The organism is Microcoleus sp. PH2017_09_SFU_O_A, assembly GCF_020738625.1.
GTDB lineage: Bacteria > Cyanobacteriota > Cyanobacteriia > Cyanobacteriales > Microcoleaceae > Microcoleus.
The window spans coordinates 1-47,619 of sequence record NZ_JAEQCF010000025.1 but is presented as its reverse complement, the minus strand read 5'-3'; the positions used below and the strand labels follow the sequence as shown (position 1 = coordinate 47,619).

Below are 47,619 nucleotides of genomic sequence, written 5' to 3'. Positions count from 1 at the left end.
CTTGAAGGAGTCAGTAGAGGCGCTTTGATTTCGCCTTTGAAAGTTCGCATTTGGACTCTTCAAGAATCCCCGTCCCGGAGCGGGCTGGGGAGTATCAAGGGACTACTGATACTAAATTCTGGTTTGTTACTCCTTGATGATTCGGCGATTGAAATCGCTACTACACAAGCGAAGTCCGCCTCCGCGGACTAAGAAATAAACGGGGTATTTAAGCTTGATTTGGCATGAAAACTGAAAACTGACAACTGAAAACTGAAAAATGCTTACTTTGATTCACCCAACTGCTGTGATTCATCCCCGCGCCGAACTGCACCCGACTGTAGAAGTGGGTGCTTATGCTGTAATTGGGGAAAGAGTGAAAATCGGGCCGGAGACTAAGATTGGTGCCCATGCAATTATCGACGGGCTAACAGAAATAGGTGCTCGCAATCAAATTTTCCCTGGTGCGGCCATTGGTTTGGAACCTCAAGATCTCAAATATGAGGGTTCTCTGACTAGGGTGACAATTGGCGACAACAATGTGATTCGGGAATACGTGACAATCAACCGCGCTACTGGAGCGGGGGAAAGCACGACGCTCGGCAATAATAATATGTTGATGGCTTACGTTCATGTGGGCCATAATTGCGATATTGCCGATCGAGTAATCATTGCCAACGCTGTAGCCCTAGCGGGACACGTCAAAATTGAGTCTCAAGCCAGACTCAGCGGGGTTTTGGGCGTTCATCAGTTTGTCCACATCGGCCGCTTATCCATGATCGGTGGCTTGAGCAGGATCGATCGAGATGTGCCACCCTATATGCTAGTCGAAGGGAATCCTTCGCGAGTGCGAGCTATCAACAAAATAGGCCTCGAACGTGCAGGTTTAACTCCAGAAGATTTGCTAGTTTTAAAGAAAACTTTTCGGATTTTATACCATTCTGGCTACACTCTCAATCAAGCTTTGGAACAATTGGATTTGTTACCGGAAAATCATCACTTGCAGCACCTGCGGAGATTTGTGCAACAGTCTGTAACCAAAGGGCGGCGAGGCTTGATTCCTGGTAAAAAATGAATGAGCCTTATATTAATTCTTGCGGACTCAAAGAATTAGTATTATTGAACCGCGAAGACGCGAAGGACACGAAGGAAGAGAAGGAAGCTGTACGGTGCGTCAGTCACCAGCTATAGGTAACTCAAACAGTTTTTGTCTGACGCACCTTACCGAGGATATTGAGGAGTTTATGAAAATTTTTATCAGCACTGGTGAGGTTTCTGGCGATTTGCAAGGAGCTTTGTTAGTTGCAGCTTTAAAACGTCATGCTGTCGCCGCTGGTTTGGAGTTGGAAATAACCGCATTGGGCGGCCCTCGTATGGCTCAAGCTGGCGCTACTATTTTAGGCGATACTCTGGGTATTGGTTCTATGGGTATTATAGAATCTGTGCCGTATATTTTGCCAACGATCGCAGTTCAGCAAAAAGCTAAACAATATCTAAAAAAATTCCGTCCCGATGTTGTTGTATTGATTGATTATTTGACTCCAAATCTCGGTATTGGTAGCTACATTCGCCGCTGTTTGCCCGATTTGCCGGTGGTTTGGTACATCGCGCCTCAAGAATGGGTTTGCTCGATTTCTCCTCGCAATACCGATCTGATTGTCAATATTGCCGATCGCATTTTGGCGATTTTCCCCGAGGAAGCTACTTATTATCGCGCCAAAGGCTCTCAAGTCAGTTGGGTTGGTCATCCTTTGCTGGATAGAATGCAATCTGCGCCCAGTCGGGAAGTTGCCCGCAAAACTTTGGGAATTGAGCCGGAACAGGTGTCAGTCGCGCTAATTCCGGCTTCTAGAAAGCAAGAACTCAAGTACCTGATGCCGGTGATATTTGAGGCTGCTCGCATTATTCAAGCTAAATTGCCGGAGGTTCATTTCTGGATTCCGGTTTCTCAAGCAGCTTTCCGCAGCAAAATCGAAGAAGCGATCGAGAATTACGGTTTGCGGGCTACTTTGTTGGAAAATCAAAATCTGGAAATCTTGGCTGCTGCCGACTTTGCGATCGCCAAATCTGGTACTGTTAATTTGGAATTAGCTTTGCTCGACGTTCCGCAAGTTGTCGCCTACCGCGTCAGTCGCATTACGGCAATGATTGCTCGCCACCTGCTGAAATTGTCGATTCCTTTTATCTCTCCGCCCAATTTGGTGCAAATGAAGCAGATCGTCCCGGAGTTGCTGCAAGACGAGGCTACTGCCGAAAATATAGTTTTCCACTCCCTGGAATTGCTGCAAAATGCCGATCGGCGCCAGCAAACCTTGGCGGATTATCGGGAAATGCGGGAAAGTCTGGGAGAGGTCGGTGTGTGCGATCGCGCGGCTGCCGAAATAATCAAAAATGTTAAAATAAATACAGCTTCTTAAAACAATTTTAGTATTGAAATATTATGTCAAGCTATCGGAAAAAGCGACCGATCGCTGTTGATTTATTTGCAGGCGCAGGCGGCATGACGCTGGGCTTTGAACAAGCAGGTTTTGATGTACTTGCCTCAGTCGAAATTGACCCCATCCACTGCGCTACCCACGAGTTCAATTTCCCGATGTGTTCTGTATTGTGCAAAGATGTCTCAGAGCTGACGGGAGCAGAAATTCGGCAAAAATCTGCGATCGGGCGGCGCGAAATCGACGTAGTAATCAGCGGTTCGCCCTGTCAAGGATTCTCGCTGATGGGGAAGCGCGATGTCGGCGATCCGCGAAATTCTCTAATTTTCCACTTTCTGCGCTTAGTTTTGGAGCTAAAACCCAAGTTTTTTGTAATGGAAAATGTGCCGGGAATTGTAGCAGGCGAACACAAAGAACTCCTGAATCTTTTAATTAGCTCTTTTCTGGAAGCAGGCTATCAAGTAGAAGAAAACTATCAAGTTCTCAACGCCGCTCACTACGGAGTGCCGCAAGCTCGCAAACGATTGTTTCTGATTGGTTGCAAAAAAGACTACGATCTGCCAAAATATCCTCAGCCAACTACTTTTTTGCCTAAAAAGAAACTTCCTAAACGCTATAAAAAAGTTAATTTACCTGCGGTTCCGACAGTTTTGGATGCGATTGGAGATTTGCCGGAAGTAGAAAAGTATAACGAGTTGCTGCACCGAGATTGGGTAATGGCGGAGTACGGAAAGTGCAGCAGCGATTACGCGAGTTTTTTGCGCGGATTCGATGATTTTGATAATGATTATGCTTACGATCGCCAGTACGATCGACAAATCCTCTCATGCAGTCGGCGCACCAAACATTCTGCCGAATGTATGGAAAGATTTGCAGCCGCAGCCTACGGCGAAAAAGAGCCGATCAGCCGTTTTTACAAGCTGCACCCCGACGGAGTTTGCAACACTCTCAGGGCTGGAACCGACAGGGCGAGGGGCGCTTATACTTCGCCAAGGCCAATTCACCCGATCGCGCCTCGGTGCATTACAGTCAGAGAAGCAGCGCGATTGCATTCCTATCCTGACTGGTTTAGATTTCACGTCACAAAATGGCACGGTTTTCGCCAAGTCGGAAATTCTGTACCGCCACTATTGGCGAAAGCTGTAGCAGCGCAGATTATTAGCGCTTTGGGCGTAAAACCAATTAAGCCGAGTTTCAAGCTTTCAAGTGGAGAAGATTCGTTACTTAAACTAAATTGGTCGGAAGCAGAACAATATTATCTCGAAACATAAGAGTTAGATTTAATAATTGGTAATTGGTAATTGGGAATGGGTAATTGGTAATTGGTAATTGGTAATTGGTAATTGGTGTTTCATAGCGGTTCTAAACTTTCGCGATCTACTCGCTATTTGTCTTGCTAATTAGCCATTACCAATTACCAATACTGTACCTCACTTGATAATTGCTATATATACTCTGATTATTAATCAATTATTTTTCTTGATTGTTACCTATTGACTGTAGATAAGCATTCAGCTTCGGTGACAATTCATCAATTATTGGTTGGAATCTTTTTACCTGTTCACTTCCCACTAATTTTCTGGCATATGCTAGCCTCAAAAAGCTGATTGTTTCATACAAAGAACCTCTGGCAATCTTGACAAAACGCCGATTGTCTTGATAATTATATCTACCACGTCCTTCTGCAATATTAGCGCAAACGCTATCGGCGGCGCGTACAAGTTGCTTCCCGATAGTATCTTTTGTAAAATAGTCCCATTCTTTGACGATAAACCAAACCTCATTTGCCAATTTTTCAGCCAACTTGTAAACATCCAAATCCTCAAAATCTGGTCTACTCATATCTCACACCCCTTAATCAATAATTACCAATTACCAGTTACCGGTTCCCAATTACCGATTACCAATTCCCAATTACCAATTCCCAATTACCGATTACCAATTCCCAATTACCAATTCCCAATTACCCATTCCCAATTCCCAATTAAAAATCAACTTCCAATCTTCCTTTTAATAAATAAGCAGCCATTTGGCCCTTACCTTTGACATTGATTAAACCGCGTTTTTCAAACTCATACTTGTCTTCTATAAGCAAATAAGTTGCGTCGGAAATCTGAATTCCGTCCGGGATACCGTGAGATTCCATGCGGGAAGCGGTATTTACTGTATCGCCCCACAAATCGTAAATAAACTTTTTTGTCCCGATGATTCCAGCTACCACTGGGCCCGAATGAATGCCGATGCGGATGCTAATAGTGAGACCGAACTCTTCTCTGTATTTCACTATGGCTTCTTGCATATCTATGGCCATTTCGGCGATCGCATCTCCGTGATCTGCTCTCGGATTTGGCAACCCCGCCACTACCATATAAGAGTCACCAATTGTCTTAATTTTTTCTAAACCGTGTTTTTCGGCGAGATCGTCGAACTTGGAAAATATATCGTTGAGTAAATGTACTAATTTTTTGGGCGATATTGATGCTGACAACTGGGTGAAGCCAACAATATCCGCGAACATCACGCTAACTGCTGCGAATTCGTCGGCGATTACACCTTGTTCTTTTTTTAATCTTTCGGCGATCGCCTCTGGCAATATATTTAACAGCAACTCCTGAGATTTTTTTTGTTCTATCTCTAATTTGACTAGATAATCCTGCATGGTTTGATAGGCGAGATTCCTTTCTTGCAGGTGCATATAAGCTTTTGAGTGATAGCGAATTCTAGCAATGAGTTCGACTGGATTGGGCAGTTTTACTAAATAATCGTTAGCACCCAAGGAAAATGCTTGCGCTTTTAGTTCCGCTTCTTCTTTACTGGAGAGAACAATCATCGGAATGTCTCGCGTCAGCGAATTCCCTCGAAAAAAGCGCAGCAACTGCAATCCATCTATTTCTGGCATTACTAAATCTTGGAGGATGACTGTTGGCTTCACCTCTAATGCTTTCTTAATTGCTTGAGCTGGATCGTTACAGTAATAAAATTTAATGTCTTTTTCATTAGCAAGCATTCGGCGCACCGCTTCGCCGATCATTTCCTGATCGTCAATCAGTAAAACTGTAACAGTGTATTCGGTCAAGCTAGATATTTTTTTGCTTTCTGAATTTAAAGGTAAATTTAAGTCGATCGAGTGACGGCTTTTCTCCAATTTGAGGTTACTGAGAATGGCGCTATCTCTGGCGGTAACTGGGTTTTTCCCATTGTTTCCCCTATCCTCAAACTTCAACTTTACCACGTTGCCGTTGACTATTTGACTTTCTCGTTGATTTAGTGCACAACTGCAATCGAATTCAATAGCCTGAGAGTGAGTTAATTTCATAACTAGATCGGGCAACGGCCATTGTCTGGAGAGGATCGAAACTTTTACTTAAATATTTTCTAAGTGTCAATAGCGACCCGGTATTATTTAAGTACGCTTACCAGGTGATAATACCAGGTTGGTAAAGTTTTATCCGCTGATTTTTGTAAAATCTTTACACAGCCTAGCACGCTTGACATTGATTGCAAGGGCTACGATCGCTAATTGTTGGGTCAGCCGACTGCTGCTTGCTAGCAGGTGCCCGGTAACCGCAGCATTCCGTGAAATTACAGACTGCTGGCAAGATACACGCGCGATCGCGATCCCAAAACATCACCCCAATAGATTGATTATGATCGCTGAGAGTCTGGCACGACCTCGGCCATTGTGCTCAACCACTTAAGCCTTATGGCCCAAACATCTCTAGTATTTTCTACACGAGATATTTCATGCAGGCTGGGGCGATCGCCTCGATCGGCAAAACCTGCACAGCCGCATTCAAATCAGCAGCAGCTTTCGGCATCCCGTAAACTACTGAGGTAGCGCGGTCTTGGGCGATCGTGTGCCAGCCTGCCGATCGCAAAACTTTGAGCCCTTTAGCGCCGTCTTTGCCCATACCGGTTAACAGCACTGCCACCCCTTTGCCCGGCCAGTATTGAGCGACACTCTCAAAAAAAGTGTCCACTGAAGGGCGGTAAGGATATTCTAAAGGTTCTTTCGTATACTTAAGTGTTAAATTCGATTGTAATACTAAGTGGTCGTTAGTCGCGGCAATTATCACCTTACCGACTTCCAAAGGTCGATCGGCAACTGCGACACTCACCGCCAACTTACTTTTTTGACTCAGCCAATCTGCCAAACCAGGAGCAAACTCAGCATCTACGTGTTGGACGATCGCCACAGCCGCCGATAAATTGGCAGGTAAAGCCGATAGCAGAGTTGCCAAAGCTTGGGGCCCGCCAGTCGAAGAGCCGATCGCCAGCAGCGGCGGAGTCAAGCATTTAGGAGTTGCGCTGTGAAATAAAGAAGTCGAGTTACTTTTACCAATCAATCTAGCGACTTTAGAAATAGTTTTTAACAACTCCATACCGCCGCTTGGGGAATTGCCCATCAACCCCAAAATTGGCGTATTAATAGCATCCAGAGCTCCATATCCCATAGCTTCAAAAACCCTGCCCGCATTACCTGTCACCGAAGATGTCACTAGCAGAATCGCGCAGGGAGATTGCTTCATGATCAGGCGCGTCGCCTCAACACCATCCATCACCGGCATGATCAAATCCATCAATATCACATCCGGTGTATTGCGGGCGCACTTGGACACAGCTTCGGCCCCATCCGCCGCTATCCAAATAATTTCATACTCCGGTACCGTCACCAAAACTCGGCGCAAAGCTTCAGCAGCAATCAACGTGTCGTTGACGATCGCTATTTTCATGTTGAAATTGCTCATAGTTAATTAATTTTCAGTTGCGGGTAGTTGTCGAAGTCGGCCGATCCAGTTTTTTATGCTGCGGCCTTTTCTTTAAAACTGAGATATTGCACTATTGTCAATAAGCCTTTTATGAACAGGCAAGATGCCTGTTCCACAAGAGATGAATTTTTTTGTGGAACAGGCATCTTGCCTGTTCCTGAGAATGGTGTTCGTCGGTCAGTTAAAACTAAACTTGTAGACGGAGGCAGCAAACCGCTTCTCAATTAGCGATCGATACTGTTGGGTTAACACTTTTTCGGGCCCGGAGATCCCCCTAAATCCCCCTTAAGAAGGGGGACTTTGAGTGCTTCCGGTTCCCCCCTTCTTAAGGGGGGCTAGGGGGGATCTCCGGGCTCGGGGCCAAGCGTATTGAATTACCGATTGAATTACGAACTATCACGCAGCCTACCACTATTCATACCACATTTTGGTCGTATTTTTAGTTTTTAATTAAAAAAACTTAACCCGAGATTTTTTTTCAAGCCTCACCGATTAAATCAACCACCGCATTTAACAGCGTATCGTCGTGAAAACTGCTTTTAGTTAAATAATAATCCGCTCCCACTTCCAATCCTCTGATTCTATCTTGCTCGCGGTCTTTGTAAGAAACAATAATTACCGGAATCGACTTTAGGGCCGAATGATTTTTAATTTGACTAACCAGCTCAATCCCCGTCATGCGCGGCATATCAACATCGCTAATTACCAAATCAAACTGCCCGGTACGCAGAGCATTCCAACCATCCATACCATTAACAGCTATTTCTACCTCATATCCTTGATTTTCTAAAAGTTTGCGCTCTACTTCTCGAACAGTAATTGAATCATCTACTACCAAAACGCGCTTGCGAGTTGTTGATTCAGCAGTTTGTTCGGTTTTACTAACTTTCTGTAACTGACTTTCAGCCAGCAGTTTATCAGTCGATCGCACCAAATCTTCAACATCGATAATCAGCACCGGCGTACCGTCTTCCATAAAAGCAGCCGCGCTGATATCCGCTACCTTACCCAAACGCGGATCTAAAGGCCTGACAACTAAATCGCGTTCGCCCAGAAACTTATCCACAGCTAAACCATAACTGCTAGAGCGATCGCTCACAATGATCACCGGCAGCAAATCCAACTTTTCAGGTGGCGCAGCTAACTCCAACACCTGATAAGCTGTCACCAAACCAATGTTTTGGTTGTCAAGAGTAAAATACTGTCGGTTTTCGGCGATCGCAATATCAGCAGACTCAACCATCACAATGCGATCGATCCGAGTCAGCGGAAAAGCATAAGGTTCCCCCGAAATTTCCACCAACAGCGTCCGAATTACCGACAGAGTTAGCGGCAACTGCAAATGAAAACTCATACCTTTTTCCGGCATAGATGTCGCCCGGAGAATGCCACCAACCTCCTGCACCATACTTTGCACAATATCCAAACCAACACCGCGGCCCGAAATTTCCGTCACTTGACTAGCAGTAGAAAAACCAGGCAAAAACAGAAAATCCATCAATTCCGGTTCAGTCAATTTCGCAGCCATTTCCGCACTTACCATACCTTTCGTGACAATTTTTTGGCGGAGTTTTTCCGGTTCTATTCCTTTTCCATCATCCGAGACGGTAATTGATAGCATCCCGCCCCGATGTGCAGCTTCCAGTCGGATCGTACCTTCAGCCGATTTTCCCGCAGCCAAACGTGCGTCTGGGAGTTCAATACCGTGGTCGATAGCGTTACGCAAAATGTGTGTTAGCGGTGCTTCTAATTTTTCTAAAATATCTCGATCTACCTGAGTAGATTTGCCAACAACTTCAAATTTCACTTGCTTACCCAACTGTCTCGCCAAATCTCTCAGCATTCGCCCAAAAGCTGAAACGCCGTCAGCAAACGGTCGCATATTGCTGGCAATAACTTCTCGGTACAAGCGATCGGACAAGTTGGCAGAACGGCGGGCAAACAGTTCTAGTTCGTTGAGGCGATCGGACAAAATATGGCGGCAATCATTAGCTTTTTTGCGAGCACTGCCGAGATAATCTTCCGATCGCTGATCTAGAACAGAATCGCTTAAAGATTCCTGCAATTTCTCCAACAAATTATAAAGCTGTCCTTGGTTTTTTCTCAGTTTTAATAATGAATCAGCAAACGGTTGCAGCCATTTTGCTTCTACTAAAGATTCGCCTGCCAAACCCATAATTCGGTTTAAGTTTTCCGCATTTACTCGTACTACGCGGTCAGCGGTTTTAGGCTTTTGAGCGTTTTCCCTGAGATTTGAAGGTGCAGGTTTTGCGCTAACAATTTTAGTCGGTCGTTGCTCTACAGCTACTGCTGTAGAATTGGCGACGGGGGAAATTTGACCGCTATTCTTTGTGCGTTGGGAAGCATTATCTTGAGGTTTTGGTTGTGGTGTCGGGGTTGTTTGGGGACTCGTTGCTTCGGCAGATTTTTGTGAAACAACTGCGGCAGTTGTTGCCGATTGTTTAGTTGTTAATAATTCAAGAATCTTACTTATATCTGCGACAATATTATCTATTTCTGCCTCTTTTTCTGCCAGCCAAGCTTCGATTTTCAGTACCGGAATTTCCTGCATATTTACCAGAAAATTTACTCCGGCGAGCAGGGTGTCAATTTGACTGGCATTTAAGCTAGATTTGTGCTTCTGAAGTGCCACAAATGTATCTTCTATCGCCTTCGCAAGTTTAACAACTTCATGGAACTGAACTATTCTGCCAGCACCTTTTATTAAATGAGCGGATTTAACAAGGGAGTCTAAGTCTAAATATTCATTGGGGTTATTTTTGAGCGAGAGTAAAGTTTGGTTTAATAGTATTGATTGTGCTTCTACTTCTCCGGCAAATAAAGCTAACATCGATAAATCAGTTTTAAGCAACCGAGTTTCTGGACTTTCAACCTGTGGCAAATCGGGCAATATTTCATGAGGAATATCAGAATTGAATTGTACGTGGTCTGTTATTTCTGCGGTAAAATCAACAGGTAATTGCGGCTCCCATTCCGGCAGAATTTCTGTTTCAACAATGGTCTCTTGTTCTATTGTTTCTGCTTCATCTGGGCTGCCCAAATCTAATTGTTCGTTATTGATAATTGCTAAGATGGCAGTTTCTAAGGTTTCAATTTGCGATCGATTAACCGGGAGCCAATTTTCGATCTCGGTTTCCGGAATCTGGCTGATTTGGGCCAAAAGGTCGATCGCCCGCAGCATCACATCAATCTTATCAGGTGAGTCTAGGGCGATCGAGCCAGCCTGCGCCGCCACAAAGCAATCCTCCATCACGTGAGCGATTCGCACAGCAGCATCCAGTCCCACAATCCGCGCCGCGCCCTTGAGCGAGTGGGCCGCCCGCATCAAAGATTCCAGTTCAGCCGGAGAATTAGGGTTATTTTCTAATACCAAAATGTTCTCATTTAATACTGCTACTTGAGTGTCCGCCTCCATGCGAAATAAATCCATCATGGAGAAATTGCTCATATCTTGATTGCTCATTTTTTATTATTCCTTAATTTATTCCAACCCACTTTCGCCCGGTTTTGTTCATGTAGGCGCGAATTCCCTTCGCCCGTTCTTCAACCCGCGGAGGCGGGTTTCGTCTGTGTAGGCGCGAATGACCTTCGCCCGCTTTTATTCGCCAGATTCCATTCACCCAATGCCCAATTCCCAATGCCCCATGCCCAATTCCCAATGCCCCATGCCCAATTCCCAATTCATTAGATAATCTTCTTATTCAACGTATAAAACAGCAAATCATCATCGAGATAACAAACACTTTGCCCCTGCCAACTGATAATCCCTTTAGTATAAGTTTCTGGCACTTTAGAAACAGTAGATGGAACATTTCTGATTTGTTCCGGGAGAATGCGGTGAATGCCGTAAATCTCATCCACTCCAAACACCCAGCGGCTGCCTTCTCTCTCAACAACTACCATCCTTTCGTAAACAACAGGACTAATATTTTGTCGGCTAGCATCTGCTGCTTCCAATCCCAAAAGTGCTTTTAGGGAAACGCACAACTGGATTTCACCGCGAATATTCACCAAGCCGATAAGTATATTATTACTGCGGTGTGGCAAAGTGTGGATAACAGAAATCTGCGTCACTTCCTTAAACAGCGCCGCCGGTAAAGCCAACCATTCGCCGTTAAGCCTAAAAATACCTACAGATATAGTACCCGCAGCCGTGACGGCGTTAGTTACTCCTTGACTCGATCGCAATAAATTAGTCCACTCTTCCAGATATCCAGTCGGCAATTCCTGTTCCAGCAAACTCCGGCCCGCGTCGGAATAGACTGGACAGTTGCGGCAGTGAATAAATGTTTTTAATTGAGGACAAGTGCGATCGCCCCCAACTCCGATCCGATTCCAGCAATCATCAGTCATTCGATTTTAGATTTTAGATTTTAGATTTTAGATTGTAGGGTGTGCACCGCGCACCAGTTTGTAGTTTGTAGTAGTTTGTAGGGTGTGCACCGCGCACCGCGCACCAGTTTGTAGCGTGCGCACCGCGCACCAGTTTGTAGCGTGCGCACCGCGCACCAGTTTGTAGCGTGCGCACCGCGCACCAGTTTGTAGCGTGCGCACCGCGCACCAGTTGATTTAAGTGACATACTCCCACATCAACCTGAGTACAGGTATGATGTGGGCTTCTTAGCAGCCCGATGAAGGGTATGCAAGATTTCCTTCGCGGTACTGTCATCTATAGTTCCTACTACAGAAAGATTCCCACTACGGCGTTTTATTTTGGGGAAAATGTCCAACCCCAATTTCTTCAAATTAATCGAAGCGTTGATATCGCGATCGACCATTAAAGAATGTTGCTCGTCCCAATAGCTTCGCATACCGCAATCGGTGAAAACGATTTCATTCCGATAGCACAGAAGCATTGAGGTATAAGCAGGTTTTTGCGGAACGACGGCTGATCCAGCTTTTTCGGCTATGTATTCCAGCGTCTTGAAAAATTGACCAAACGCAGCATCCAGCCAAGACTTGTTTAGTCCTGATTTGGCTGATTGACCGTTTGGGAGGTAGTTACCCTCATCGTCTTGCTTAACTTTATTCCGCTTCGTTAAGCCTTTTAAGTTCAAATCTTCGTGAAAAAAGAATTTAGCTCCAGACCTGACAAGTTTGTGAGCTGTTTTATAGTGGAAGTCTTGGCGAGAACGCGCTATTTTTTGGTGCTGTCTCGCTTCTTTTTTTGCTAATTTCCGTCGGGCGCTACAGCCACGCTTCCGCTTATTCCGCTTTTTTGAAATGCGGTCTAACTTAGCTTGGTTTTTGCGAAGCGGTTTCAATGAAGGCAACTTTTCGCCCGATGACGTTGCTAAATAGACATCTTCATGCAGCACCGCATCTAACCCAATTGAGTTATCCCAGTTTGGGGTAACTTTGTCAGAAATAAACTGGGGTACTGAAGCGTCTTCAAGCATTATCTGGGCGAACCAACCATCAGCCTTTCTAGTTACACTAATTTGCTTGACGGTAAATCCATCGGGGATTGGGCGGTGCCTCCGAACTTTTATCACGCCCAACTTCGGCAATCGGATATAAAACCAATTCTTGCGAACCAACTTAATCCAATCGCTGTTAGCCGTAGAAAAAGTCATCGTCCGGTAATCAGCTTCAGTCTTGAATCGGGGTTTACCCGATCGACCGCCTTTACTATCCCCTACTATAAACCGTTCAAAGGCTTTATCTACTCGTTTAGAAACATCTTGCAGGATAGTTGAATCTACCTGCTTGAAGTCCAATAGCTCACCACTGTGGAAGACTTTTACTAGGTCTTTTTTGAGGGCGGGCAATTGTTGCTTTTGAGAGTAGTAGTTGGGCTTTTCGCGAGGCGCAGAGATGCTAGCAACCAATGGACAAGCATTTATAGCAGTGCGGTTTCTTTCCCACCAATCAAATCGATCGCCTAGCTGTCTGTTGTACCAATAGCGACAAATTCTCAACCAATGGTTGAGGGTTAATTTTTGATTGGTGTCGGGATAGAACTGATACTGATACGTTACTTTCATTGCGCTACGACCTTTACGCATTTGCTGGTCATAAAAATACCAGAAAATACTAGATAAAGTCAAGTAGTAATTTAATAATTGTGTCGAGTAATGATGCTAGCAGATAAAGATTTGTTGATCTCGTCATCCACACCTTCATTGCTCGCCCGCTATGCTGACGAGGACATGAAGATGTGGAATCCTCGGTTCACGCGCCTTTCATCCCACACTAATCGAAGCGATATAGTGTGGGGATTCCCGTCTGACTAGCTAAAAAAACCGACTCGATCCGCCGACTCCCTATTTACTTTAAAAACGCTAGCATTTCGTGGCGTAAACCGAGTGTAGCATCATTAACTTGCCCGATCGCCCCATTGATATCCCGGAGCGCCGACGCAGTTTGCGAAGAAGCCTCACTCAACTGCACCATCGCCTCGCTAATTTGCACAGCACCCTGAGACTGTGCATCCATCCCCTCATTCACCTCTTCAAAACGCGGAGTCAAAGCTTGCACCCGCTGGATAATCGATTCCAACTGCAAACTAATAGTTTGCACATCTTCCACCCCGCGGCGCACCTCATTAGTAAACTTATCCATTTCCATCACGCCAACACCCACCGCAGACTGCATTTCTTTAACCATATTTTCAATATCCAAAGTAGCCACCGCCGTTTGATCTGCCAGTCGGCGAATTTCCCTAGCCACCACCGCAAAACCCAACCCGTACTCTCCCGCTTTTTCCGCTTCAATAGCCGCGTTGAGCGAAAGCAAATTAGTTTGATCTGCCACCTTCGTAATCGTCGTGATAATACTGTTAATATTATTAGCTTTTTCGCTAATAACTCCCAATTTACCCGAGATCGCACTGGTAGAATCTGCTAATTTATTCATCGTGGATTCCATGCGACCAATTTCTTGTTTACCGCCGCCGGCAGATTGAGCAGCTTGGTGGGACATCTCCGAAACTTCATCCATTGTCCTCGCCAGTTGCATAGCAGTAGCAGCAATTTCTTTAGCCGTGGCTACTACTTCATTAGTCGAAGCCACTTGTTGATTCATCGTCGCTTCCAATTCCTTGCCGGAGGAGGCAATTTGGTTCGTAGATCCACTAATTCTGAGGCCCGACAGATCTATTTGATTTTCCAGAGTTTGGGATACCGCGCTCGTGAGAAACAGTCCAAACAGTCCAGCCGTTAGCGGCCCGAGAATCATGCCCAAAATTACCCAGAATGTGGTTTGACTAATATCGTTTTTAGACTGCTGTTTAGCTAGTTGTCCCGTTGTTTCATTGATTTTGAGGTCTTCCAATATTAAGTTAGTAGCTGATTCAAACGAGGGTCGATTCGCTTTGGCGCGATCGCTCAATTGATTGTAAAACGCCCCAGCCCTTCTAGCAGCCTCGATATCGGGCGACTTAGTATTCCCTTGGCCAATCAGTTCGATCTGCCTTTTAAATGGGTTGAGAATTCCTAAACTCTCAAATCTTTTATTTAAATCTAAAAAAGCTTCGTGATTTTTCTTCCAGATATCCCATTTAGCCTGCAATTCTTTGTATATCTTATCTTCCTCCGCAGTTCTGGATGTGGTTTCATACTCTTTGAAACCCTCATTAATCTGCTCCCAAGCTTTCTGAATTCTCGTCAACTCACTTCTCCTTTCCTCTGGGCTGAGTTCCAGATCCAGTAAAGCCCGTTCCGACGACTCAATTTGCGTTTGTCCTTCATTAACTTTCCACAATCCACTAACGCTCGGCAGGCTATTACTAGCTAGCGTATCAATATGTCCACCCAGCCGAGAAGTGCCGCTCCAACCAATACAAGCCACAGCTAAAACAATCACAGCTAGAAAAATAAATGCAGCATTCAGGCGCTTTTTAAAACTGATATTTTTAAACATTTTCTACATCCTTATTGCTTACTTTAAACCGATAAATTTCTTGACGCAAACCTTGAGATGCCTCATTTAATTGAGAGATAGCACCGTTAATTTCGCGCAATGCGCCCGCCGTTTGCGACGACGATTGACTCAGATACACCATCACCTCGCTAATTTGCTGAGCGCCTTCCGATTGAGCCTCCATACTCTGATTTACCACTGAAAAACGCGGAGTGATAGCCTGCACCTGCTCGATAATTTCAGTCAGTTGCCAGCTCACACTTTCCACATCCTCAACGCTATCATTTACTTCTTCAGTAAACTTGTTCATTTCCGTCACCCCAGTAGAAACTGCTGCCTGCATTTCTTTAACCATTTTTTCAATATCTAAAGTAGCAACAGCAGTTTGATCGGCTAAACGCCGAATTTCTCTAGCAACTACAGCAAAACCCATACCATATTTTCCTGCTTTTTCTGCTTCTATGGCAGCATTCAAAGAAAGTAAATTAGTTTGGTCAGCTACCTTGGTTATTGTAATAATAATTCGACTAATATTATTAGCTTTTTCGCTGATGTTGCTAAGTTGGCTAGAAATAGAAGTTGTGGCGGTTGATAATTCCCGCATGGTATTTTCCATGTGGCTTAAATTCCGCTGACCGCCCTCTGCTGCTATTGTGGTAGTTTGGAAGGTAGAAGTAATTCCCTGCATTGCTTGCTTCAGTTGTCGAGAAGTAGCAGCTATCTCTTTTGTAGTAGCTTCCACCTCTCTAATCGAAGCTGCTTGTTTGGCGATTACTTCCTCCAATTCCTTGCCTGAGGCAGCAATTTCATGAGAGGAAGCAGTTACTTGAAGACCAGAATTTTGTACTTGCCCGATCAAGGAACTTAGGCTTTGAGTCATGCTTTGGAATCCGGCGAGTAGTTTGCCAACTTCTCCCTGATAATTTGCTGAAATATTGGCAGTTAAATTGCCCGCCGATACCTCTTCTGCAACTTTTACTGCTATTCCCAAGGATTGCGCGATATTCCGGATAATTACCCAAGAAATTAACACCCCAACTCCGACAATAATCAAAGTGCTCGCCCCAGCAAAGTAAGTTGAAAAAATTTCAGCTTCCTGGGCGAATTTCTTTCTTTCATCCAAGAATCGATTTTCAGTTTCTTTGATTTCTGTGATTTTACCCCTCAACTTCGCCATAATTTCTAGTCCTGTTCCAGCACTTACTATTTTTTTTACCTCCTCTTCTCGACCAGATTTGCGGAGTTGAATAGTTTTTTCTAAATAATCGATTCTTTCTCTAATCAGGATTTGCAATTGACCGAGTTTTTCTTGTTGTGTCGGATTTTTCATCTTCTCTCTCAACTCTGCTAGTTGCACGTTAATGCTTGCATTTGCTTCATTGTATGGCTCTAAAAAATTCTCTTTTCCCGTGTACAGATAGCCGCGCTGACCAGTCTCAGCTTCCAGCAAAAGCATATCTAACTGTGCCAATTCTTGCAAAATTTTATGGCTCGAAGTAACGTTATCTAAAGACTTAACTAAAGTATTTTTAGTGTGTTGTGATACAATATTTGCTATAAGTATTAACGTAAAGATTGTACCAAACCCCCTCCACAAAATTTGTTGAATAGTTGACTTCTTCTGCACTGAATTTACCTCTTTTTTGCCTGCTACAAATAATGAATAAAATTTGATATTTTAGAGTTTAGATACTGACGAATATTGGGTGTGAGTAACTATCAATTGACTTTGAATCGCGAAATTTCGTGGCGCATCCCCTGGGCTGCTTCGTTCAAAAGGCCGATCGCACTATTGATTTCCCGCAAAGCATCAGCCGTTTGCAGGGAAGTTTCGGCCAACTGCGCCATAGTTTCGCTAATTTGCTGAGCTCCTTCCGATTGAGCTTCCATGCCTCTATTTACCGAATCGAAGCGGGGAGTGAGAGATTGTACTTGCTGAATAATTTCGGCTAATTGCACGCCGATGTTACGAATATCTTCCATCCCTTTGCTGACTTCATGGGAGAATTTATCCATTTCCATCACCCCAGTAGAAACGGCTGACTGCATCTCTTTAACCATGTTTTCAATATCGAGTGTGGCAACGGCTGTTTGGTCGGCTAGGCGGCGAATTTCGCGGGCGACGACGGCAAAACCCATGCCGTATTCTCCGGCTTTTTCGGCTTCGATCGCTGCATTTAAGGAAAGTAAATTAGTTTGATCGGCTACTTTTGTAATCGTGGTAACAATGCTGTTGATATTGTTGGCTTTTTCGCTAATGATTCCGAGTTTGTTAGAGATAGAAATGGTAGCATTTCCCAAGACTTTCATGGTATTCTCCATGCGAACTAACTCTTTTTGACCTGTGCTAGCTTCGCGGGCAGTTGACTCTGCCATGTGGGAAACTTCATCCATCGTTTTTACGAGTTTACCACTGGTGGCTGCGATTTCTTTGGCAGTAGCTACAACTTCGTTGGTGGATGCTGCTTGTTCGTTGACTGTGGCTTCTAATTGTTTGCCAGAAGCGGCTATTTGGGTGGCTGATGAAGTGATTTGTATGCCCGATGTTTGCACTTGTTTGATTAATCCGGCCAAACCGCGATTCATGCTGCGGAAGGAGTTCTCCAATTTGCTAATTTCGTCTTTGGTGTCGCTGACATGAACTTCTCCTGTTAAATCGCCGATCGACATTTTCTCTGCTACATCCACCACTCCGGCAATTTTAGCCCCTAACGGTTTGGCGATCGTATTGCTAAAGTACAGTCCAAACAGTACGGCCGTTAAAGGGCCCAGCAGCGTGCCTAAAATCACCCAGAACCGAGTTTGACTGATATCTTCGGTGGCAGCTTTGCCTGAGTCTGCTGCTAATTGGCGATCGTAGTTCAGGAGTTCCAGCATTCCCTCTGTCGCAGCTTGAAATGTAATTACTTTCTCGTTCAAAGCTTTGTCGTTCATTCTGTTAAGCACCTCAACTGCTGATGCAGCAGTTGCTAGTTCAGGTGATTTAGTTTTACCCTGTTTGAGCAAATCAATTTGGATTTGCCGGGGATTGACAATGCCTATTCTTTCATATTCTTTATTGAGTTCTTGGAATTCTTTGTGAGCCTCAGTCCACTTTTGCCACAGCGGTTTAAATTTTTGATAAAGTTTGTCTTCTTCCTCGTTGCGCCCAAGTTTATCGTACTCTTGAAAACCTTGATTTATCTGATTCCAAGCATTATTTATTCTCGCGATTTCTCGGCGTCTTTGGTCAGCATTGATTGCTTCGTTGAGCAGCATCCGATCGGAAGACTGCACCTGTGTTTGTCCTTCGTTGATTTTCCACAAAGCGACGGTGCTGGGATAAGCATCGTTGGCGATCGATTTCAGGTGCCCGGATAGCCGAAAATTTCCGCTGGCGCCGACTAAAGCTACAACAAGCACGATCGCCCCCATGAACACAAACGCAGCGATCATGCGTCTTTGCAAAGTCATATGCTTAAAAATATTGTCCATGCTTCGATTCTCAGTTATTACCAGAAAGAATTGGTTGAAAGCCTCTCCCTTTGAGGGAGAAATTAAACTCAGACTATTAATTACTCCAATCCTCTTCCTTGTAGGTAGAGGTCGCCCTCAACTGTCAACTGTCAACTATCAACTGTCAACTGTCAACTGAATTCTTAGGCTATTTTTCCATTCGCTGAATGCGCCGGCGGACGATCGCAGCACCGGCAATATCTCCTCGCTCTTCTTTGAGCAAAGCTAGGTGAATTAGTCCTTCATAGTGATCCGGCTTGAGGTAAGTTGCTTTTTGGAAAGATTGCTCAGCTTGTTGGCGATCGCCCCTTGCTTGATAAACTTGGCCCAATAAGACGTAAGCATCAGCATTCGTGGGATTTTGACTGAGGTAAGTTTCGCACAGTTTGGCTGCTTCCTGCAATTGTCCGCGATCGGCCAAACGTCGCGCTGCGTCTAAATCCGCACTCGCAGACTTAGCAGGATCTGGTGGTGGGGCGATCGCCCGAATTGGCAAAATCCCCGAATTCTCATTCTCTCTCGGATATTTTTGATGGGAAGTAGAGGATTTACTGTTAATACTTGGCAACTGATCGTTGCGAAGATTTTCCCTATTTCCCGCGTGTTTAAACTCTCGAACAATCCGCGAATAACTGATATTAGTCGGCTCTTTTTTGACCTGAACTTGCGGGCTGTATGGAATATCTGTTTTGCGGTAAGCAAATGCTAGGGAATGACGCACCGAGACAAATTGAGGAGGCAGTTTCTGCCCGCTTTCTGAGTGACCCAAAAATAATATTCCTGTTTTGTTTAACAATCGATTTAACAGTTGAATGGTCTGATTTCTGCCTGTTTGATCGAAATAAATTAACACATTGCGACAAAAAATTGCATCGTAAGGAAGTTGGTTAGATAAAAAATAGCTATCTAGAATATTACCCTGAATAAAATTAACTTTCCTTCTCACCAAGTCGTTCAACTGATAAAGATCTCCCGGCACCGGAGTAAAATAGCGATCGCGAAAATCCAAGTTTTTGTCGCGGAAAGAGTTTCTGCCGTAAACTGCGCGCTGGGCTTTTTTGAGAGCAACTTTGCTGATGTCTGCCGCATCGATGCTGAAGTTGATCGGATTTAAACCAGCGTCTAGTAGGGCGATCGCGATCGAGTAAGGTTCCTCTCCCGTCGAACAAGGAAGGCTCAACACGCGCAGGGTTTTGCCGGGATTTTGTGGAAACCATTCCGAAAGCGCGTAGCGGCTCAAAAAAACAAAAGGTTCGCGATCGCGAAAAAACCAAGTTTCCGGTATCACGACAGCTTCGATTAATTCTTCCAATTCTGGAGCGGATGTTTGCAATTTTGTCAAGTAAATACTGATATCCGTTAAACTGCAATCTTCCATCCGACGGTTAACGGCTCTAGTAATTGTATTAGACCCAATAGTCAGGGCATCTAAACCAATTTTTTGTCTGAGTAGAGCTTCAATTGCTACTTGTGTCATTGATTTTAGCTCGTATGACAGTTGACAGTTGACAGTTGACAGTTGACAGTTGACAGTTGACAGTTGACAGTTGACCAATTACCAATTACCAATTACCAATTACCAATTACCAATTACCAATTACCCATTGCCAATGACTAATGACCAATTACCCATTGCCAATGACTAATGACTAATGACCAATTACCCATTGCCAATGACCAATAACCAATAACCAATAACCAATAACCAATAACCAATAACCAATAACCAATAACCAATAACCAATGACCAATGACTAAATCTCAGTCTTCCTGCTGGGGAAGCAGATAAGTTTTTTGGGATTCAGGCAGCAGATGTTCTACCCTGACAAATTGAATCATACCGCGATCGTCTGCAATCATTTCTCCCAAATAAGGAGTGCTGTCAATCTTAATGCCGGGACTAACAAATTCGGTTTCTGGTTTGTCGAGAGTTTCTGTCACCCGTTCCGCCATCAGCCCTAAAATTAGGGGGCCGTGCAAACTGTGGTTGTTCCCCTCAGAAGTATTGGGAAACTGGCAATTGACTAAGACAATGCGCGTGCTCAAGTAAGCGCGGGCGGCCGTCCCCTGTATCATTTGGCACAAATCAATGACCGGGACGAGATGTCCTCGGTAGTTAAACAAGCCGGGAATGTATTCCGGCGCGTTGTGGAGTTTTTTCAAGGTGACAGTGGGAACTACTTCGACTACGCGCCTGCTATCGAGGGCATAGCGATCGTCCCCGACATAAAAAAGTAACATCAACATAGGGATACCATTGGAGATTTTAGATTCTGAAAGTCGGTCGAAAAAGCATTTTCAGAAATTTCGCTTAGTTTTGCAACAATTACGATTCTTTTGGAATTCTAGAGCTATCTTGGAAAAAGTGTATTTTCTGGAGACTCAACTTCTATGGGTTGGTTTAAAAGACTGTTTGGAATGGAAAAGCCTGAAGAGCAGGCTCAACCGATGGCAGAAGTAGTACAGCAAGCTGCCGAAGCACAATCGATTGCTCCTGCTAAAGTCGGCCCAGACGGAAATTTTGACGAAAGCGGCCTGGCGAAGCGGGTGGCCTTGGCTTTTGACGGCGATTCAGAAGTTGCTGATATCGAGACTGTTTGGGTTGCTCAGCTCAGCGGCACGGTTGTTCTCAAGGGTCAAGTTCCCAGTCAGGAAGTTCTTGACAAGTTGGTGGCCATTGCCTCTGCTGAAGAGGGTGCGACGGGCGTGCAAACCGATCAAGTGACAGTCGGGTAGTTCTTCGGATCTCAATCAGTTTCGTTCTGAGTACGATCGAATTAGTCAAAGCTCGATTAAACCCGCTATGGCGGGTTTTTTCCTGCCTTCTCACCCTCAAAATATTAATTTTTGTAAATAAGCGCGCTTTACTTAAAAAACAGTATAATTGAATACAGAAACTAAATAAGTTTTAGGTAACAAAAAGCAAACCTGACCTGACCCCGCCCAAAAACGGGTACAAGCCGGGACACTCATGAGGGTCGATCGCAAAATTTTAGACGAAAGTCCCAGCTACCAGATTCATCTGTGAAGTAAACCTCAAATCGACTGACGATCGTTTTTATCTCAATATAAGGATCGAAAAATATGAAACTCACTTATCGCGGTGCCAACTACGAGTACGACATTCCGACAGTGGATATGATCGAAGGGGAAGTCGCGGGCAAATATCGGGGTCAAGACTGGAACTATCGGTATCCGAGACACCTAGCTGTCCCCAAAAAATACGGCGGTATCAACTCTACCACAAAGCGAGATTTTCAAGCCCAGCAGCAGGTCACAACAGTTGGCGCAGCTTGCGCGGCGGTTGAATCTGCACCAACTGCTGCGGATTTGGCGCAAGTTCACCGGGTGCATATTTGCAATATTCTCGATCGGCGGAAACAAGTAGCCACAGCCAAAGGTGATGAAAGATTACTGCGCTTGCTAGAAAGAGAGTGGCAGCAAATGGCCTGTTAGGAAATAGCTTGGGAAAATTACAATCCCCGGTTCAATAACCAAAAAATAGGTTTGTAGTGAGGACTTCAGTCCGCATAAATCCAAAAACTCGCATTCCTCACTACCAAAACCTCGATCGCGCTTAACTAACCGAAGATAATATAAACTACGATCTTAAATTCAGCATCAAAAGCAAGTCAAGAAAGTGACAAAAATCCAACTTGCCTATCCCAAAATTCCCGACAGCAAAAACGCTCCATTAGATAAGTGCACAGCCTTTGAAAAGTACGATGGCACTAATCTGCATTGGGTTTGGGAACAGCAACTGGGCTGGTATGCGTTTGGAACACGTCGCGACAGATTTGATTTAGACGATCGGGGAATTGCAGAATTTAACGCTGCACATCCGGGTTTGGAGGAAGCGCCGCAGATTTTCGTCAGAGACTTCGCGAAATCTCTGGAAGTTGTATTTCAGGCGAACCCAGAATATCACAGCCCAGAAATCACGGTATTTACAGAGTTTTTTGGTGCTAGCTCATTTGCAGGAATGCACAAACAGGAGGAACCCAAAAATTTGGTGCTGTTAGACGTGCAGGGCGATCGAGGTATTGTCGATCCAGAGCAATTCCTTCGAGATTTCAGTTTAGTAAACATTGCCAGAGTTGTGTATCGCGGAAAGTTGACAGGCAAATTTATCGATGAAGTCCGTCAAGGAAAATACGGTGTAGCCGAAGGAGTTGTTTGTAAAGGAAAGGATAAGGCTAACAGTATCTGGATGGTCAAGATTAAAACTATGGCTTACATGAAAAAACTGCAACAAGCGTTTAAAAATGATTGGGAGACATATTGGGAATAAAATAGCGTTCGATCGATACCACGATTTTGTAGGGCGGGTTCGCCAAGATATCCAGCACAAATCCGAAATCTTGTCAACCCGCCCCGCCTCGATCGAGATCTGACGATCGCTAAATCGAACACGATCTCAAGGGCGAAACCGATTTAAACAATTGAAACTGGTTCCAGCACTTTTTGCTGTTTTGGGCGATCGATGGTTTCTAGCTGTTGCAGCAGTTGCGCTTTCACTTCATGACGGTAATTAAAGAAATGTTCGCCTAGGCCTAAAACAGTCATGTAATCGTAGAATAGACGAGGTTTAATCAGAGCGATCGCCATCATTTGCCACCAGAAACGAAACCGCGTCGAACGCATGACACCCTGACGCCAACAAACAGCCAAAAAATAGAACTTAATTGGGGCAATACTTAAGTGGATAAAAGCCCACTATAATAATTAAATACTCACATCGAAACGGCTAAAATATAAAGAGATAATGTATTATTTATTTAATTGCCCCTTGATTTTTAAACAAAAACTTATAAAATCTTGAAAATTCAGTAAATGATCTGAATTTGCCTCAACTCTTGCGATGAGTTGTTTAAGATAATATTCTTCTTGCACTTCTCTCGGTCTAGGTTTACTATAAGATAAATGCGTTTTTGAAGCCAAACTACGTTCTTTAAAAATTCCTCTAAGATAACCTTCATGAAACAGAGCTTTTGTTTTATATCCGAAAATTTCCTTTGTATTTTCCGCATTTTGGACAAATTCGCTCGCTAAATCTTCAGGATTATCTTGACAGACATCAAAATATTTAATATATTGCTTCAAAATTTCATTATGTTGTGGATTTCTCACAAAAAATTTTCGATTTCCTAAAAACCAAGTTTCCAGACAAACTTTCTGCACAATAACTTCGAGTTGACAATTTACCGGTAGAGATTGAAAAGGTTTATCTTTTAATTCCGACTTAATTTGCTCATCAGCTTCCGCTTGTTTCTCCGAAACTGTAAAACGATCTGCGTCTGTGAATAAAACCAAGTAATTATATTGAGGAAATAGGTTTATTTCTTGGATAGCATTAGCAGTAACTCTATAGCAACTAGGAACGCCCATATCACTTTCGTAATAATAATTATTCTGAATTACCGCATCAAAACTATCCACTTCCGTCAACTCTGGAAGCAGCACAGATAACCACTTTTTATAAACAATCGGTTCTGTCTTTCCTTCAAATACAAAATACAAATTCATACTACGATTGTTTTTCGAGAATTTTGTTTAACTGAATAAATGCGTCTTGTTTAGATTTACCTAGATGATAATCCGAGGCATTACAGGTTCTAATGTGTCCGCCTTGTCGAGTAACAATTTTCCAATATTCATAGGGAATATTATTTATAATATAAGGGTGATGACTTGTGGCAATAAATTGCAAGGTTTTATTTTCATGAATCAGGTCATCAGTTAAGATATCAATACAATTAATTCCTAAGCTATTCTCAAATTCATCAATCAATATTACCGAACCTTCATTTGAGAGAAAAATTTCGCCAAGATGAATAATTGTACGTAACATACCCGAAGACATCCTATCTTCCCTAATCCATTTAGGCACAGATTTCTCTTTGATAGAAATAACAGGGACAAATATATCAGCAAATCCTTTGAACAAGTCGTCTGTTTTAAAAGGCTCAACTCTGACATCTTCGATTTGTTGAAAAACATCAATGAATCTTGACTTAATTGCTTCAAAAATATCTAACTTATTTTCATAAATCAGATATAGCTTAGTTCTAATATCCTCATCGCTATTTACTATGCTCTGTAAGGTTTGATATTTGTTTTTAATCGAGTGCAAAGATTGCTTTGAGCTTCTAAGACGCAGACCGTTGATTGTATGGTCGCGATATTCTATTTTATTTAGAGCATCAAAAGCTTCTTTTATAACAGTTTCTTCTTTTAATAAATACATCATTGATTGATGTGAAGAAAGCTTTGGTATTTGGCTATTTTTGAATTTTATATCCTCTTTATTCCGCTCAAATAATACCTCATTTTTTGAAATCAGTTTTTCATGAATAAATGATGGTTTTTCATTTTCATCTGGGTTTTCTTTTTCAGGATCGTCAAAATTTAGTTCATTGGTTTCAACAGTATCAAAACCACCTTCCCAAATAAATTCAGTGCCGTTTACAGTAGAAAATATGATTTTCCATTCCAATCCATTGATAGCTTTTCCATTGGCTATACGTTTTAAATCGATAATTCCACGCAAGATTTGGGTTTTGCCTGCACCTGATATGCCAACTAAAAGAGTTAAATTGGATGAAAATTTAATTTCATCAAAATCCCAACCCAAAAAATGATTTTTTAATTGGAGTGAAATAATTTTCATAAGTTAATTCTTTTTGTTCAAATTGCTAAAAATATTTAAATTGTTGCAGTTGAGCAATATTGTAGCATGGAAGAAAGAGGAGACGATCGCAAAACTTCAACCCTAAAATAGGCTGAAAATCTCTCCCCACTTCCCCCATCAACCCTTGACACAAACTACCTGCTTCAGAGTCGCCACAACTTCCACCAAATCCGACTGCTGACTCATCACCTCCTCAATCGGCTTATAAGCCCCCGGAATTTCATCTAAAAATTCCTCATTTTTTCGACACTCAACCCCATCAGTTTGCCGCACAAAATCATCGAGAGTGAATACATTCTTCGCCTTACTGCGAGACATCAATCGCCCCGCACCGTGAGAACAAGAACAGTAACTTTCCACATTTCCCTTACCTTTAACAATAAAAGATTTCGCCCCCATCGAACCAGGAATAATCCCCAAATCGTCAACTTGCGCGCGCACAGCACCTTTGCGAGTCACATACACATCTTCCCCAAAATGCACCTCTTTTTCCGCATAATTGTGGTGGCAATTCACCTGCAACAGCGGCTTCGTAACTTTGCCACCCGCGAGATGCTTTTCCACAATTTTCTTAAACCGATTCATCATGATATCGCGATTAAAACTCGCATAATCCTGTGCCCACTGCAAATCGTGCCAATAAGCAGCAAACTCCGGCGTACCCGCTACAAAATAAGCTAAATCTTTGTCAGCCAAACTAATTTCTGCGAGTTTAGCTAAGTCTTTGGCAGTGTCGATGTGGTGTTGGGCTAGCAGATTGCCGATACCGCGCGAACCAGAGTGCAGCATCAGCCAAACCGAGTTTTCGGTGTCAACGCAAACCTCAATAAAATGATTGCCGCCGCCGAGGGAACCTAACTGTTTTAAAGCTTTATTATCTTGGTGCTGGACTCCTTGATGCAGTTCCTTGAAATCGCCCCATCTTTGCCAGTTGGTGACAGATTTTTCGACTTCTTTGTTTTCTGCAAATCCGACGGGAATTGCTGCTTCGATATCGAGGCGAATTTGTTTGAGTTTGCCTTCTAATTTGTTGGCGCTGAATGGCATTTTTACGGCCATCATCCCGCAACCAATATCCACGCCCACAGCAGCAGGAATAATTGCTTCTTTTGTGGCAATTACTGAACCGACTAAAGCTCCTTTTCCTAAATGTACGTCGGGCATTAATGCGACGTGTTTGAATACAAAGGGCAAAGATGCTACATTGGTTGCCATCTTGGTCTCTTTGTCGCCCAGGGCGTGATTTGCCCAGGATAATACTGGTTTTGGGGTGGATATTTCTAATTTTTCGTAGGGCATTTTTGTTTAAATATATTTAACTCGATCTACTGTGTAGTATATTTGTAGCACAAATATCGGCTAAGGTCAATAGCCCGATCGCCCAAAACGCGGTTTTCAACCAAAAAACTTACTTCAAACCTCGAATATCCGTTAAAAACCCCGATCGCAGGCAGAAAGTTTGTAGTGAGGACTTCAGTCCTCCAAAAGAGCGCCCTACAAGCTCAACCCGCTCGCAGTGCACACCCTACAGGCTACTTACAGGCGGTTATTTGTCGATCGCAAATATTAGTTGTTTCAGCACATCCAACCGCGAACAGTTCCAGTAATCGATGTGGGAAACGATTAAACCGTCGCCGTTAACCTTCAGTTCGCTTCTACCCGCGATCGCCATTTTCGGTTTCCAAGGTAGAGGCGCGATCCAACTCAGAGTCCAGCGAGTTTGTACAGTATCTCCAGACTGAGAAATATCGTGCAAGTCGAGTTTAATCTGTTGAAAAAAAGTTCCCATAAACCCGATCATTTTTCGGTAGCGATCGACTCCAGTAAATCGATTTACTGGGTCTTCAAAATAAACATCTTTTGCATAAATGCTGTAAGTCTGATTTTCAGGAAATCTGCGGTAGTCATCTTTAAGAATTTCCAGAATATTCATTATTATTAATCATACGCCTTAAATCACTATAATATAATCATACCAAAAAATAGGGTTTCCCATCCGGGTTCCCAGGATTCCCCAAGTTTTTAGAACAGGGTATAAATTCCAGTCTTAAAAACCTTGTCCTCAACTGTCAACTGTCAACTATCAACTGTCAATTATGATCGACCTCTACACTTTTACCACACCGAACGGCCGCAAAGTCTCGATCATGCTCGAAGAAATAGGTTTACCCTACAACGTGCACGTCATAGACATCAGCAAAAACGACCAATTTAGCCCGGAATTCATCGCCATCAACCCCAACAGCAAAATACCCGCTATAGTCGATCGCGATAACAGCATTACAGTCTTCGAGTCAGGCGCCATCCTGATCTATCTAGCCGAAAAAGCAGGCCAATTTCTGCCCACAGACAAACACAAATACTTTCAAGTCATGGAGTGGCTGATGTTTCAAATGGCCAGCGTCGGGCCAATGTTCGGACAACTAAACCACTTCAGACGTTTTGCACCCGAACAAATTCCCTATGCAATTCAACGCTACGAAAAAGAAACCCTGCGACTCTACGGAGTCTTAGATTCTCAACTAGCAAAATACGAATACATTTGCGGCGAATATTCGATCGCGGATATCGCGACTTATCCGTGGGTGGCTATTTACGAATTTCAAGGATTAACCCTCGACAACCATCCCCACCTCAAACGTTGGGTAGAAAACTTGCAGAAGCGTCCCGCCGTTGAGCGCGGTATGGCTGTTCCAGCTATACAAAAATAGCACTTTTTGTAGCGGGCTAGGAGCAACGCCCCACAATCAAATATTCTGGTTTTGGGCGGGCTAGAAGCCCACCCCACAATCAAATATTCTGGTTTTGGGCGGGCTAGAAGCCCACCCCACAATCAAATATTCTGGTTTTGGGCGGGCTAGAAGCCCACCCCACAATCAACTTCACTCTTTCTTTGTGGAACGGGCTTCTAGCCCGTTCAAAAAAATCCCTCAAACCTAATCAGCAAAGTGCTTAATAATCGCTTCAGCAAACTCCGAACACTTTAACTCAGGTACAGGCGGTTCCATTAACCTTGCCAAATCGTAGGTAACTTCACCGTTAGAAATTGCCGCGCCCAAACCCTTCTTAATCAAATCTGCGGCTTCCTGCCATCCCATATATTCTAACATCATCACCCCCGACAAAATCAGGGAACCGGGATTAACTCGATCGAGACCGGCGTGTTTCGGTGCAGTACCGTGAGTCGCCTCAAAAACAGCACATTCATCACCAATATTCGCACCGGGGCCCATGCCCAATCCGCCGACAATTGCTGCGGCAGCATCTGACAAATAATCGCCGTTTAAATTCATGGTTGCCAAAATTGAATATTCGGCTGGTCGAGTTTGAATTTGTTGGAAAATACTGTCAGCAATCCGGTCATTGACCATGATTTTTTCTTTCCACTTTCCGCTACCGTGACTTTCCCAAATTGCGGACAGAACATCGGCAACTTCTTTACAAATTACTGCTTGTTTTTCCGGAGTCAAAGCATCGTAGCCCGGATCTATTTGGCGGGCATTTTCTTCTAAGCTAATCTCGGAATTGTGCTCTTTGTTGCCGAGAATCCAGGACTCTCTTTCTGTTACGCAATCAGCACGAAATTCGGTGGTTGCCAACTCGTAACCCCAATCTCGGAAACCTCCTTCGGTGTATTTCATGATGTTGCCTTTGTGCACCAAGGTTACTTGCTGCTTATCTTTTGGCAACCGCAAAGCGTGGGTAATTGCCCGCCGCACTAAACGCTGAGAACCACTTTTGCTAATTGGTTTAATGCCGATCGCAGAATCGAGGCGTATTTGTTTTTTGCCGTGTTCTGGCGTTGCAGGAATTAACTCATTGTTGAGGTATTCAATTAGTTTGTTACCGATTTCGCTGCCTTGTTTCCATTCAATTCCCAGGTATATATCTTCTGTATTTTCCCGGTAAATAATTACATCTAGCAGTTCGGGAGTTTTGTGCAGCGATGGGGTGCCATCGTAATATTTGCAGGGCCGCACGCAGGCGTAGAGGTCAAATATTTGGCGCAATGCTACGTTGAGCGATCGAATTCCGCCACCTACTGGGGTTGTCAGCGGGCCTTTGATGGCGACGCCGTACTCTTTGATGGCATCTAGGGAATCTTGGGGTAAATACTGGTAAGTACCGTAGACATCGCAGGCTTCGTCGCCTACGTAAATCTTGAACCAGTTGATTTTCCGCTGGCCTCCGTAAGCCTTTTCTACGGCAGTATCCATGACTTTCTGGGATGCTGGCCAGAGGTCTACGCCCGTACCGTCACCGCGTATGAAGGGGATAATTGGGTCGTTGGGGACGATCGGCGAACCGTCTTTGAATGTAATTTTAGAACCAGTTGTGGGGGCTACAATCTTTTCGTACATATCTTAACAGTGCGGATAGCAATTCTCCTTATTTTGCCACGATTATCTGTCTAAACCTCAAATTTTTCTAAATAATTGCCAAAAATTTGGATGACTTTATTTTTTACCGCACAGCAAAGCAGATGAACGCAGATAAACGCAGATTCTTTTGATGATGTCTTTATTTGCGATATTTTTCCTTCTGCATATTCTTTTTCACAACCCACAAAATAAAGCCGATGACAATAGTCACGGCAACTATTTTGGAAACGGGAGCGAGGTAATCATCTACAAGTGCATAATTTTCACCTAATTTATATCCGGCAAAAGTGAGGAAACTCACCCACAAAATTGTGCCGATTGTTGAGTAGACTAAAAACGGGATTAAAGCCATATTGTTGATGCCGGCGGGCAGGGAAATCAGAGTGCGAACTCCCGGTACCAGGCGACACAAAAATACGGCTTTGTTGCCGTGTCTGTTAAACCATCTATTTGATTTGTCAATATCTGCACCGGATACTGTAATCCATTTGCCATATTTGTCTGCTAAATTTCTCAAGCGTTCTTCGCTCAATAATTTGCCGGCATAGTACCAGGGAAGTGCTCCGAGAATGGTGCCGATTGTCCCTGCTGCGATCGCCAGGGTTAAGTCCATATCGCCCTTCGATGCGGTGAATCCTGCCAGCGGCATGATCAATTCTGAGGGGATCGGCGGGAACAAATTTTCTAAGAACATCAACAGTGCAATGCCGAGATAGCCCATCGACTGCATTGTGTTAGTTATCCATTCAACCATTTTGATTTAATAATTGGTAATAGGTAGTCAGTAGTCAGTAGTCATTAGTCAGTAGTTTGCTCGTTCCTAGGCTCTGCCCATTGGTGACAACTTAAGACTGAAAGCCCTGAGAAATGTCGTTTTTACCTGAGTCTAGATCCCCCTAAATCCCCCTTAAGAAGGGGGACTTTGAGAAGATTCCGGTTCCCCCCTTATTAAGGGGGGTTAGGGGGGATCTAGACTTCGACACAAACAAGAAAGACTATCGGTTTAACATTAACTTGCCAGCAATGGGATTGCCGCTACAACTCAATACTATGATTAAGTGCCCGAAGTCCAGGAGTTGGTGTACTCAATTTGATCGGGAGTCAAGGTATCAATGTAAATACCCATTGCTTCCAATTTGAGACGCGCGATTTCTCTGTCAACTTCCACAGGGATTGAGTGAATACCTGGCTCTAGTTTGCCTTTGTTTGTGACAAGATGTTCGGCGGCTAAAGCTTGGTTGGCAAAGCTCATATCCATCACGGCGCTAGGGTGTCCTTCGGCGGCGGCTAGGTTGATCAAACGGCCTTCGCCCAAGACAATAATCGACTTGCCGTTATTGAGACGGTATTCTTGAGTGAAAGAACGTACTGTCTTCACGCCAGTGCTTTTTGCACCGAGGGATTTGAGGTCAATTTCGATGTCGAAGTGACCGGAATTGCAAACCATTGCGCCGTCTTTCATGGTGTCGAAATGTTCGGCACGAATGACGTGTTTGTTGCCGGTGACGGTGATGAAAATGTCTCCGACGGTGGCTGCTTCGTCCATTGGCATCACGCGGAAACCGTCCATCACTGCTTCGATCGCCCGAATCGGATCGATTTCGGTGACAATTACGTTAGCGCCCATGCCGCGAGCCCGTTGTGCCGTGCCTTTGCCGCACCAACCGTAGCCTGCAACTACAATATTTTTACCGGCTAACAAAATATTGGTAGCGCGGATAATGCCGTCTAGAGTAGATTGACCGGTACCGTAGCGGTTGTCGAAGAAGTGCTTGGTGTCGGCGTCGTTGACGTTCATTGCGGGGAAAGTCAGCACACCGTCTTTCAACATAGCGCGCAGGCGCACGATGCCTGTGGTGGTTTCTTCGGTGGTGCCGATCAAGTCGGAAATTTGGTTGGGGCGGTGCTGGATCAGGGCTGCTACCACGTCGCTGCCGTCATCGATGATGATGTTTGGACGGTGATCTAGGGCTGTGTTAACGTGACGTTCGTAGGTAGCCGCGTCTTCTCCTCTCAGGGCGAAGACGGAAATGCCGTAGTCTTCAACTAGGCAAGCTGCTACGTCATCTTGGGTGCTCAAGGGGTTGCTAGCGATGAGTACAGCGTCTGCACCGCCCATTTTCAGCGCGATCGCCAAATGAGCTGTTTCTGTGGTGACATGGCAGCAAGCTGAAATACGGATGCCTGCGAAGGGCTTTTCTTTAGCGAAGCGTTCTTGAATTTGACGCAATACCGGCATTTCGCGGCCGGCCCACTCGATACGTTGCTTGCCCAACGGGGCGAGGGATAAGTCTTTGACTTCGTGTTTAATTTTGACGGATGTAGCTACCATTTATGTTATTTCCCAGAAATCATTCAACTTTGTTAGTTGTACCAGATTAACCTAGGTCGCTGCAAGTTCCCCGATTTATAGATATTGTGCCCGATCGACCTTTTTGACACACACCAGTCTCGCACTCCTCGCCATCAATCTTTTTTATTAGCGCGGCGTTCTTGAATTATATGAATAACTGAAGGCACAAAAGAAAGTACAATTATTACACCAACAATCGGCAGTAAATATTGGTCAACTTTGTCCGGAGGAATCATCTTTCCCAAAAAATAACCGAGTAGAGTCAGCCCCACCGTCCACACAAACCCGCCGATCAGGTTGTAAAACATAAAAGTTTTGTATTTCATTGCCGCCACTCCCGCCACTATCGGTGCAAAAGTGCGGACAATTGGCATAAATCTCGCCAGTACAACTGCTTTTTGGCCGTGTTTTTCGTAGAAGTTTTCGGTTTTATCTAAATATTCTTTCTTAAACAGCCAGGAATCTTCCTTGTTAAATAAGCGACGGCCCCAGCGGTGTCCAGTTGCATAGCCCACATTATCGCCAGCCACCGCGCAGACAAAACACCCAAAAATTAGCGTCCAAATATTCATAGAGTTTGGCCCCGACGCCACAATTCCCGCAGCAAATAGCAAGCTGTCTCCCGGCAGAAAAAAACCGAACAGCAATCCGGATTCTGCGAACACAATAGCCCAAATTCCCAAATAGCCGAAGGTTTTAATCAGTTGCTGCAAATCAAAATTCATCTTTCTGTTTTTCCGGGGAATGAACTCAGCAGTACATATGACATCTCGGATATCATTGTCTGTTGAATATAGCATAAACGAGGGTCAGGCAAAATAATAAATTAGCCAGCGATCGATATATTTACCTAAAAATTTTTAGTTCAAATTTAACAATGGGCGCCATAATTCAACAAATCCAAACTAGCTTGTTAAATCTGCTGGGTCAAGCGATCGAGGCAATGCCTTCAATAGCAGCGGCTGTGGTAGTTATTGTGCTGACGAACACGGCAGCAAAGTTTGTTAGCCTCGCAGTCTCGGCAGCTACTCAACAGACTGTCAAAAGTTTATCCTTGCGATCGCTCTTGGTGCAGATAGCCTTTGCCCTCACTTGGGCGGCTGGCAGTTCGATCGCCTGCGTCATTGCTTTCCCGGCTTTGCGTCCCGGAGACATCATCGGTTTGTTAGGATTGGGTTCAGTAGCTGTTAGTTTTGCCTTCCAAGATATCTTCAAAAACTTTTTAGCAGGCATCTTGATGCTGTTGCACGAACCGTTTCAATTAGGCGACCAGATAGTTGTAGAAGGCTTTGAAGGTACAGTCGAAGAGATTTCGATGCGTTCAACTCAAATTATGACTTATCAGGGAGAGCGAGTGATTGTGCCGAATGCGATCGTCTTTACCAATTCAGTGCGGGTACTCACTGCCATGCCACACAGGCGAACTGACTTGCCTTTAATTTTGGACTACGATACCGAACCTTCCTTGGCAATTGAAACCTTGGTCAAAGCTATTTCTGAAGTCGAAGGTGTTTTTTCGCAACCAACCCCAGAAGTAGATATTTCAGGTCTTAACGATGGTTCTTTGCATCTGATTGTCCGTTATTGGACGCTGCCGGAACTTTTCACAGGTGCGACGGACAAAAACCAGGGCTGTGGTGGCGATTCTAGCCGCGTGCGATCGAGCGGAGATTAAAATTCCTCAACCCGTACCCGTGAATTTGTATAAGTTACACTCCTCGAACAACTCTGCGTCAAATTCAGCTAGCGACGCATAATTAAGGATCGCAAATTAAATAATTTACACAAGTTTGTGGAATGGGCGTCCCGCCCGTCCAGAAAGGACGGGCGGGACGCCCATTCCACAAGAATAATAAAGATTGTAAGTTATTTAATTCTCATTCCTAAGCTACTGCCAGAGTGGGAGAGTGGGAGAGGGGGAGAGAGGGAAAGGGGGAGATGGGGAGATGGGAGCATCTCAATTTTTGCAAAAAGCATTTTTTATTCTAGTGCTGTCCCCGATCGCGTATTTTATAAGCCAATACGGTTGACTTAACGCTTTTTGACGAATGTCATCTCAGGATTTTCTAGGCAATACAGGCATTTCTTGAAAGTCAGATTGTTCTTAAGTCAACCGTATTGTTTTATAAGGAATGAGAATTAAATAACTTCCACAAGTTTGTGGGATGGGCGTCCCGCCCGTGCTTTTTGGACGGGCGGGACGCCCATCCCACAATAACAATTAAAATTGTAAGTTATTTAATTTGCGATCCTAAGCAAGCGAGTGGGGACAGCACTACAAATGCAAAACAGAGATTCTCCCTGCGAAACATCCTCTTCCCTCTTCCTTCTTCTTTCTTCCTTATTCCTGATGACTACTGACTAATGACTTCTTTCTTCAAGCAAAAGGCGAGCCGATTTCCCATCAGCGCGCCTGAAAATTTTATGCTTTTTTTGTCAAACGTAATTGAACAGATCGTTCCGTTTCAAAAAATTATCCAACTGTCTTGCTAGCGCGGCGGCGGCGGGCTGCAACCAAGCCGCCCAAACCGAGAGCCAAACCAGTCATGGTAATCGGTTCGGGAACTGCTTCTGCGCTGACGGTGAAGTCTTGGAAGTCTGCGTCGTTACCGCCACCGCGATCGTCAAAGGAGATCAGAGTGCCTCCGTTAGACAGAGAAGCTGTTCCATTTGTATAGCTTCCAGCAGCTTGGAAAGCGTTTGTTGTTTCTCTGCCGAGCGCTGTCCACAACGAGGATCCGCCAAACACGGCTTGTTGGGTGCCAGCGTTCAATGCCGAGGTCGAGTAGACAGTGCCGCCATCGCCGCTGTTGAGTCCCAAAGTGTAAACTTGATTTGCCAGGAATGTGAATACTGCTGTTCCCGAACCCAAGACTGTATTGCCCAAAGATCCTTTCCATTCGTTCTGGTCGCCATTGTCAGAGGATTTAGTTTCCGAAAACAGCGTGCTAACTAGAGATGTCACCGAGCCCACGCTGTAAATTCCCAAAGAGGAAGTGTAGCCACCGTGAGACTCTTTGAAGTTAAACTTGACATCTGTATTGTTGGCGAAGGTGATACCGTTGGTACCAAAGGAGAAGGCTTGGGCTGGAGATCCTGCCCCTAACAAAGCGGTGGCGACTGCGGTAGCTGTTAGGGCGGATAAGAGTTTGGTATTCATGACCTGATTCCTTGTGTTGCAATAATTAATTAATAATTTCATTATCTGATAGTTTGTGTTTGTTTTTTTCACTTTATGTGAATTTTGACCAACTCTTTATCAAGCCTTTACAATACCTTTATAAATGCTGTCGAGCCAATCGGTAAGCGGGCGATCGCTCCCTAAAAATACACACCAAAAATTATAAAAATTAGGGCTATAAACCTTGCACTCGCGGTCATGCGAGCGCTAACCCCCAACATAGATTTCGGTGAGTTTATCCTAATTTTTAATTTTCTTCCAAGTCTAAATCTTTAACAGCCAACACTTAGGTACAAACACTGTCAGTCTATTTTAGATTTTAGATTTTAGATTTAGTTGCACGATTGAATCTGGGAGATTGAACTCGGGTAGAAAATTTTGGCTTGTACCCTGACGCTCGTGCACGTGGGACGGTACCTGTTTTTGGGCAGGGTCACTGTCTGGGAATCTAACAGTTATAAAAGTTTTCTATTAATCCAGAAACTAGGAATATTTGTTGTTTCCGACTCGCGTATGGGAATTAAAGTAGTCGATCGCTCGGGTAAATTACTTACAAAGTGCGATCGTTTGGTTTAGGTCTTGTGGTTGAACAACACAGAGCCCGCACCGTGATGGATCCCAAAGATGCGATCGAGAGGGGCTTTCTGCTTTGAAAATTGCCAAAAAGCAGATTTCCATCAGAAAATACCATATATAGATGCGCTTGGCAAGCCCTATTCGCGATAGATCGTCAGATCGCATCAAAAAAGACCGCTGTAGCGTTCCTCAGCCCAAGGTTCGCCCCTGCGGTGGTAGCCGTTGCGTTCCCAAAAACCGAGTTGTTCGGTTTCTGTAAACTCCAGGCCGTTAATCCATTTCGCGCTTTTCCAGGCGTAGAGGTGCGGAACTACCAACCGCATCGGGCCGCCGTGATCGGGGGATAGCGGTTCGCCGAAGACGGTGTGGGCGAAAAAGTTTTCTTCTCGGAGGAAGTCGGCGATCGCAATATTAGTAGTGTAGTCGCCGTAGCAGTGTTCCAGGACGTGGAGGGCTTTAGGATCGACTTCTATGCTGTTCATAAAATCCGTGACTTTGACTCCCGTCCACTGCACGTCTAGTTTTGACCAGCGGGTGACGCAGTGAAAATCCGCAGTAAAGTTACTTTGGGGCATGGCCTGGAAGTCAGACCAAGTGAAGGTTTTTGGTTTTGCCAATCCCCAGACTTTAAATTCCCAAGTCTCAATGCTGACGGAGGGTGTATCGCCGTAAGTCAGAACGGGAAAGCCGTTGGCGAGGTATTGACCCGGGGGGACGCGATCGCTGTTATCTGATTCTGGCTTGCGAAAAAATTTGCCCTGCATTTATTCAAGCTCTACAGTAAATGACTGCAATCCTCAGTATAACTTAGAGACAACTACAAACAACAGCTTTACCGGTGGATGATTTACCGACTTTGACCGAAATTGCAACGCTTGATTTTTTCCCGTTTTCGCCACCGAAATGATGCTGATGAACATTGGCGAATTATTAAAATATTGCTGCCGCAAGTGGAGTTTGCGAGATCGTTTTAGGATGGCAACCTCAGCGACTGGGGAAACGTTTTCACGTGCAGATTGCCCGAGGATGCGTAGAAAAAATATATTAGAACTGGGAGTGTCGATCGCCTATACTGAAGAGAAAAAATTCACACCACACTAAAACTCAAAAGGCTAGTTCCAGCAGTTAATATTGATTGATGTAGCACAATGATATATCCTACACCAACTACCACGATTCGGCTTTCGCCGGCGCTAAGCGATGTCTACCGAAACATTAGTTAACTGGCTCGAAGAGAACACGGAATTAGGCATATTATCCCGCGATATCTTACAGGCGATCGCGCTGGAAATGTCCATGTCAACTTTTCCCCCGGGATTTCGAGTGGTAATCGAAGATACACCAGTCACCAATCTCTACATCCTAGAAAGAGGACAAGCCGATCGCTACCGCCGCAAACAACCGGGTTTAATGTGGGGGAGTAGTTTGTTACCGGGGGCGATCGTCAATTTATCGGCACTCCAGCGATCGCAAGCTGCGGATAGTAGAATTATTACTCGTACAGAATGTCAATTTTGGGTCATTAGTGCCGATCGCTGGCGCAATTTACTAGAAAGATATCCGCAGATTGTCGAAGCCTACGCCCAACGTTTGGCTGCGAAATTAGAGCAGTTAGAAGCAGAAATCGCCTACGAAAAAGAGCGTCAAAATGCCCTCCGCAGCTATCTAGTACCGCAGGCGAAACGGGGAGTCATTGGGAATAGCCGTTATGCGGTAAAATTGCGGCAACAAATTCGCACTGCATCGAGTGACGCGCGATCGGTATTAATCTCTGGCGAACCCGGTTTAGAAAAAGATAATTTAGCCGCTTTAATTCATTTCGGTTCAAGTCGCCGCAACGAGCCAATTATTCAGATCAAAAGTGCCTTGCTTCAGAGCAATGGAGCAGAATTATTCGGGCGTTTGGGCGGTAAGCCAGGGTTGTTGGAATGGTTGGGAGAAGGGACGTTAATTTTAAATGACGTTCAAGAATTACCCGCTCAATTAAGCCCCCAAATTCAGCAACTATTAAGCCAGGGAACCTATACACCAGTTGTCAGAGAAGGACAAATACCGCGGCCACCGCGTTCTAGCAATGCCCGAATAATTTTAATCTCAGAAATCGTCCAACCCCAGCTAGATAAGCTAACGCAACACAAGATTAAAGTACCGTCATTGCGGGTGCGTAAAGAAGATTTAGAAGCACAAGTCAACTATTATCTCAACATCTTTTGTCGCCAAAAGAAATTAGTCAAGCCCCAAGTCACGCCGGAAGCAATTCGCCGCTTGCAAGCCTACGATTTTCCGGGAAACTTGCAGGAATTGCAGGGAATGGTCGATCGCGCTTTAGTTCAAGCACAGGGAAGTCAGGTATTAACAGAAGAAGTGTTTTGGGCGCAGGCGGCGAAGCAACAAAAATTTCGACTCAATTTATTCAAGATATATCCCAAATTTCGGCAATTTTTACGGAGCGATTGGTATCCCGATCGCGTAAATTATTGGTTTACCACTTGGGTATTTGCATTAGTGGTAACTATCCTGTTTGTTGCTCCCCAAGATCGACAGCATAATTTTGCCCTAAATATCTTTTGGGCTTGGTGGTGGCCGTTAATTTTATTATTATTCCCTATCCTCGGGCGATTGTGGTGTGCTTTTTGCCCCTTTATGATTTATGGAGAAATCGTCCAAAAGCTCTCGCTGAAAATTTTTCCGCGAACTCTCAATAAATGGCCGCGCCAATTAGCTGAAAAATGGGGCGGCTGGTTTCTATTCGGAATGTTTACTTTGATATTTCTGTGGGAAGAGTTGTGGAATTTAGAAAATACCGCCTATTTATCCAGTTGTTTGTTATTGCTAATTACGGCGGGCGCGGTAATTTTTTCGCTGATATTCGAGAGGCGGTTTTGGTGCCGTTATTTATGCCCGATCGGCGGCATGAATGGATTATTTGCTAAACTCTCAATTATCGAACTGCGCGCCCAACAAGGAACCTGCGCGGCGGAATGCAGCACCTACCATTGCTATAAAGGAGGCGAAGGTTTTGGGGAAGGATTAACTACTAATGGATGTCCGGTTTATTCCCATCCCGCGCAATTAACCGATAATAAAGATTGCGTGTTGTGCATGACTTGCTTAAAAGCTTGTCCGCATCGATCGGTAGAATTAAATCTGCGCCCTCCCGGAATTGAATTGTGGACTACCCACGTTCCCCACGGTTATGAAGTTGCACTATTATTTCTATTATTAGGCGGAATTTATATCCACCGCTTGCCGGAGATAAATATTTTGTTGGGGCTGGGCATCAATTTAGAACAATTTTTACCACATTTAGGAATGTCAATCGCGGTGTTAATTATTCCGCCGATGATTCCGTTATTTGCCTATGCAGTCATGCAAGCAATTTATCGATTGGGAAAAGCAGAAACTCTCCCATTTAAAATTACTAAACCCCTTTCATTTGTCTGTCTCGCCTACGGATATCTACCTCTAGTTTGGGGCGGTAGTTTGGCTCACTATTGGCGATTGGGTTTGCAGGAAGGCGGGCGAGTGATTCCCGTAGCTTTTGCGACTTTCGGACAAATTAGAGATGATTTGCCGAGTTTTGTGGGAGATCCGGCGGTGATTAGTTTCTTGCAAGGTCTAACTTTAATTGTGTCATTGTTGGTGACGATATTTGTGACTCAGAAAATTGCCAAGCGATCGATTAAATCTTTGATGCCGCAGCATTTAGCGAGTTTGTGTTTGATGGTGAGTTTGTGGTATGCGATCGTGGGAAATTAATGTAAAATAAAACAAGGAGGATTTACTATGACTTCACAACTTCAACAAGCGATCGATCTTGCTCAGTCACTGTCATTGACAGAACAACTTGAACTACTTAAAACACTATCCGATATTATTCAACGCACCCATTCTCTGGAAACTCAAGCTGCAACAACAGAGGAAGATACAGATTTTTCACGTCTCAGCTTTCGCCAATCTTGGGAGCAAGCAATAACCGGACAAACCTTACCCCTTTCTCAACTGTGGGAGGGAATCGACGTTGACTAATTCTCCCCTTGTTGAGATTCGTCTCACACCTGAATTTCAGCGAAAACTGAAAAACCTCGCCAAGAAATACCGCCAAATTCCAACCAATATTCAACCTGTGCTTGAACAATTACAAGTTGGAGAATTTCTGGGAGATAGAATCCCTGACATTGGCTTCCCAGTTATGAAGGTGCGGATTAGAAACAGCGATACTCAAAAAGGTAAGAGTGGTGGTTATCGCCTAATTTACTGGATTTCATCAACCACGCTGATTGTTTTACTGGACATTTACTCAAAATCAGAGCGCGAAGACATTGAGATAGAGGAGATTCGTCAAATTATCAAAGGGTTCAGCACAACTCCTGAAGAAACAGATGCTTGAGTTTTTTCGTTTTAATCACGCAAGTAAGCCAGCTTGAAGCAAACTATGTCAATACCGAAAAAAGGAACAAGAAAAATCCTTGTTGACGGGGAGCCTTTCATCTGGCTCATCCGCAGACAAGCTAGTAATATGCAAGCAGACTACGGTTGCGGAAAGCTTCATGTTGCTGTCGAACACGCTGAAAATTCTGGTTCGGTATTAGTTATTATTACCGATCGACCTCACCCTCAAGATTGTCTTCGATCCAACAAAGTAATACCAGTAACACCCTCTGATGTAGCACAATGGATACGGCAAGCGATGCAACTCGGATGGCAGCCAATGCGATCGGGAATAACTTTTCGCGTGCAAATTGCAGGGCAGTGTATGGAAAAAATATAATGCTTTATGCTGTTGCCCAACATTAAGCATTATATTAAAGCTAATTCAGTTGATTTGGTAAATGTAAACATCGTCTGAAAGTTAAAAGTGTATAATTAAGTTGACAACCACAGAGAACTGCGATGACTATTCTGAAACCCCGTTATAGCAAGCAAGAGTTTGCACGACTTGGCGATGAGATATACGATCGCATAGTGCGATCGCAAGTTGAGCCGAGTAACAAAGGTAAAATTGTGGCGATCGATATTGAGACATCTGCATGGGAGATCGATAGTAACGAGATAGTTGCCTGTAGCCGACTCCGAACAAAGTACCCCACTGCTCAGATATGGATCGTGCGCGTTGGTTCAACCTATGTGCGTCGTTTTGGTGCCGGTCGCATCCAAAAAGCCAAATGATTACAGGAGTAGTTAACGGCGATTATGAACCAATTCTTCGCATATCCATCTACAGCAATAACGGTGAACTATACGAGCGAGATGCTGTTGTAGATACGGGTTTTAATGGCTGGCTATCTCTACCACCAGATTTGGTTGTTATTTTAGGATTGCCTTGGCAGAGACGAGGACGGGCAATACTAGCTGACGGCAGTGAGAGTATATTTGATATCTATGAAGCAACTATTCTCTGGGATAGTCAGCCAGTTACTATACCAATTGATGAAGCTGATTCAGATCCACTTATTGGTATGTCATTGATGGATGGCTACGAGCTAACAATTCAGATTGTAGACAGCGGTATCGTGACTCTCAAAAAAATATAAAGTCCAACAAATTACTACGCTCGATGCTGGGCAACAAAGTTGACAAAGCACGCTAATTGTGATAATAATATTTACACATTCAAATATATAGTTATCGACGCACTCCAAACAAAGAAACCCGGTTATAAACCGAGATATTCAACCGAGATAGAGGGCCTCAAGCAAGTATTTGGATAAAAACCTGGTTGTCGATCGCCACCCGTGCGTAAGTCCTAATCTCCCAAAAATTGTCAAAAATAATTTATTAAATATAAAAAATCATCGCGAACTTATGAGCGAATTATCAACCAGACCAGCCCTAATTACCAAAGTTATCCCCGACAGCATCTGCGCGGAAATGGGATTTGATGCCGGAGACTCCATCGTCGCCATCAACGGCCAAAAACCCCGCGACTTGATCGACTATCAATTCCTGTGCGCCGATGAATTTCTGGAACTAGAAGTTTTAGATGCTAAAGGCAAAACTCACAAGTTGGAAATAGAAAAAGAGTATGACGAAGACTTGGGTGTGGAATTTGAAACCGCCCTCTTCGACGGATTAATTCAGTGCAACAACCGCTGTCCTTTTTGCTTTATCGACCAGCAGCCTCCGGGAAAGCGCGAAACTTTATATCTCAAGGATGATGACTACCGCCTCAGCTTTCTTTATGGCAGCTATCTGACTCTCACCAATCTGACTGAAAAAGAATGGAACCGAATCGAACAAATGCGACTTTCTCCTCTTTATGTTTCCGTGCACGCTACGGAACCGGATGTGCGAATTCGCTTGTTGAAAAATTTTCGGGCTGGGAAGATTTTAGAACAAGTTAAATGGTTTCAAGAGCGCCGCTTGCAAATTCACGCTCAAGTTGTGGTTTGTCCGGGGATTAATGATGGCGAACATTTGGAACGCACTTTGTTGGATTTGGCAAAGTTTCATACTGGAAATATCCCGGCTGTAGCGTCGGTGGCTGTGGTGCCGGTGGGTTTGACTCGCTTTCGTCCTGCTGAAGATGAATTGATTGCTGTAACTGCGGAAAAAGCGCGGGAAGTTATCGCGCAAGTGCAGAAAATTCAAGCGGTTTTGAGTCAAGGGAAAGGCGGTAAAAAGGCTAATAAAAAAAGTTCAAAATTCACCCCCCCCAGCCCCCCCTTACTAAGGGGGGGAGAAGAGTTAGAAGATTTAGAAGATTTAAACTTCCCTGTGGTAAGGGGAAATTCAAAATCGCGCTGTATTTGGCTGGCTGATGAGTGGTTTTTAATCGCGGGTTTGGATTTGCCGTCGGCGGCGGATTATGAAGATTATCCCCAAATTGGTAACGGTGTGGGTTCGATTCGGCAGTTTATTGGGCAGTTTGAAACGGCTTTTGCTAAGCTGCAACCGCTGCCAGTTATTGGGCCGCGCCGGTTGGTTTGGGTGGTGGGAAATGCTGTTGAAAAGGCTTTTTTGCCGATCGCACAACAACTAAACCAAATTCCCGGCTTGTCTGTCAACATGGTGGCACTGTCCAGCCGCTACTGGGGACAAACTATCACTGTTACGGGTTTGCTCACCGGGCAAGATTTACTCGAAGCTTTGCAGGGAAAAGACTTGGGAGATGGTATCCTCCTGCCCTCGGTTATGCTAAAACAGGGGGAACCTCGTTTTCTTGACGACATGACCGTAGAACAGCTCGAAAAATCGCTGAAAACCCGGATTTTGCCGGTAAGTGGCGTAGAGGAACTAATCTCGGGGGCGATCGGTCTGGCAACTGCTGAAGTTCAATTGTAAATTTTGAATCAAGCCTTTACAAGCAAGACAAGTACGGTAATTGTGACTTGCAACTGTCGAGTTCAGGAACCAAACTAGAAACTTGAGACCTCAATCTTGCTCTAAAATTGTCTCTAGAATTGCAAAGTAATTAAAAAATTATGCGTGTTTTTCGTCAAATCGTGGTGGTCGGAGTGGGCGCTGCAATTACTTTCAGCAACGCCGGACAGAGTGCTTCAGCACAGCCTCCGGCTCAATCTCAGGACGGTTCCCCCCTTAGCAATCCGATCGAATTAGCGCAGAATATTCGATCAACCTCGAACACATCCTCAGAACCAACATCAGAAGATCCACAACAGTCGATCGCCCAAAACCCCCCAACCTCGGAGTCTCAGGAACCTGGGAAAGCTACGGCAGCAACTCTCCCAACCGAGTCAGACCAAGCATCAAAGCCCCAACAGGCTGCTCCGGCTGCCCCATCAACCCAGCAGCAGGAGTATTTGGCGCAGTCTCCAAAACCAGCACCGGCAAACAATCGGCAGAAACCTGTCCCGAGCAACCCCAACAATGTTCCGGTGCCGAATTTGCCAGCACCAGTTCCCCGCGGCACTCCGAATGAAACTTTCCCGCCTCTGACCCCGAAGGGCATTTTAGACACCAAGCCCCCGGCTTCCCTAGCACCCAACCCGAATCCGCTACAGTTTCCGACAAAGCCCGAGGATGTCAGAATCGAGGAAATTCAGTCAATTACTTTGCAGCAGGCGATCGATCTGGCCCGCCGCAACAGTCAAGTTTTGCAAATCGCCCAGAAACAAGTCGAACAAAATCGATCGGGCGTACGGGAACAGCAGGCTGCTTTATTTCCAGATCTGACTTTTCAAATGGCCGCAACCCGCCAAGTCAGCGCCAGCGGACAGATTGGGGTGCAGACTCGACTTCGCCAGAATGAGACTTTACCCGCCAGTCGCCAACTCCCGACAAATTCTCCCGAGTTTCAAAATTTCGGCACGATCGGTCTCAACAACACTTTACAGTTGAGCTACGATCTAGACATTTTCGGCCGCCGCACCGCTAATATCCGGGCGGCTAGGGAACAGTTGCGCTTTCGGGAACTGGATTTGGAACGCCAAGCCGAGCAACTCCGCTTCGACACTTCTGAGGCTTACTACAACCTGCAAAACTCCGACGGACAAGTTGCTATCCGCCAAGCTTCGGTGAGAAATGCCCAGCAAAGTTTGCGGGATGCGGAAGCTTTGGAACGCGCCGGGGTGGGAACCCGCTTTGCTGTGTTGCAGGCTCAGTCAAATGTGGCCAACGAAGTGCAGCAACTGTCCGTGGCCCGTCGCGATCAGCGAGTGGCCCAGCGGCGGCTGGCTGAGATTTTGAATATCAGTCAGTCGGCGAACTTGACGGCGGCTGACCCGGTGGAGCAAGCTGGCTCCTGGAGGCTGTCTTTGGAAGAGAGTATCGTGCAGGCTTTTAAGAATCGCCCTGAGTTGGAACAGCAGTTAGTACAGAGGAATATCAGCCAGCAACAAAGGCGATCGATTCGGGCGGGGGGGCTACCTCAAGTTAATGTCACTGGTTCCTACAACTTTCAAGGGCTAACTACTGACGATACAAGACCGTTTTCAACTCGCGGCTGGGCGAGTGGGTATGCGGTACAAGCCAATTTGACTTGGAATTTCTTCGACGGGGGCGCGGTGAAGGCGAGGGTGAAACAGCGGGATGCCGATATCTCGATCGCCGAAAGTCGATTTGACCAAATCCGCAACCAGGTGCGCCGAGAAGTTGAACAAGCTTATTTTGGTTTGGAGTCGAGTTTTGAGAATATCGAAACTTCTGAAGCCGGAGTTTTGCAGTCGAGGGAAGCTTTGCGTCTGGCCAGACTCCGGTTTCAAGCTGGCGTCGGCACTCAGACGGATGTGATTCAGGCGGAAACGGATTTGACTAGGGCTGAGAGAAACCGATTGTCGGCAATTGTCAACTACAACCTGGGGCTTTCGTCTCTCCAGCGCGCTGTGAGCAATCTTCCCACTAATAACCTCTCGGATGCTCCTTGAGGTTAGGTTGGGTTGGGTTGGATTGGGTTCGTTCGGGCGATCGACCTTTTACCGCCAACGGCATTGGGCATCGTGTATTTGGCAACTCAAAACTAAAACCCAGAAATCCGGTTTCTGGGCAAAATATTCGTTTGGCGGCGTGAAATCTAGGAATAAACCGAGTTTCTGACCCCGCACGCCGAGCGTCATGTCAAAATCACCAATGCAAAAATCTGGCTCCTGATTTTTGCATTTTGAGTTGCCCCACGACCAATTTCTACTTTCTGCGCCCTAAATATTCTTAATAACCGACACATTAGTTAATATTTTGTAATAGAGTTCTGTGTCAACTGCGTTAAAGGATCGGCAATGGCTAATATCAAGTTTGTGAAGGAAAATCAGGAAGTCATCGCAGCAGACGGAGCAAATTTGAGATTCAAAGCTCTAGAAAACCGCATCGACTTATACACGTTTTCGGGAAAGATGATGAATTGCGGGGGCATCGGTCAATGCGGTACCTGCATTGTGGAAATTGTCGAGGGTAGTGAAAATCTGTCGCCCCGCACTGACTTTGAGAACCGCAAGCTCAAGAAAAAGCCGGAAAACTATCGGTTGGCTTGTCAAACCATGGTCAACGGCCCGGTGAGCGTCAAGACTAAGCCGTAGCTGGGGTTGGCGAAGCAAGAAGCAAGAAGGCTTCGCGAGCGGGTAAAAAGAGCGATGAGGGAAGAGGTTCGAGGGAAGAAGCAGACATTCTCCTGCTCTCGGACTCTCCGGGTGCATCGAACGTGCAAGCATTTGTAGTGCGAGCGTCCCCGCTCGCGTGCTTTACACAGCACGCGAGCGGGGACGCTCGCACTATAAAAAAACATCCTTTTTGCGAAAATGGGATGCTCTGAGACTCTCCCAAGCTTCGAGGCTCCGGCTCTGTGGCGCTCCTTCTGTCTTCCAGTTTCCCTTTTGCCTTTGAGTGGTATTCTAGTTGTGTGTATTTTCATATTTTCCGATAGAGGCGGGGGTCTTCATGGAAGTTAATCAGCTAGGGTTTGTGGCAACCATTCTGTTTGTATTGGTTCCCAGTGTTTTTCTAATCATTTTGTACATTCAAACAGCTAGTCGCGAAGGCAGAAAAGATTAGTAATTTCTGCTATTTTTGTCTAGCTTTGTGCATTGTCAAAAAAAGCGCCAACAGTTTTTTGCTGGGGCGCTTTTTTGTTAGCTGTTAGTGTCGAGAGTTTAGCTGACGATCGTCCGGGCTAGCAAGACGGGACAGTTGGCGTAGACTCGCACGTAATCTGATAGGGAATTTCCTAGGAGTCGATCGAGATCCAGGAAATTTTTAGCAACGTTTGGCCGCCGATCCGGGGAACCGATGACCAACAAATCTGCATTCACTTCCTCTGCAATCTGACAAATTGCTTCACCGGGCTTACCTGTAGCACTCACGCAACGGTAGCTAACTCCCATTTGTTTCGCCAGTGCTACTCCCTCAGCCAATACGGGGTCTTTTTCAGCATTTGCTGTCACATCTTCGGTGTATTTTCCCGTCAAATCTTTGGTGACGTGTACTAGAATTATCTGCCCGCCACTCACTTCTTTAACCAAAGATAGCGCAAGCTGCAATGACTGTTTGGCAGATTCTGACTTGTCGAGCGCCACCATGACGCGCCTAATTTTTTTGACGTAGATGTCGTCTTTTACTAACAACATCGGTCTCGATGTTAGCTGGAAAACGTACTGACTGACTGAGTTTTCCAAAATCGATTGCAGCCGTCCAAATCCCCGCGAACCCATAATCACTAAGTCGGATTGTTCTTCTTCTGCGACTTGGCAAACTGTGGTTTTCGGGTCTCCCTGTTTCAGCCGCGGATTGACTTTGCTGGGATCTATTTTCAAAGACTGCACTGCTTGTGCTAAAATCTTCCCTCCTTCTTCCAACTTGTCGGCCATGCCATCGGAAGTTACTTGCTGCGGCACGACGTGCAAAACGGTGACAGAGCTTTGTTGCAAGGAAGGGATGTCCATCAACATATTAAACATCTCTTCGCACAAGCCGCGACCGGCGACGGCTACTAAAATTTTTTCTATCATGGTTTTTGGTGTGAAAACAGTTGAGTTTTGTTGTGGGGCGCTCTTACTAGGGCGTTGTTATACCAATTTAATGTGAAGTTGCACATATCTTGATCCCCCTAAATCCCCCTTAAGAAGGGGGACTTTGAGCGGAATCTTGTCCCCCCCTTATTAAGGGGGGCTAGGGGGGATCGGATTCTATGCAGCTTCATAAAAAATTGGTATTACTCTAGTGGGTTAATGTTAAGCATAAGCCTGAAGTTTGCTTTATGATTTGTAGAAATGTAGCGTTTTGGAACAATTTGTAACGTGTTAGAGAACGATCGAACTCAACCAGAACTTGCAGCGGCTGGCGCTATTCAAAAGCGGTCGGGGATGATGGACTCGGAGGGCTGGTTTGGGTGTTGCTTAATCAGGGTATGAAAAAAATAAGTTGAAAATTCCCAAGCTTTGTCGATACTGGTTTCTCTGACTGGCATATTTAGCCTTTCATACCGTC

At 44.8% G+C, this 47,619-nt stretch carries 42 protein-coding genes; 19 read left to right on the top strand and 23 right to left on the bottom strand.

Features of this window, described 5'->3' with window-relative positions; all coding sequences use genetic code 11:
* Positions 1 to 259 precede the first annotated feature (259 nt).
* From lpxA to JGK16_RS12020, 3 genes are all read left to right on the top strand, one after another.
* Positions 260 to 1,054, top strand: coding sequence for an acyl-ACP--UDP-N-acetylglucosamine O-acyltransferase (gene lpxA, locus JGK16_RS12030; protein ID WP_293183966.1), 795 nt, complete (start codon positions 260 to 262; stop codon positions 1,052 to 1,054).
* A 169-nt stretch (positions 1,055 to 1,223) separates the two neighbouring features.
* Complete coding sequence (lpxB, locus tag JGK16_RS12025) at positions 1,224 to 2,396, top strand: lipid-A-disaccharide synthase (protein ID WP_293190597.1); 1,173 nt, start codon at positions 1,224 to 1,226, stop codon at positions 2,394 to 2,396.
* Between the two features lie 23 nt (positions 2,397 to 2,419).
* Entirely contained in the window at positions 2,420 to 3,685 is a 1,266-nt protein-coding gene (locus JGK16_RS12020; RefSeq protein ID WP_293190598.1) for a DNA cytosine methyltransferase, read from the top strand.
* A 199-nt stretch (positions 3,686 to 3,884) separates the two neighbouring features.
* Here the strand turns inward: JGK16_RS12020 and JGK16_RS12015 are convergent, their stop codons facing one another.
* The 11 genes from JGK16_RS12015 to JGK16_RS11965 form a co-directional block, all read right to left on the bottom strand.
* Positions 3,885 to 4,256: a four helix bundle protein gene (locus JGK16_RS12015; RefSeq protein ID WP_293183958.1), complete on the bottom strand. Its 372-nt coding sequence runs from the start codon at positions 4,254 to 4,256 to the stop codon at positions 3,885 to 3,887.
* Between the two features lie 142 nt (positions 4,257 to 4,398).
* Entirely contained in the window at positions 4,399 to 5,730 is a 1,332-nt protein-coding gene (locus JGK16_RS12010; protein WP_293183956.1) for an adenylate/guanylate cyclase domain-containing protein, read from the bottom strand.
* Between the two features lie 412 nt (positions 5,731 to 6,142).
* Complete coding sequence (locus JGK16_RS12005; protein WP_293183954.1) at positions 6,143 to 7,162, bottom strand: chemotaxis response regulator protein-glutamate methylesterase; 1,020 nt, start codon at positions 7,160 to 7,162, stop codon at positions 6,143 to 6,145.
* 499 nt (positions 7,163 to 7,661) lie between these two features.
* On the bottom strand, positions 7,662 to 10,667 hold the full coding sequence (locus JGK16_RS12000) for a hybrid sensor histidine kinase/response regulator (protein ID WP_293183952.1): 3,006 nt from the start codon (positions 10,665 to 10,667) through the stop codon (positions 7,662 to 7,664).
* A 221-nt stretch (positions 10,668 to 10,888) separates the two neighbouring features.
* Positions 10,889 to 11,557 (bottom strand): chemotaxis protein CheW, encoded by a 669-nt coding sequence (locus tag JGK16_RS11995; RefSeq protein WP_293183950.1) that lies wholly within the window; start codon positions 11,555 to 11,557, stop codon positions 10,889 to 10,891.
* Between the two features lie 236 nt (positions 11,558 to 11,793).
* Entirely contained in the window at positions 11,794 to 13,191 is a 1,398-nt protein-coding gene (locus tag JGK16_RS11990) for a transposase (RefSeq protein WP_293190599.1), read from the bottom strand.
* 283 nt (positions 13,192 to 13,474) lie between these two features.
* A complete protein-coding gene (locus JGK16_RS11985; RefSeq protein WP_293190600.1) occupies positions 13,475 to 15,067 on the bottom strand; it encodes a methyl-accepting chemotaxis protein in 1,593 nt (530 codons plus the stop codon).
* On the bottom strand, positions 15,060 to 16,694 hold the full coding sequence (locus JGK16_RS11980) for a CHASE3 domain-containing protein (RefSeq protein WP_293190601.1): 1,635 nt from the start codon (positions 16,692 to 16,694) through the stop codon (positions 15,060 to 15,062). Before JGK16_RS11980 ends, JGK16_RS11985 begins: the two co-directional genes overlap by 8 nt.
* Before the next feature lie 92 nt (positions 16,695 to 16,786).
* A complete protein-coding gene (locus tag JGK16_RS11975; protein ID WP_293183944.1) occupies positions 16,787 to 18,541 on the bottom strand; it encodes a methyl-accepting chemotaxis protein in 1,755 nt (584 codons plus the stop codon).
* A gap of 169 nt (positions 18,542 to 18,710) precedes the next feature.
* The gene (locus tag JGK16_RS11970; protein WP_293190602.1) at positions 18,711 to 20,039 is read right to left on the bottom strand and encodes a protein-glutamate O-methyltransferase CheR; all 1,329 of its coding nucleotides are present in this window, start codon (positions 20,037 to 20,039) and stop codon (positions 18,711 to 18,713) included.
* 284 nt (positions 20,040 to 20,323) lie between these two features.
* Positions 20,324 to 20,809 (bottom strand): chemotaxis protein CheW, encoded by a 486-nt coding sequence (locus tag JGK16_RS11965; protein WP_325315537.1) that lies wholly within the window; start codon positions 20,807 to 20,809, stop codon positions 20,324 to 20,326.
* Between the two features lie 144 nt (positions 20,810 to 20,953).
* Between JGK16_RS11965 and JGK16_RS11960 the strand changes: the two genes are divergently transcribed.
* From JGK16_RS11960 to JGK16_RS11950, 3 genes are all read left to right on the top strand, one after another.
* A complete protein-coding gene (locus tag JGK16_RS11960) occupies positions 20,954 to 21,298 on the top strand; it encodes a BON domain-containing protein (protein WP_293126189.1) in 345 nt (114 codons plus the stop codon).
* Between the two features lie 348 nt (positions 21,299 to 21,646).
* On the top strand, positions 21,647 to 22,018 hold the full coding sequence (locus JGK16_RS11955; RefSeq protein WP_293190603.1) for a DUF4278 domain-containing protein: 372 nt from the start codon (positions 21,647 to 21,649) through the stop codon (positions 22,016 to 22,018).
* 184 nt (positions 22,019 to 22,202) lie between these two features.
* Positions 22,203 to 22,853 (top strand): RNA ligase family protein, encoded by a 651-nt coding sequence (locus JGK16_RS11950; protein WP_293183938.1) that lies wholly within the window; start codon positions 22,203 to 22,205, stop codon positions 22,851 to 22,853.
* Between the two features lie 143 nt (positions 22,854 to 22,996).
* Here the strand turns inward: JGK16_RS11950 and JGK16_RS11945 are convergent, their stop codons facing one another.
* From JGK16_RS11945 to JGK16_RS11925, 5 genes are all read right to left on the bottom strand, one after another.
* Positions 22,997 to 23,233, bottom strand: a complete 237-nt coding sequence (locus JGK16_RS11945; RefSeq protein WP_293183936.1) for a DUF4070 domain-containing protein — start codon at positions 23,231 to 23,233, stop codon at positions 22,997 to 22,999.
* 99 nt (positions 23,234 to 23,332) lie between these two features.
* Entirely contained in the window at positions 23,333 to 24,088 is a 756-nt protein-coding gene (locus JGK16_RS11940; RefSeq protein ID WP_293183934.1) for a hypothetical protein, read from the bottom strand.
* Between the two features lies 1 nt (position 24,089).
* The gene (locus JGK16_RS11935) at positions 24,090 to 25,232 is read right to left on the bottom strand and encodes an AAA family ATPase (protein WP_293183932.1); all 1,143 of its coding nucleotides are present in this window, start codon (positions 25,230 to 25,232) and stop codon (positions 24,090 to 24,092) included.
* 138 nt (positions 25,233 to 25,370) lie between these two features.
* On the bottom strand, positions 25,371 to 26,552 hold the full coding sequence (locus tag JGK16_RS11930) for an RtcB family protein (protein ID WP_293183930.1): 1,182 nt from the start codon (positions 26,550 to 26,552) through the stop codon (positions 25,371 to 25,373).
* Between the two features lie 247 nt (positions 26,553 to 26,799).
* A complete protein-coding gene (locus tag JGK16_RS11925; protein WP_293190604.1) occupies positions 26,800 to 27,186 on the bottom strand; it encodes a DUF2358 domain-containing protein in 387 nt (128 codons plus the stop codon).
* A 163-nt stretch (positions 27,187 to 27,349) separates the two neighbouring features.
* Between JGK16_RS11925 and JGK16_RS11920 the strand changes: the two genes are divergently transcribed.
* A complete protein-coding gene (locus JGK16_RS11920; RefSeq protein ID WP_293190605.1) occupies positions 27,350 to 27,964 on the top strand; it encodes a glutathione S-transferase N-terminal domain-containing protein in 615 nt (204 codons plus the stop codon).
* 225 nt (positions 27,965 to 28,189) lie between these two features.
* Here JGK16_RS11920 and JGK16_RS11915 read toward each other — a convergent pair whose 3' ends face one another.
* From JGK16_RS11915 to JGK16_RS11900, 4 genes are all read right to left on the bottom strand, one after another.
* Positions 28,190 to 29,614: an NADP-dependent isocitrate dehydrogenase gene (locus JGK16_RS11915; RefSeq protein ID WP_293183923.1), complete on the bottom strand. Its 1,425-nt coding sequence runs from the start codon at positions 29,612 to 29,614 to the stop codon at positions 28,190 to 28,192.
* A gap of 160 nt (positions 29,615 to 29,774) precedes the next feature.
* The gene (locus tag JGK16_RS11910) at positions 29,775 to 30,389 is read right to left on the bottom strand and encodes a DedA family protein (protein WP_293183920.1); all 615 of its coding nucleotides are present in this window, start codon (positions 30,387 to 30,389) and stop codon (positions 29,775 to 29,777) included.
* Between the two features lie 300 nt (positions 30,390 to 30,689).
* Entirely contained in the window at positions 30,690 to 31,967 is a 1,278-nt protein-coding gene (gene ahcY, locus JGK16_RS11905; RefSeq protein ID WP_293183917.1) for an adenosylhomocysteinase, read from the bottom strand.
* 134 nt (positions 31,968 to 32,101) lie between these two features.
* The gene (locus JGK16_RS11900; RefSeq protein ID WP_293183914.1) at positions 32,102 to 32,788 is read right to left on the bottom strand and encodes a VTT domain-containing protein; all 687 of its coding nucleotides are present in this window, start codon (positions 32,786 to 32,788) and stop codon (positions 32,102 to 32,104) included.
* 77 nt (positions 32,789 to 32,865) lie between these two features.
* Here JGK16_RS11900 and JGK16_RS11895 point away from each other — a divergent pair, with 77 nt between their 5' ends.
* Positions 32,866 to 33,663, top strand: coding sequence for a mechanosensitive ion channel domain-containing protein (locus JGK16_RS11895; RefSeq protein ID WP_293183911.1), 798 nt, complete (start codon positions 32,866 to 32,868; stop codon positions 33,661 to 33,663).
* A 798-nt stretch (positions 33,664 to 34,461) separates the two neighbouring features.
* Here the strand turns inward: JGK16_RS11895 and JGK16_RS11890 are convergent.
* Entirely contained in the window at positions 34,462 to 35,148 is a 687-nt protein-coding gene (locus JGK16_RS11890; protein WP_293190607.1) for a PEP-CTERM sorting domain-containing protein, read from the bottom strand.
* Positions 35,149 to 35,909: 761 nt separating this feature from the next.
* On the bottom strand, positions 35,910 to 36,509 hold the full coding sequence (locus tag JGK16_RS11885; protein WP_293190608.1) for a sulfite oxidase-like oxidoreductase: 600 nt from the start codon (positions 36,507 to 36,509) through the stop codon (positions 35,910 to 35,912).
* Between the two features lie 436 nt (positions 36,510 to 36,945).
* Here JGK16_RS11885 and JGK16_RS11880 point away from each other — a divergent pair, with 436 nt between their 5' ends.
* From JGK16_RS11880 to psbM, 11 genes are all read left to right on the top strand, one after another.
* The gene (locus JGK16_RS11880) at positions 36,946 to 39,504 is read left to right on the top strand and encodes a sigma 54-interacting transcriptional regulator (protein ID WP_293183903.1); all 2,559 of its coding nucleotides are present in this window, start codon (positions 36,946 to 36,948) and stop codon (positions 39,502 to 39,504) included.
* Positions 39,505 to 39,531: 27 nt separating this feature from the next.
* Positions 39,532 to 39,774: a hypothetical protein gene (locus JGK16_RS11875; RefSeq protein WP_293183901.1), complete on the top strand. Its 243-nt coding sequence runs from the start codon at positions 39,532 to 39,534 to the stop codon at positions 39,772 to 39,774.
* The gene (locus tag JGK16_RS11870; protein WP_293183899.1) at positions 39,767 to 40,135 is read left to right on the top strand and encodes a type II toxin-antitoxin system RelE/ParE family toxin; all 369 of its coding nucleotides are present in this window, start codon (positions 39,767 to 39,769) and stop codon (positions 40,133 to 40,135) included. The genes JGK16_RS11875 and JGK16_RS11870 overlap by 8 nt, the downstream gene beginning before the upstream one ends.
* Before the next feature lie 45 nt (positions 40,136 to 40,180).
* Complete coding sequence (locus JGK16_RS11865; RefSeq protein ID WP_293183897.1) at positions 40,181 to 40,516, top strand: hypothetical protein; 336 nt, start codon at positions 40,181 to 40,183, stop codon at positions 40,514 to 40,516.
* A 122-nt stretch (positions 40,517 to 40,638) separates the two neighbouring features.
* Complete coding sequence (locus JGK16_RS11860) at positions 40,639 to 40,914, top strand: hypothetical protein (RefSeq protein WP_293183895.1); 276 nt, start codon at positions 40,639 to 40,641, stop codon at positions 40,912 to 40,914.
* On the top strand, positions 40,911 to 41,279 hold the full coding sequence (locus JGK16_RS11855) for a clan AA aspartic protease (RefSeq protein ID WP_293183893.1): 369 nt from the start codon (positions 40,911 to 40,913) through the stop codon (positions 41,277 to 41,279). Before JGK16_RS11860 ends, JGK16_RS11855 begins: the two co-directional genes overlap by 4 nt.
* Before the next feature lie 271 nt (positions 41,280 to 41,550).
* Positions 41,551 to 43,029: a DUF512 domain-containing protein gene (locus JGK16_RS11850; RefSeq protein WP_293183891.1), complete on the top strand. Its 1,479-nt coding sequence runs from the start codon at positions 41,551 to 41,553 to the stop codon at positions 43,027 to 43,029.
* Positions 43,030 to 43,169: 140 nt separating this feature from the next.
* Positions 43,170 to 45,071 (top strand): TolC family protein, encoded by a 1,902-nt coding sequence (locus tag JGK16_RS11845; RefSeq protein ID WP_293190609.1) that lies wholly within the window; start codon positions 43,170 to 43,172, stop codon positions 45,069 to 45,071.
* Between the two features lie 17 nt (positions 45,072 to 45,088).
* Positions 45,089 to 45,214, top strand: coding sequence for a hypothetical protein (locus JGK16_RS11840; protein WP_293203105.1), 126 nt, complete (start codon positions 45,089 to 45,091; stop codon positions 45,212 to 45,214).
* 205 nt (positions 45,215 to 45,419) lie between these two features.
* Positions 45,420 to 45,716, top strand: coding sequence for a 2Fe-2S iron-sulfur cluster-binding protein (locus JGK16_RS11835; RefSeq protein WP_293151570.1), 297 nt, complete (start codon positions 45,420 to 45,422; stop codon positions 45,714 to 45,716).
* 358 nt (positions 45,717 to 46,074) lie between these two features.
* Positions 46,075 to 46,188: a photosystem II reaction center protein PsbM gene (gene psbM, locus JGK16_RS11830; protein ID WP_096829117.1), complete on the top strand. Its 114-nt coding sequence runs from the start codon at positions 46,075 to 46,077 to the stop codon at positions 46,186 to 46,188.
* Between the two features lie 98 nt (positions 46,189 to 46,286).
* Here psbM and JGK16_RS11825 read toward each other — a convergent pair whose 3' ends face one another.
* Positions 46,287 to 47,141 (bottom strand): universal stress protein, encoded by an 855-nt coding sequence (locus JGK16_RS11825; protein WP_293183883.1) that lies wholly within the window; start codon positions 47,139 to 47,141, stop codon positions 46,287 to 46,289.
* Positions 47,142 to 47,619 lie beyond the last annotated feature (478 nt).

Excerpts from the sequence above, each read along its gene's own strand:
- JGK16_RS11920 (WP_293190605.1), top strand. The coding sequence starts at position 27,350 with ATGATCGACCTCTACACTTTTACCACACCGAACGGCCGCAAAGTCTCG.
- JGK16_RS12000 (WP_293183952.1), bottom strand. The coding sequence starts at position 10,667 with ATGAGCAATCAAGATATGAGCAATTTCTCCATGATGGATTTATTTCGC.
- JGK16_RS11930 (WP_293183930.1), bottom strand. The coding sequence starts at position 26,552 with ATGCCCTACGAAAAATTAGAAATATCCACCCCAAAACCAGTATTATCC.
- JGK16_RS11855 (WP_293183893.1), top strand. The coding sequence starts at position 40,911 with ATGATTACAGGAGTAGTTAACGGCGATTATGAACCAATTCTTCGCATA.
- JGK16_RS12010 (WP_293183956.1), bottom strand. The coding sequence starts at position 5,730 with ATGAAATTAACTCACTCTCAGGCTATTGAATTCGATTGCAGTTGTGCA.
- lpxA (WP_293183966.1), top strand. The coding sequence starts at position 260 with ATGCTTACTTTGATTCACCCAACTGCTGTGATTCATCCCCGCGCCGAA.
- JGK16_RS12020 (WP_293190598.1), top strand. The coding sequence starts at position 2,420 with ATGTCAAGCTATCGGAAAAAGCGACCGATCGCTGTTGATTTATTTGCA.
- JGK16_RS11880 (WP_293183903.1), top strand. The coding sequence starts at position 36,946 with ATGTCTACCGAAACATTAGTTAACTGGCTCGAAGAGAACACGGAATTA.
- JGK16_RS11940 (WP_293183934.1), bottom strand. The coding sequence starts at position 24,088 with ATGAATTTGTATTTTGTATTTGAAGGAAAGACAGAACCGATTGTTTAT.
- JGK16_RS11845 (WP_293190609.1), top strand. The coding sequence starts at position 43,170 with ATGCGTGTTTTTCGTCAAATCGTGGTGGTCGGAGTGGGCGCTGCAATT.
- JGK16_RS11865 (WP_293183897.1), top strand. The coding sequence starts at position 40,181 with ATGTCAATACCGAAAAAAGGAACAAGAAAAATCCTTGTTGACGGGGAG.
- JGK16_RS11860 (WP_293183895.1), top strand. The coding sequence starts at position 40,639 with ATGACTATTCTGAAACCCCGTTATAGCAAGCAAGAGTTTGCACGACTT.
- JGK16_RS11965 (WP_325315537.1), bottom strand. The coding sequence starts at position 20,809 with ATGTTGATGTTACTTTTTTATGTCGGGGACGATCGCTATGCCCTCGAT.
- JGK16_RS11960 (WP_293126189.1), top strand. The coding sequence starts at position 20,954 with ATGGGTTGGTTTAAAAGACTGTTTGGAATGGAAAAGCCTGAAGAGCAG.
- JGK16_RS11900 (WP_293183914.1), bottom strand. The coding sequence starts at position 32,788 with ATGCTATATTCAACAGACAATGATATCCGAGATGTCATATGTACTGCT.
- JGK16_RS11835 (WP_293151570.1), top strand. The coding sequence starts at position 45,420 with ATGGCTAATATCAAGTTTGTGAAGGAAAATCAGGAAGTCATCGCAGCA.
- JGK16_RS12015 (WP_293183958.1), bottom strand. The coding sequence starts at position 4,256 with ATGAGTAGACCAGATTTTGAGGATTTGGATGTTTACAAGTTGGCTGAA.
- JGK16_RS11850 (WP_293183891.1), top strand. The coding sequence starts at position 41,551 with ATGAGCGAATTATCAACCAGACCAGCCCTAATTACCAAAGTTATCCCC.
- JGK16_RS11955 (WP_293190603.1), top strand. The coding sequence starts at position 21,647 with ATGAAACTCACTTATCGCGGTGCCAACTACGAGTACGACATTCCGACA.
- JGK16_RS11975 (WP_293183944.1), bottom strand. The coding sequence starts at position 18,541 with ATGGACAATATTTTTAAGCATATGACTTTGCAAAGACGCATGATCGCT.
- JGK16_RS11875 (WP_293183901.1), top strand. The coding sequence starts at position 39,532 with ATGACTTCACAACTTCAACAAGCGATCGATCTTGCTCAGTCACTGTCA.
- JGK16_RS11935 (WP_293183932.1), bottom strand. The coding sequence starts at position 25,232 with ATGAAAATTATTTCACTCCAATTAAAAAATCATTTTTTGGGTTGGGAT.
- JGK16_RS11970 (WP_293190602.1), bottom strand. The coding sequence starts at position 20,039 with ATGACACAAGTAGCAATTGAAGCTCTACTCAGACAAAAAATTGGTTTA.
- JGK16_RS11910 (WP_293183920.1), bottom strand. The coding sequence starts at position 30,389 with ATGGTTGAATGGATAACTAACACAATGCAGTCGATGGGCTATCTCGGC.
- psbM (WP_096829117.1), top strand. The coding sequence starts at position 46,075 with ATGGAAGTTAATCAGCTAGGGTTTGTGGCAACCATTCTGTTTGTATTG.
- JGK16_RS11915 (WP_293183923.1), bottom strand. The coding sequence starts at position 29,614 with ATGTACGAAAAGATTGTAGCCCCCACAACTGGTTCTAAAATTACATTC.
- JGK16_RS11825 (WP_293183883.1), bottom strand. The coding sequence starts at position 47,141 with ATGATAGAAAAAATTTTAGTAGCCGTCGCCGGTCGCGGCTTGTGCGAA.
- JGK16_RS12005 (WP_293183954.1), bottom strand. The coding sequence starts at position 7,162 with ATGAGCAATTTCAACATGAAAATAGCGATCGTCAACGACACGTTGATT.
- JGK16_RS11985 (WP_293190600.1), bottom strand. The coding sequence starts at position 15,067 with ATGTTTAAAAATATCAGTTTTAAAAAGCGCCTGAATGCTGCATTTATT.
- JGK16_RS11885 (WP_293190608.1), bottom strand. The coding sequence starts at position 36,509 with ATGCAGGGCAAATTTTTTCGCAAGCCAGAATCAGATAACAGCGATCGC.
- ahcY (WP_293183917.1), bottom strand. The coding sequence starts at position 31,967 with ATGGTAGCTACATCCGTCAAAATTAAACACGAAGTCAAAGACTTATCC.
- JGK16_RS11925 (WP_293190604.1), bottom strand. The coding sequence starts at position 27,186 with ATGAATATTCTGGAAATTCTTAAAGATGACTACCGCAGATTTCCTGAA.
- JGK16_RS11995 (WP_293183950.1), bottom strand. The coding sequence starts at position 11,557 with ATGACTGATGATTGCTGGAATCGGATCGGAGTTGGGGGCGATCGCACT.
- JGK16_RS11890 (WP_293190607.1), bottom strand. The coding sequence starts at position 35,148 with ATGAATACCAAACTCTTATCCGCCCTAACAGCTACCGCAGTCGCCACC.
- JGK16_RS11895 (WP_293183911.1), top strand. The coding sequence starts at position 32,866 with ATGGGCGCCATAATTCAACAAATCCAAACTAGCTTGTTAAATCTGCTG.
- JGK16_RS11990 (WP_293190599.1), bottom strand. The coding sequence starts at position 13,191 with ATGAAAGTAACGTATCAGTATCAGTTCTATCCCGACACCAATCAAAAA.
- lpxB (WP_293190597.1), top strand. The coding sequence starts at position 1,224 with ATGAAAATTTTTATCAGCACTGGTGAGGTTTCTGGCGATTTGCAAGGA.